Origin of the sequence: Natroniella acetigena (genome assembly GCF_023227745.1) — a bacterium.
GTDB classification, from domain to species: domain Bacteria; phylum Bacillota; class Halanaerobiia; order Halobacteroidales; family Halobacteroidaceae; genus Natroniella; species Natroniella acetigena.
Genome location: NZ_JALKBX010000019.1, coordinates 1 through 42,523 on the forward strand (window position 1 = coordinate 1; position 42,523 = coordinate 42,523).

Annotated in this window: 40 protein-coding genes; 1 reads left to right on the forward strand and 39 read right to left on the reverse strand. The window is 36.6% G+C overall.

What is annotated here, in order from left to right; translation table 11 throughout:
* Positions 1–145: 145 nt before the first annotated feature.
* From MWH25_RS06045 to MWH25_RS06085, 9 genes are all read right to left on the reverse strand, one after another.
* Complete coding sequence (locus tag MWH25_RS06045) at positions 146–415, reverse strand: hypothetical protein (RefSeq protein ID WP_248626748.1); 270 nt, start codon at positions 413–415, stop codon at positions 146–148.
* Between the two features lie 212 nt (positions 416–627).
* Positions 628–2,304: an S-layer homology domain-containing protein gene (locus MWH25_RS06050; protein ID WP_248626749.1), complete on the reverse strand. Its 1,677-nt coding sequence runs from the start codon at positions 2,302–2,304 to the stop codon at positions 628–630.
* Between the two features lie 1,041 nt (positions 2,305–3,345).
* The gene (locus tag MWH25_RS06055) at positions 3,346–3,972 is read right to left on the reverse strand and encodes a hypothetical protein (protein WP_248626750.1); all 627 of its coding nucleotides are present in this window, start codon (positions 3,970–3,972) and stop codon (positions 3,346–3,348) included.
* 117 nt (positions 3,973–4,089) lie between these two features.
* On the reverse strand, positions 4,090–4,818 hold the full coding sequence (locus MWH25_RS06060) for a hypothetical protein (protein WP_248626751.1): 729 nt from the start codon (positions 4,816–4,818) through the stop codon (positions 4,090–4,092).
* Between the two features lie 238 nt (positions 4,819–5,056).
* The gene (locus MWH25_RS06065) at positions 5,057–5,869 is read right to left on the reverse strand and encodes a hypothetical protein (RefSeq protein WP_248626752.1); all 813 of its coding nucleotides are present in this window, start codon (positions 5,867–5,869) and stop codon (positions 5,057–5,059) included.
* 208 nt (positions 5,870–6,077) lie between these two features.
* Entirely contained in the window at positions 6,078–6,806 is a 729-nt protein-coding gene (locus MWH25_RS06070; RefSeq protein WP_248626753.1) for a hypothetical protein, read from the reverse strand.
* Between the two features lie 92 nt (positions 6,807–6,898).
* Positions 6,899–7,939, reverse strand: coding sequence for a hypothetical protein (locus MWH25_RS06075; protein WP_248626754.1), 1,041 nt, complete (start codon positions 7,937–7,939; stop codon positions 6,899–6,901).
* 97 nt (positions 7,940–8,036) lie between these two features.
* On the reverse strand, positions 8,037–9,029 hold the full coding sequence (locus MWH25_RS06080; protein ID WP_248626755.1) for a porin: 993 nt from the start codon (positions 9,027–9,029) through the stop codon (positions 8,037–8,039).
* A gap of 680 nt (positions 9,030–9,709) precedes the next feature.
* Positions 9,710–10,174 carry a chemotaxis protein CheW gene (locus MWH25_RS06085; RefSeq protein WP_248626756.1) on the reverse strand — a complete coding sequence of 155 codons (465 nt, stop codon included), beginning with the start codon at positions 10,172–10,174 and terminating at the stop codon, positions 9,710–9,712.
* 424 nt (positions 10,175–10,598) lie between these two features.
* On the opposite strand from MWH25_RS06085, the gene MWH25_RS06090 reads away from it, so the two are divergent.
* Positions 10,599–10,724 carry an aspartyl-phosphate phosphatase Spo0E family protein gene (locus MWH25_RS06090; RefSeq protein WP_248626757.1) on the forward strand — a complete coding sequence of 42 codons (126 nt, stop codon included), beginning with the start codon at positions 10,599–10,601 and terminating at the stop codon, positions 10,722–10,724.
* Here the strand turns inward: MWH25_RS06090 and MWH25_RS06095 are convergent.
* From MWH25_RS06095 to MWH25_RS06240, 30 genes are all read right to left on the reverse strand, one after another.
* Positions 10,717–11,100, reverse strand: a complete 384-nt coding sequence (locus tag MWH25_RS06095; RefSeq protein WP_248626786.1) for a pre-16S rRNA-processing nuclease YqgF — start codon at positions 11,098–11,100, stop codon at positions 10,717–10,719. The two genes, MWH25_RS06090 and MWH25_RS06095, sit on opposite strands and share 8 nt — an antisense overlap.
* Before the next feature lie 5 nt (positions 11,101–11,105).
* Entirely contained in the window at positions 11,106–12,248 is a 1,143-nt protein-coding gene (locus MWH25_RS06100; protein WP_248626758.1) for a DUF3084 domain-containing protein, read from the reverse strand.
* Positions 12,249–12,687: 439 nt separating this feature from the next.
* Positions 12,688–13,041: a four helix bundle protein gene (locus tag MWH25_RS06105; protein ID WP_248626759.1), complete on the reverse strand. Its 354-nt coding sequence runs from the start codon at positions 13,039–13,041 to the stop codon at positions 12,688–12,690.
* A 273-nt stretch (positions 13,042–13,314) separates the two neighbouring features.
* Positions 13,315–14,409 carry an LptF/LptG family permease gene (locus tag MWH25_RS06110; RefSeq protein WP_248626760.1) on the reverse strand — a complete coding sequence of 365 codons (1,095 nt, stop codon included), beginning with the start codon at positions 14,407–14,409 and terminating at the stop codon, positions 13,315–13,317.
* Between the two features lie 12 nt (positions 14,410–14,421).
* The gene (lptB, locus tag MWH25_RS06115) at positions 14,422–15,138 is read right to left on the reverse strand and encodes an LPS export ABC transporter ATP-binding protein (RefSeq protein ID WP_248626761.1); all 717 of its coding nucleotides are present in this window, start codon (positions 15,136–15,138) and stop codon (positions 14,422–14,424) included.
* Entirely contained in the window at positions 15,138–15,770 is a 633-nt protein-coding gene (locus tag MWH25_RS06120) for an LptA/OstA family protein (protein WP_248626762.1), read from the reverse strand. The genes lptB and MWH25_RS06120 overlap by 1 nt, the downstream gene beginning before the upstream one ends.
* Complete coding sequence (gene lptC / locus MWH25_RS06125) at positions 15,763–16,344, reverse strand: LPS export ABC transporter periplasmic protein LptC (protein WP_248626763.1); 582 nt, start codon at positions 16,342–16,344, stop codon at positions 15,763–15,765. Before lptC (MWH25_RS06125) ends, MWH25_RS06120 begins: the two co-directional genes overlap by 8 nt.
* A complete protein-coding gene (locus tag MWH25_RS06130; protein ID WP_248626764.1) occupies positions 16,344–17,225 on the reverse strand; it encodes a lysophospholipid acyltransferase family protein in 882 nt (293 codons plus the stop codon). The genes lptC (MWH25_RS06125) and MWH25_RS06130 overlap by 1 nt, the downstream gene beginning before the upstream one ends.
* Positions 17,226–17,552: 327 nt before the next feature.
* Entirely contained in the window at positions 17,553–18,425 is an 873-nt protein-coding gene (locus tag MWH25_RS06135; protein WP_248626765.1) for a lysophospholipid acyltransferase family protein, read from the reverse strand.
* A gap of 169 nt (positions 18,426–18,594) precedes the next feature.
* A complete protein-coding gene (locus MWH25_RS06140; protein WP_248626766.1) occupies positions 18,595–19,083 on the reverse strand; it encodes a KdsC family phosphatase in 489 nt (162 codons plus the stop codon).
* 136 nt (positions 19,084–19,219) lie between these two features.
* The gene (locus tag MWH25_RS06145; protein WP_248626787.1) at positions 19,220–20,215 is read right to left on the reverse strand and encodes a KpsF/GutQ family sugar-phosphate isomerase; all 996 of its coding nucleotides are present in this window, start codon (positions 20,213–20,215) and stop codon (positions 19,220–19,222) included.
* A gap of 7 nt (positions 20,216–20,222) precedes the next feature.
* A complete protein-coding gene (kdsA, locus tag MWH25_RS06150; RefSeq protein WP_248626767.1) occupies positions 20,223–21,050 on the reverse strand; it encodes a 3-deoxy-8-phosphooctulonate synthase in 828 nt (275 codons plus the stop codon).
* A 739-nt stretch (positions 21,051–21,789) separates the two neighbouring features.
* Positions 21,790–22,533, reverse strand: a complete 744-nt coding sequence (gene kdsB, locus MWH25_RS06155; protein ID WP_248626768.1) for a 3-deoxy-manno-octulosonate cytidylyltransferase — start codon at positions 22,531–22,533, stop codon at positions 21,790–21,792.
* Entirely contained in the window at positions 22,524–23,651 is a 1,128-nt protein-coding gene (lpxK, locus tag MWH25_RS06160; protein ID WP_248626769.1) for a tetraacyldisaccharide 4'-kinase, read from the reverse strand. The genes kdsB and lpxK overlap by 10 nt, the downstream gene beginning before the upstream one ends.
* A gap of 3 nt (positions 23,652–23,654) precedes the next feature.
* On the reverse strand, positions 23,655–24,308 hold the full coding sequence (locus MWH25_RS06165; protein WP_248626770.1) for a lysophospholipid acyltransferase family protein: 654 nt from the start codon (positions 24,306–24,308) through the stop codon (positions 23,655–23,657).
* A gap of 249 nt (positions 24,309–24,557) precedes the next feature.
* On the reverse strand, positions 24,558–26,291 hold the full coding sequence (locus MWH25_RS06170) for an ABC transporter ATP-binding protein (RefSeq protein ID WP_248626771.1): 1,734 nt from the start codon (positions 26,289–26,291) through the stop codon (positions 24,558–24,560).
* The gene (gene lpxB, locus MWH25_RS06175; protein WP_248626772.1) at positions 26,278–27,429 is read right to left on the reverse strand and encodes a lipid-A-disaccharide synthase; all 1,152 of its coding nucleotides are present in this window, start codon (positions 27,427–27,429) and stop codon (positions 26,278–26,280) included. Before lpxB ends, MWH25_RS06170 begins: the two co-directional genes overlap by 14 nt.
* Before the next feature lie 417 nt (positions 27,430–27,846).
* A complete protein-coding gene (locus MWH25_RS06180) occupies positions 27,847–28,653 on the reverse strand; it encodes an LpxI family protein (RefSeq protein WP_248626773.1) in 807 nt (268 codons plus the stop codon).
* A 171-nt stretch (positions 28,654–28,824) separates the two neighbouring features.
* A complete protein-coding gene (gene lpxA / locus MWH25_RS06185; RefSeq protein ID WP_248626774.1) occupies positions 28,825–29,622 on the reverse strand; it encodes an acyl-ACP--UDP-N-acetylglucosamine O-acyltransferase in 798 nt (265 codons plus the stop codon).
* 19 nt (positions 29,623–29,641) lie between these two features.
* On the reverse strand, positions 29,642–30,073 hold the full coding sequence (gene fabZ / locus MWH25_RS06190; RefSeq protein ID WP_248626775.1) for a 3-hydroxyacyl-ACP dehydratase FabZ: 432 nt from the start codon (positions 30,071–30,073) through the stop codon (positions 29,642–29,644).
* On the reverse strand, positions 30,067–30,912 hold the full coding sequence (gene lpxC, locus MWH25_RS06195) for a UDP-3-O-acyl-N-acetylglucosamine deacetylase (RefSeq protein ID WP_248626776.1): 846 nt from the start codon (positions 30,910–30,912) through the stop codon (positions 30,067–30,069). Before lpxC ends, fabZ begins: the two co-directional genes overlap by 7 nt.
* A gap of 70 nt (positions 30,913–30,982) precedes the next feature.
* Positions 30,983–31,720 (reverse strand): amino acid ABC transporter ATP-binding protein, encoded by a 738-nt coding sequence (locus tag MWH25_RS06200; protein ID WP_345947230.1) that lies wholly within the window; start codon positions 31,718–31,720, stop codon positions 30,983–30,985.
* Positions 31,721–31,731: 11 nt separating this feature from the next.
* On the reverse strand, positions 31,732–33,090 hold the full coding sequence (locus MWH25_RS06205) for a hypothetical protein (protein ID WP_248626778.1): 1,359 nt from the start codon (positions 33,088–33,090) through the stop codon (positions 31,732–31,734).
* Positions 33,091–33,228: 138 nt separating this feature from the next.
* Positions 33,229–34,125, reverse strand: a complete 897-nt coding sequence (locus MWH25_RS06210; protein WP_248626779.1) for a hypothetical protein — start codon at positions 34,123–34,125, stop codon at positions 33,229–33,231.
* A 147-nt stretch (positions 34,126–34,272) separates the two neighbouring features.
* Positions 34,273–34,881, reverse strand: coding sequence for an LptA/OstA family protein (locus MWH25_RS06215; protein ID WP_248626780.1), 609 nt, complete (start codon positions 34,879–34,881; stop codon positions 34,273–34,275).
* Positions 34,871–35,437, reverse strand: coding sequence for an LPS export ABC transporter periplasmic protein LptC (gene lptC / locus MWH25_RS06220; RefSeq protein ID WP_248626781.1), 567 nt, complete (start codon positions 35,435–35,437; stop codon positions 34,871–34,873). The genes MWH25_RS06215 and lptC (MWH25_RS06220) overlap by 11 nt, the downstream gene beginning before the upstream one ends.
* Entirely contained in the window at positions 35,424–37,619 is a 2,196-nt protein-coding gene (locus MWH25_RS06225; RefSeq protein ID WP_248626782.1) for an LPS-assembly protein LptD, read from the reverse strand. Before MWH25_RS06225 ends, lptC (MWH25_RS06220) begins: the two co-directional genes overlap by 14 nt.
* 377 nt (positions 37,620–37,996) lie before the next feature.
* The gene (locus tag MWH25_RS06230; protein ID WP_248626783.1) at positions 37,997–39,079 is read right to left on the reverse strand and encodes an LptF/LptG family permease; all 1,083 of its coding nucleotides are present in this window, start codon (positions 39,077–39,079) and stop codon (positions 37,997–37,999) included.
* A gap of 206 nt (positions 39,080–39,285) precedes the next feature.
* A complete protein-coding gene (locus MWH25_RS06235) occupies positions 39,286–40,389 on the reverse strand; it encodes an LptF/LptG family permease (RefSeq protein WP_248626784.1) in 1,104 nt (367 codons plus the stop codon).
* A gap of 17 nt (positions 40,390–40,406) precedes the next feature.
* The gene (locus tag MWH25_RS06240; RefSeq protein ID WP_248626785.1) at positions 40,407–42,347 is read right to left on the reverse strand and encodes a carboxypeptidase-like regulatory domain-containing protein; all 1,941 of its coding nucleotides are present in this window, start codon (positions 42,345–42,347) and stop codon (positions 40,407–40,409) included.
* Positions 42,348–42,523 lie beyond the last annotated feature (176 nt).

Consider the following 42,523-nt stretch of genomic DNA (forward strand, 5'->3'; position numbering starts at 1 on the left):
CTCTTATTTATTCGCAGACGAATCTTAGAAGCTCAGAAAAAATCTTTCAGAACGAGAAATCTCCCTCATGGTTCTAATCAAAAGTTACACATAATTGTAAAAAAGCACTGCCAACCAAAAGGTTAACAATGCTTTAAATCAAACATTAATTCAATTGATAATAGATCTTGAGCTGATCATCTTCAATATAACCGAACTCAATTATCTTAACTTCCTCTTCTTCTTCAATTTCTTCTGTCAGATTAAGATAGACCAACTGTTCCATCATCTCAGTCAAAGTCTCGAATTTCTGTTGGCCCGCCAATTTGAACAAATCTGCTTCAGGTACTTCTAATCCTCTAGTCGCTGCTAATGCTGTTGGCATCTGTATCATTAAGAACATTACTACTAAACAAGCTATCGTTATCTTCTTCAATCTCATCGACCTCCTAAATACAGTTTACAATTGACAGTTGACAATGTACAGTTAAAATCATAAAAATCAATTTACTTTTATAATTTTCATTGACATTATTTTTTGCTCTTTATCTATTCAATATTCAATATTCAATATTCAATGTTCACTGCTTTATAAAAAAAAGCCCTTGGAAAGAATCCAAGGACTTTAATCTAGCTATCAAGTTTCAATTAAAAGTTAACGCTTACTCCACCCGTAATGCTTTGTGCGTCAAAGCTATCAACATCTTCAGCACCTGTGAAGTCTATAGTTTCATAATTGATTGATGCAGTAGCATCATCACTTACTCTATAATCTACTCCTAATTGAGAAGTTACCTTCTCACCTGCTAAACCATCTTCAACTCGAGCTTCTTTGTCAGCCCAAGCATAACTTCCCGTTAAAGTTACTCTATCATTTGCTTCATAAGTTGCATCTACACCAGCTTCTGTATTTAAGTGCTGGTCATTATCGATATCATAGATCGCAGCTACACTAGCATGTGGTGCAAAGTTAACGCCAGAGAATTTGAACTCTGGTGCATAAGCTACACTCATCACCTTATCAGCTACATCTTCAGTATTGTCGAAGTCGTAGAATGCCACTACAGAGATGTCATTTAAGTCTTTGTTAGCTTCAACATATCTTACTTCATCTTCAGAATCAAGTCCATACTCATAGTTACCGAAGACATCTACACCATATAGAGTATATGGATTCTCTTCAATAACCTCTGCCATTAAGATCGTGTCTTGACCTTCTACATCATAATCTTCATATCTAGCTCCTAACTCAATCTTATCTAAGTCAGTAAATAATCCAATGTCATACCCTTTTTCATCTGCTTCAAAGTCCTCATCAGCTTGAATTGCTTCAAAACCATCAGTATACTTGTAGTTACCTTCAACTCTGAACATTCCTAGATCTTGTTCAGCACCTACTCTAACTAATTTGCTATCTAATTTAGAATCATTAGTAGCAAGCTCACCAGTAAAGTCAACACCTACTAAATTAAATGCAGTATCTAACCCTGCAACTGTAGTTCTTTCATCATTATCCTCAATACCTGCAAATACATTCAATGGTAACTCAAATAAGTTATCTTGTCTTAGAGCAATATTTCTCTCATCTTCATCTTGTCCTACTGCAATAGTAGAATTATTTGACTTGAAGATAACACCATCAATATTATCCTCTTCTGCATACAGATAATCCTTCCAGTCTAAATCTTGCTCTTCTCCAATAGTCGCTACAAAGTCTTCAGTAGTAATTTGACCAGAGATAGTGTCTAATTCAAAAGTATCAGTATCTTGACCAAAGTAATTTCCATTTACAGTTAAGTCAAAATCTGCAGTTACATCATCTTTATCAACATTTACATTAAAGTCAGCATATTGTCTAAAGAAATCTTCAGGATCGATTTCATCCCAATCATCTTCATCGTCAAATGGATTCTCAACTGCATCTCCATTGACCTTTACTCTTTCATACTCCACTCCAGTCTCACCAGAGATAGTTACAACTTCTACATCAGCCAATCGGCTATCAATTGCAGCTAACTCTTGATCAAACTCAGCAGCCAGTTGATTGATTGCCTCTACAACTTCTGCTTCTAACTCATTGTTGTTAGCTTCAACTTCATCTAACATTCTAGCTGTTAAAACTGCAACTTGGTAGCGAGTTAATTCTTCTTCACCTCGATAAGTTCCATCTTCATATCCTTCAAGAATTCCTGCTTCTGCTACTTGAGTCAATGCGTCATATGCCCAGTGATGTCCTTCTACGTCTGCGAACGGATTAGCAAGTGCTGGTACAGTCAATGTTACTAGCATTGCTAATGTCAATAATGCTGTTATTGTCTTTTTCATTTCTTAGTTCCCCCTAGATTTTTAAGTTTAATTGATTTGATTTATCTAGGTATTCTAGCTATAACGTACATAATCTAGAGGAGCTTCCAGTTTGAGTTGCCTTGTTTCCTCAATCTTTCCTACTCCTTGTAATCATGCCTTGTCCAGCTAAAATACCTGTTCTAAGTATCTGTCAATCCTGCTTCACGGTCTCTGGGGGGCACCTCCTTTCACGACCAGGGTCAAAGCTGGGATCAAGATACTTGAACACTACATTAGTGACTGGTGACTAGTGATTAGTGACTAGAAAAAACCTATTATGTTTTTTCTATCACGAAGAGTTTAAAGAACTCTTGGGACTAATTACCAATCACGAAAAGCTACAATTTATATTAATTTCAGTAATTAACTAATTTAAGTTTGAGGCTAAGGTTGAGGTTAAGTCAACCATCAAAACGATAAAGGTTTAGATCTTACTCAGACTTATACTTAAACTTAGCCTGAAATGAACTCTGTTCATTTCACTGTTTTTCGACAAAATTCGACATTGCAGGTAAAAAAATATGTAGTCTGCTCTTGTCTTAGTTCAAGCTCAAGACTGTCTTCGAATTTTTAAAGGCTCAAACTCAGACTTGAACTCAAACTCAATTTTCTTACGCTCTATTATAAGTATTAAACGCATCCTGCCAAAATCCTGTTAGTAGTTATTGGTAACTAGTGATTTGTGATTAGTGACTAGAAAGACCAATCCCTAATCTTTATTTTCGAACTTTTACGAGTGCTCTATTTATTAATTTGACGCTTCCTTCTAAAATCCTTTTAGTAGATATTAGTAATTTTTCTTGTGCTATTGCTTCTAGGTTAATCACTGATTTTATTTTTTGCTCTTCAATTGTAAATTGCTCTTAACTATCAATTATCGATTATCAACTATCAATTGTTTTTCACTGTTCAGTATTAAATATTCAATGCTTTATCCCCTTTAAGTAAATAATTCTTGCTTAACCATAATTATAAAAAGAGCTACTAGCCAATTATAATGACCAGTAGCTCCTGTTACTATTAATTTGAAAACTCAAATGAATCTATCATCTCATCGACTATTCCTATATTTGAACTATATTCATCTTCAACTGACATAAATAACAAATTAAATACTAAATTATTTTTTGCAGTAATAGCCATTTTTATATTCCCATCTTCCATAGTATCATCTTCCCCTAATATTGTTAATGATAAGTCAAAAATATAACCATCTTTCCCGCCTATTTCCTTTACACCTTCATCATTAACATCTAAATCTTCAGTAAGCCCACTTAGCGCCTCTAAAAAATCTTCTCTAATTTTTTCTAACTGATCTTGATCATCGAAATCTATTCCCTCTTTATTCTCTATAACTTGTGCATAAAATAAATAATCTGTATCCTCAAAATCTACTGGTGAAAATAAAACATCAACTCCAAGACTACGCATGCCATCAGAACCTTGAAAAGTATCTCCTAAAGCTAGATCATATTCTTTCCATTCAGCAGGATATTTAATTCCATATCCATTTTCAGAATTTGCATATTCCTCCCATACTACACTTGAATCACTATCACTACTATCACTACTGAAACAACCTGTTAATAATAATAATGAAGACAATATCAAGCTAAAAAATATAATACTCTTTTTCTTCCTGAACATAATTAGAACCACTCCTTTTATATTTTTGCTTTCATTGTATAAATTTATATATAAAACTAATAATTACTTCTTATTTAACTAATTTTCAACAATTCGTTACTAAATTTTACTAGATTACTAAAAAATAACCTCCGCTCCTACTGAAAACCCATCTACAACAGTTACAAACTCTCTGTTCCTTGCCCCACTATCCTCTGTAAAGTAAAGTCCATTCTTAATCAAATAACTGACCTTGACTCCAAGCCGCTCTCGCAGTTGATACTGCAAACCCAAATCAATTCCGACGTCAATTAAGTTTCCTTCGTACTTATCTTCCGAAAAATCTGTATATTCTAGTTGGTACTGACCGATAGGTGCATGCGAAAGTCTCAAACTCACTTCAAGCTGTTGAGATAAATCTAAGGCAGCTTTGAGACTCAGTGGTAGACTGATAGCTGTTAATTCTGCAAGAGCATTAGTTATAGTCTCCTGTCTATATCGTTCCCTATAATCAAGACCAACTCCTAGTGCTAAATCCATTCTACCGAGGCTAAAAGGACGATATATCTCCGCACCAACTGCTAAGTAATCATGATCACCAGTCTCTTGGGATTGATCGTAACCGCCTACTATCCCCTTACCTTCAAGATAATAACTGCCCAGTCTTGTTTCTGCTAGGAAGCGAATTGCTCCTAACTCCTTCTCGCCAGCAAGCCAACTAGCTTGATTGCTTCCTTGGCTACGCAGTATCTCATCATTCAGACTAGCATATTCAACACCAAAGCTGAATCTATCTTCTGCTGCTTCTGTTGGTAAAGAAAATAATACAATAATTAGGAATACTAAGAAAAAGGTATTTTTCTTCATAAGCAGCCCCCTGATCTATTTAAATACTTTATTATCTCATATTTTGACTATTCTCTACCAAGATAATAAATTCCTTTTAATGCTAGACAGATTTCTACTCTTAGTTCTTGCTCACAGCTCACGACTCATAGCTCACAGCTCATAAACGTAAAAAACCCCCAGAGCGTTGGCCCTGGAGACTTTAATCTCTAATTATTTACTATTCAATATTAAGTATTCAATATTAAGTATTCATTTATTAAAATGAAAGATTTGCAGCTAAAGCAAACTCAAAACCACTAAAATCAGTTTCAATTTTATAAGGCTCAGCTTCTTCAAAAGACTTTCTACCATATTCAAAATCATCTACCTCTGGATTTAATAAAAATCTATAGCCCACTCTACCAGTTATATTTAAATCATCATAAACTGGTATCCCACCTTCTAAACTAGCTTTAAGACCATAAGCTAATTTTTCGCCAAAAGCATTAAATTTAGGAAACTCTGCATCTATCTTATAACCCCCTCCAGCAAAATTGGCCATTAAATCATCAGCTACTCTATAACTTAAAACACCTAAAAAACCTGTCGTATCAATCTTAACATGTTTTTGTTGGAATAAATCCCAAGTTGCACTCATATGTTCTACTTCAGTACCAATTCCTACTCTTTCATTAACCCAATATCTAAAACCACCATAGATTCCAAAACCAGAGGTCTTCTTTTCGATATAACCTTTATCATATCCATTTAATTGATTCTCATCATCAGTATCACCATCTGGGACATCATAACTATAATTAACTACCTTTAAATCAGAATATGTATTGTAGTTCAATCCAGCATAAACCTCAATATTACTATCTAAAATACTCCCTTCCACAGTTCTATTTAACTGATTATCTTCTATAGCTTGACTATTTTCTTTCAGTCCTTCATTATTATTTTCTACTATCTCTTCTTCTATCTCCACATCTTCTTCTACCTCTACATTTTCTTTCTCATCAGCCATTACTCCCATACTAAAAACCAACAACAAAACCAAAGTTAAAATCAAAATCTTCCTAGTCATTTTTTCACCTTCCTAAATTAATTTGAATTTTTACTATCTTAGACTGTTGGATAATTCTTTTTTATTAGCCTAATTATTCAACAATCTCTACTTTAAATCATTAGATAATAATCCACTATTTTCCTTCAATTTTTTTAAATCAAGTTCTGTTCTAATACTTTTCTTCAACTTAGCTCTTCTAATCAGGCAAACAGAAAGGTTTACCCTATCAAAAGCCAACCTCCGCTCCTACTGAAAACCCATCTACAACAGTTACAAACTCTCTGTTCCTTTCTCCATTATCCTCTGTAAAGTAAAGTCCATTCTTAATCAAACAACTGGCTTTGACTCCAAGCCACTCTCGCAGTTGATACTGCAAACCCAGATCAATTCCGACATCAATTAAGTTTCCTTCATACTTATCTTCCGAAAAATCTGTATATTCTAGTTGGTACTGACCGATAGGTGCATACGAAAGTCTCAAACTCACTTCAAGTTGTTGAGATAAATCTAAGGCAGCTTTGAGACTCAGTGGTAGACTGATAGCTGTTAATTGGGCAAGATCATTAGTTATAGTCTCCTGTCTATATCGTTCCCTATAATCAAGACCAACTCCTAGTGCTAAATCCATTCTACCGAGGCTAAAAGGACGATATATCTCCGCACCAACTGCTAAGTAATCATGATCACCAGTCTCTTGGGATTGATCGTAACCGCCTACTATCCCCTTACCTTCAAGATAATAACTGCCCAGTCTTGTTTCTGCTAGGAAACGAATTGCTCCTAACTCCTTCTCGCCAGCAAGCCAACTAGCTTGATTGCTTCCTTGGCTACGCAGTATCTCATCATTCAGACTAGCATATTCAACACCAAAACGAAATCTATTTTCTGCTGCTTCCCCTGGCAAAGAGAACAATACAATAATTAAGAATACTACGAAAAAGGTATTTTCTTTCATAATCAGCCCCCTGATCTATTTAAATACTTTATTGTCTCATGTCTTGACCATTCTCCACCAAGGTAATAAATTCCTTTTAATTGAAGGTCAATTTAAAACTTTCTCGTAATTGAAACTTCTAAATCTAACTCTTTTGTTGAATTATCCCCAAAACCTAAAGTAGCATTTGGTAAGTAAGCAAGATCAATCGTTGTTAGATCATCATACTGATATTCTACTCCTAGATTGATCCCATTAATTCTAGGGACAGAAAAATTATTCTTATTATTATCTCTTTCAAAAATAACATAACTCCCATAATTCCCTGCTCTGACTGTAAATCTCTCATTCACTTCTTTTTCTGCACCCCAGTGTAAGCCGATAGTAGTTTCATCACCTTGATTTAGCCATTCTGCACTATAGGCTAGAAAGATATCTTCATACATCGTATTTTGACCGACAGCAATTCTTTTTCTACTAGCTCCATCATCAAAATTAAAGTCCATTAACCCTACTAAACTTTGATCTTGACCCTGCTTTTGAACTCTCCTTAGGAATAAGTTCACTTTATTGTGATCGGAATTGACAGCACCATAAGTATTCCAACCTAAGCTACCATCAATAGTAACTTCTTGATCTAACTGATAAATAAACCCTCCTGCTAGAACAAATTCTCTATCACTATAGTCTGTTTCTAAATCTTCAGTTTCATATAAATTAGAATATCTTTGAACTCCAACCCTTCCCCCAGCAATTAAGGCTTCATTAACCTTCATTGCATTTGCCACTTGGGCTGTCATTAGATTATCTCTAGTTTTTTCATCATCCTCAGTAAAGGAATTACGTTCCCAGCCCAAATCTATTCCCATCACATTTTCCTGATTTAGTTGATAGACAGCAGTTGGTGAAATTGATGTTATTTTTCTAGACCAATCAGAGCGGGAAACTAAGAAAATATCAGAATCTAAAAATAATTTATCCTCCTCTATCAGATATAACTGTGCCGGATTTAATTGAATATCAGTTGCTTCATCAGCTACAATTCCATCTAATCCATTCCCTCCTAGCACCCTCATTCGAGTCGTTGTTGCTTGAGCTACTCCTTGGATTAACAAAAGCAATAATAAACTTACTATAATAACTCTCTTGTTCATCATTCAGCCTCCTAGAAATTTCATCTAAATTTAAAAATAACAGAAAAACCTCCAGAGCCGTTGGCCCTGGAGGTTTTAGTTTCTAATTATGTTCTGATTAGAAGTTAGTTGTTAGAGTTGTAGTAATAACATCTACATCCTCGTCACCAGCATCATAATTTTCAAATTCAAACTCTAATACAGTATTTTCAGCTAGGTCATACTCAGCACCTAAAGTTAAAACATCTAATTCAGCATCAGCATCATCTTCATGCATAGCATATTCGAAGCTAGTAGATAATACATCATTTACATCATATTCAGCACCAAATACGATAGTTTGAATATCGTCATAGATATACCCGATCTCATCAGCAAAATCAGTGAAATCATCAAAGAAGTCAGCTTCACCTAGATAATCTTCATCCATTTGACCATAGTCAAATCCAACAGTCAAACCTGGAGCCAACACATCAGTCTCTGCTCCTAATTGGAAAGCACTTTCTTGATCATCAGCAAATACAACATAGAAGTCAGCCATCTCATGGCTATTGTCTAGTGCAATACTGAATGCAGTATCTTCATCATCAATACCATAATCTGCAATATTTAAAGTAGCTACAGAAGTAACCTCTCCAAATACAAGATCACTCATACTAGCTTCAATAAACTTAATTGAATCGTCATTGTCTAAATCACTAGCAAAAGATACAGCAATATTATCTACAGCATAAGATAATTCTGCTCCATCTAAGTTTAGATCATATAATAAATCTTGTGGTGTAGCCACTCCAAATCTACCAGCCTTTAGAGAAGCCCCTGGTAGTTCTAATAGATCAACATTGATCCAAGCTTCATCAACTTCTACATTATTTGAATCAATATTACCATCAACTATATCTTCTAGCTCTACTCCTACAAAAGTCTCTACATTCGCAGCTGGATTAGCTGTGAAATCTAAGTCAATATCAATACTATTTACTGTATAACTATCATCTTCATCAACATACGCTCTTTCAAATTCTACTTCACCTGCAATGTCTACTGCCATAGCTGGTACAGCCATAGCTAGTACTAAAGCTAACGCTAACACAATTGAAATCTTTTTCATTATAATCCCCCTTAACAATTTTAGCTTCTAAAATTGTATTTAATTTTTATAAAATTAAACTGAATAAGCCTATATATTAAGCTTACCGGTTTACGGGGTTTCACCTCCTTTCCACCGCTTTGTTAAATATCTCTCAACTACAATAACTAACTTCTATACAGATCAACATTTTCCTGCTTAATTATGAAATTTTTTTGAAAAGATCTAAATGAAATCTTAATTAACATATTTATTATACAGTATAATAAATTTAAGTTGATTAACAATAATTACAACACACTATGACCAACTTTATCCACTATATTCAGTGGTCATACACTATTTTTTTTTCAATGCTGCGAAAAATAACATTAATTTGTATGTAATATTCATCTTAATGATAAAAATTCTATATTTTATTGATATATAGCTTAACTTCAATTTACAATGTAGAAAATTGACAATTGACAATGGATAGAAAAAATCTAAGAGCGGATTTTTTCATCACGAAGGGTTCAAAGAACCCGAAGGAAAACCTTTAAATCTTATAACCAAAATCAATCAAAGCTTATTATCACAAGGTTTTTCAGAAAACTTAAGCTTTTAAGAACTTGATCTTTAATTGTAAATTGTACATTCCGTCAATTGTCAATTGTGAAGCTATATTGTAATATAGCTTAACTTCAATTTACAATGTACATTTATTTCTCACTTGCTCCCACCTGCTGAATCTCCTCTACTTCCTCTTGACTCAACAAACCTGCAAAATCTAATAAGATAATCAAACGCTCGTCCCGTTTAACAACACCTTGCAATAAATTAGCCTTCATCCCTTCAATCTCTCTGGGAGGAGGAGCAATCTCATCCCCTTCAACCCGTAAGACTTCCGAAGCAGTATCAACAATAAATCCTATTTTGGTTCTAGCCAACTCTGCTACTATAATCCTCGTATCAGAATCAACTTCAGCTTGTAAACCAAACTTCTTCCGTAAATCGACTACAGTTATAATCTCTCCTCGCAGATCAATAATTCCTGCAATAAATTCTGAACTCTGCGGTACCGATCTAATCTCTTCCGGCCGGATAATCTCCTTGACATTATTGATATCTATCCCAAACTCCTCTTGATTCAACTCAAAGATAATCATCTGTCTTGTAACAGCCATCAAATCAACCCCCAAACTTATAAAAACATTTAATATTTAATACTTAATATTTAATACTTAATATTGAATAATTAAAACCCAAAACACCTAAAATTCATTTGATATTTAATACTTTTTAATTATTAAATATTCAATATTCATTATTCAATGCTCTTTAAGTATTCATTATTCATTGCTCTTTACTAATTATAACATAATCAACCAGTTAGGACAACTTATGTTATCAATTAACTTATTCTTTTTTCTCAAACGTACCGACATGTTTTTTTGCAAAAATAGTATTTTATGTTATAATATTAATGATATTGGTAAGACCATTCTCAGCAAAAAGAAAATATTAGAAGACAAAAAACTTATTCGTAGGATGCTTTGCAAATATTGATGGGGTTAGTATTGTGTAGGTAAAGTATAGGAGGGGTAACTTATGAAGAAAAAAATTGAAAAATTGAGGCAAGAGTTAATAGAAGTATCATCTAAACAAGAAAGAATTAAATTGAGCCAAAAGTTGGACAAGTTAATCTTAAAATATATGAAAGAAAAAATTAATTAGCATTGAAGTATCTAGTAGCCAAAATAACCCCCACATAACCATCTACCGGCTCAGGAGGAGTCTGTAAAGAGAGGGGAAGGAATCTTCTCCAACCTGATGGGGGATTCTTAGCCCAATATAAATCACGTGCTTCTAAAGTGGAGTTTGTCTCATCAACTAAATTATACTCAATTAGTCCATCAATCTTTTTTTGAATTACCTCGCTTGCTGTTCCATTTCCTAAAACAAGCTGCTCAATTTGATAATCATCTATTAACTTCCTAATCTTCTGACCAATATCTGCTGTAGAGATTACATTTTGATATTCAACTGTCAAATCCGAATCAACAACGGCAATCCCACATTTGTCACGACCTGGATCAATAGCTATTATCATCTTGATCACCTTTCAACTCTTAACTCTATATTATCGACCAATTGATCACTACGCCAAATATCTTCAACAGCAACCAACTTGATTCTTTGTACATCTTCTGTCAATAATTCCTCTAAAACTGGATAGAGATGAATTAAGCTGAGGCTTCCAACCTCTCCTCGATCATCAGGTAAGACCCCATCACGAACGACTTTTTGATTTAGCTCCAATAAGAATTGATTCAACTCTGCTTCTAAATCAGCCAAATCATCAACCCGGGCCAACTGATAGTCAAAGATGAGCTGCTCGGCATCATAGACCTGATAATCCTGATATAACTCAAACTCAAGCAATAAATCTTCATCTTTAAAGGTATTCTGAGCTGCTACTAACCGAATAAGACTCTTACCTTCTCGCTCAGTCAATAACTCAACTACCTCTTCAAAGTCCTGCTGCTTATATTTAACCTCCTGTAAGTTAGCTTCTTCCACTGAGTCTTTAGCAGTTTCAAGGATTGTAATTAAGTCTTCTTCAATCTCTGCCTGCTCTCGATCAACCTGTAGTGAACCATCCAAGAGCACCTCACCCTTCTGGTAAGCAATATCCCCTGTCAAAGATTGGAGATATTTCCTGCCAAAGAGGCTCAGATTATGGGCCAAATTATCGACCTGCTGGGTCAGATCCTCTCGTTGGACAGCAAGCTGATCAACTTTAGTCTCTAGCTCTCCCTTACTTGCTCTAACCTGGCGGTACTCCTCTTTAGTCGAACTCAATTGCTCTTCTAACTCTAACTTATCATCCTCTAAGAGTGCTTTATCATCTTCTAAGGTTAATAAATTATCGATCTTAACCCCAATTTCAGCTTGCAACTTGTCTAACTGATCATCCTTAGTAGCAACTTGGTGATCGAGTAAATCGATCCGCTCCACCAACTGCTGCATATCGAATAAAGCCAACCGTACATTTTCTGAGGCAACCAATAGTAGGAGTAAAGAACTGACTGTAATCAGTACCCCAGTCAGAATCGTAATAATAATTGACGTATACTTAGGTCTTAAACCCAAAAGGGATAATCGCTTCTTACCAACCTTCATCCCAATCTTATCGCCAATATAAGCTATCGCTCCACCCATGATTACTAAGACTATCACTAATCTGATTCCATACATATTGGCCCCCCTTAACTTCATTTAATATTTAATACTTAATATTTAATAGTTTAAACCAAAAAAACACCTAAAACTTCATTTAATATTTAATATTTAATAGTTAATAGTTTAAACCAAAAAACACCTAAAACTTCATTTAATATTTAATACTTAATATTGAATAGTTTAAAAAACACATTTAATATTTAATACCTAATATTGAATAATTGAAACCAAAACACCCAAAACTTCATTTAATACTTAATAACCAGCTCAATTCAACAATAACAGTAATCAACTAATTACTTATAACATTCATTAATCTTATTTTTCATTACTCAATAATCTTTTGAGCTTTAATTATTCAATGTTTTGTTTATTCAATGCTCTTTATTGTTTAATGCTTTTTAATTATTCAATATTCAATATTCAGTATTCAGTATTCAATGCTTTTAATTGTTCATTGTTTTTTTGCTGTATTTAAACTAGCAGTTAGCATTTTTACTATCTCTAATAAGTCAGACATTAGCTCTCTTCCTGTTTTCTTCTTCAAATAGTCAGTAGCAAGCAATAACTCTAACCAATACTCAGTTTCTGATGCCTCTTTTAAAGCAATAGAAAGTTTAGAAACGAAATCTTTCCTACTCTGTCCGTAGACACTCTCCTTTATATTTGCAGCAATACTTGTTCCAGAACGCAATAACTGCTTAGAAATTACATACTCTTTCTGAGTATTAGTTAAATACTTATATAATTTAACAACTTCAATAGAAAACTGAAAAAACTTATCATAAATAATATTCTTTTTCTGCATTTCTAATCAACCTCCGATAAATAGCCTTTTTTACTATTTATCCCCATTAATTGAACTTTCATACATCATGAACTAATTGCTTAATGCTCTTTAATTACTCAATGTTTTTTATTATTCAATGATTTACTGTTTAGTATTATTCAATATTCAATATTCAGTATTCAATGCTTTTGCTATTCAATGCTTTTGCTATTCAATGCTTTTTAATTATTCAATATTCAATATTCAGTATTCAATGCTTTTTAATTATTCAGTATTCAATGCTTTTGTTATTCAATGTTTCTTAGCTAAAAGCCAAATCCCAACCGCAGCGAAGACAATATTCTGCAGCCAAGCTCCTAACCAGGGAGCAACCGTGCCTGCTTGTCCTAAAGCCGAACCAACCGTCATCAAGACATAATAAACAAAGACGACAATAATACTCAAACCCAGTCCGATTGACGAGCCAGAGCGATTAGGCTTTAATCCTAATGGTGCCCCTACAATCGCAAAGATAAAGGAAGCAAAAGGAACTGCATAACGTTGATGATAAGTAATCAATAATTCACTGACATCCCGTCCTTCTTCCTCCATTAAACCAATATGCTTCCGCAGTTCAGCCAACGTCATCTCATCAGGATCAGTACCGCTTCGTGAGACATCCCCTGGATCTCTAGTTATCTGATCTTTCATATTCAACTGCTCAAATTCGGTCTGAGGAACCCGACCATCATCCTCAATCCTATAGATCTTACCATCAATAAACTGCCATTGCTCCTCTAGCCAGACAGCCTCCTTAGCCTGAATAACCGTTACCAGCTCTCCATCCTCAAAGTCCTGCCAACTGACCCCTTCTAAAGTCTGAGTCGCTCCATCAAACTTATCGGCTACTAAGACAAAATCGAGCCTCCCAGTACTAGAATCAACCGGTGCTATCCGTAGATTCTCTTGGGTCGTGGGTCTTTGTTCTCCCCGCCTGATCTCCCAGACCAAGTCTTCATAAACCTGAATACTGAGCGGTACTAGAGTATCACTTAACAAGACAGTCAGACCACTGATTAGAAATGCTACAATTAAGACAGGAATGATTAATTTAGTAAAGCTGATCCCACCTGCTCTTAAAGCCGTAATCTCACTATCGCCAGATAAACGACCAAAAGCCAATAAGGTAGCCAATAACATCGACATTGGGAAGGTAAAGATAATAATTTGGGGCAGACTTAAAAAGAACAATTGGATTACAGTCCACAAAGAAGCACCATAATCCATCATCAATCCTGCCAATCTTCTCAAGACATCTGAACCGATAAAGATACTAGTAAAAGCAAATACACCAAAGAGAAAAGGTTGGATCAATTCGCTCAATATATAGCGATAAATAATCTTCATCTAGTGCGCACCTCACATTTTAAATTTCTCTCCTAAATAAAATTTCTTAGCTATTTCACTATTAGCTATTTCGTCAGAAGTACCTGATAATAGTATCTCACCTTGGTGCATAATATAAGCCCGATCTGTAATAGCCAAAGTCTCTCGTACACTATGATCTGTAATCAGAACACCTAAGCCCCGCTCTTTTAAGTGGGAAACAATATCTTGGATATCATTCACAGCAATCGGATCAACCCCCGCAAAAGGTTCATCCAATAGAATATAATCAGGATCTGTAGCCAAAGAACGGGCTATCTCGACCCGACGCCGTTCTCCTCCTGACAGCATATAACCTTTTTGATCTCTGACATACTCAATATCAAACTCAGCCAATAACTGCTCCATAATCTCTTGATCATCCTCTGGCCGATCGATCATCTCCAAAATAGCCATGATATTCTCTTCAACGGTCAACTTTCTGAAGATAGAAGCCTCCTGGGCCAAGTAACCAATTCCCTTTCTAGCCCGCTGATGCATCGGTAATTTGGTAATATCATTACCATTCAGCTCAATCCTACCAGCATTAGGGCTGACCAATCCGACTACCATATAGAAGGTAGTCGTCTTTCCTGCTCCATTTGGCCCTAAGATTCCTACAATCTCACCTTGATTAACTTTGAAATTGACGCCATCAACAACATCCTTACCATCATAAGTCTTGACCAGATCAACTGCTCTAATCGGCATTAATTATCACCTCGCTGCCTACCAGGAAGGATCAATCTCGTCTCTCCTTTAGCCTCCATCTTTCTAGTTGCCAAATCGAATACAATCTCTTGGGCATCCATCTTCTGCTCGCCCCGCTCAGCCTTAACATTACCACTCAAAATAACCTGCTCACGCTGTTGATAAAATTCGAGCCGCTCTGCATAAGCCACAAAGTCTTCCTCTTGATCCTCAAGATAGACCTGACCGGTAGCTGTAAATTGCTCAGCAGCTAGATCAAACTCAAACTGCTCTGCTGTAATCAACAGACCATCTGCTTCAACTCTAGGATCTCCTTCTAATCTTCCTTGTTGTGATTGATTATTATAGATTAAATAATCGCCGCTCATCCGCTGTTGTTGCTGCTTAAAGACTACCTCTCCTGCAGCCTCTATCTGTTCTAAATCTTGATTAGCTGTTAACTTCTGTGTCGTTAAGCTAAGCTCTCCCTCTCTAAAGCTAACATTACCTGTAGCAATTACTTCTCCTTCCAAATCATCAATGATTAATTCATCTGCTCTTAGTTCAATCTCTGTCTGTTCTCCTGCTATTACTGCTGTAACCATTAAACAAAGGACAACTGTAATGATTATTCCAGTTAAATATTTATTCATTTATCTCACCTACTTTACCTTGAGTAATTGCCTCTACTTGACCACTGAGCCTTAATCTTCTCAGATCTATCTGACTGACAAACTGCTCTCCTGTAATCTCCATCCCTGATTGCTTAAGTAATACATTGCCCTGTCCAATCAATTCATTCCGTACCTGATTCCAATTTAAGCTATCAGCTTGTAATAACTTATCTTCACTCTCAATTGTAATTGGCCCAGTCAAGGAGAGATGACCTGTCTTAGGATCAAGATCTGCTCTAGCTGCCTTCAAACTGGTCTGTTCTACTCCATCCTGGGAAATTTTAGCCTCAACTTCGTCTAAAACAACCTGTTCTGGCTCCATAAATTGTTGAATCGATTTGGCCCCTAACTCCCATTTGGTAGTTTCATCCTCACTATATAGAGTAATAGCAGCATCCTCTAACTCTACTTCTGCCATTCTCTCTTCCCTTGTTTCATCTCGTGCAGGCTCTGGCGTAATTCTGGTCTCTTCTTCAGCTGAATTATCAATTAATAAGGCTGCTGCTCCAACTGCTACCACAATTACTACCAGTATAATTATTTTCTTATCCATTAATCAGCCTCCTCAGGCCTAGTCTTCCATCTTCGGTGTAACCATAACCACTGCTTGGGATATTCTCTAACCTTTTCTTCTAAAGAAGAGGTTAGTTGTTGTAATTTATCCTGTTGCTCCTTAGCAGTTGCATCTTTAGCAACCTGTAGTGGTGGCTCAATCATCAGCCGATACTGATTTAAATCTTCTCGTACCAAATAAACTGGTAAGATCAAAGACCCAGTCTTTTGGGCCAACACCACTGGCCCTTTAGGTGTCGATGCCAAACGACCAAAGAAGTCAACAAACTCTCCTTTGCTATGAGCATCCTGATCACCTAAGATCAATAAACACTCCTTCTTTAATAAAGAACGGAAAGCCTTTTTGACCCCACGACCCTTCTTGTCATAGACGTTGGCCCCGCGTTCTTCTCTAATCTGTAATATTTCTTGATTGATCTTAGAATTTTGATACATTCGAGCAATCGCATTCATAGGATACCCCAATACAGTCAAATAATTCCCTAATAGTTCCCAGTTGCCAAAATGACCTGTAAATAAGATAACGCCTTGCTTCTGTTGATAAGCTTCTTTGAGATATTCCATCCCTTCAACCTCAATCTTTTGCTCAAAATCAATCTCAGTCCACTTTTCCAAACCTAGAATCTCAACAAATTTAACGGTTAAATCTTGAAAGACCTCTTTAGTCAACTCCCTTGCTTCTTCTGTAGAACAATCAAAAGCCAACTTGATATTCTTAACTGCTAACTCCCTACGCCTTTTAGCCAGATGAAAAGCTAAGCTACCGAGTAATTTAGCCACCCAACAACTAATTTGCTTAGGTAAGAAGTTAACAACTCTTTTAAATGATTTAAATGCTAAATAACCGATCCAATCTCCCACCAGATACACCCCTATCTAAAATACATTTAATACTTAATATTTAATATTGAATAGTCTAAAATACATTTAATACTTAATACCTAATATTGAATAATTAAAACCAAAAACATTATAACTCATTTAATGTCAAATGCTTCTAATTATTTGAGATTTTTTAATTATTAAATATTCAATATTCATTATTCAATGCTCTTTTAATTGTTTAATGCTTTTAATTATTTAAGGTTTTTAATTATTAAATATTCAGTATTCATTATTCAATGCTTTTATTATTCAATGCTTTTATTATTCAATGCTTTTAACTATTAAATATTCAATATTCATTATTCAATGCTTTTTAGTTCGCCATCTTTTATAAAACCAGCCCCACTGCTTAGGATACTCTCGAATCATCCCTTCCAATGAAGAGGTCAATTGTTGTAATTTCTCCTTCAATTCCTGCTCATCTGCCTCTTGGCTGACATACATAGGTTCTTCAATTATCAGACGATACTGATTTAACCCTTCTCGTACTAAGTAAACAGGTAAGATTGCACTCCCTGCTTTCTTGGCCAGGACGACTGGCCCTTGAGGTGTCGATGCAGGTTGTCCAAAGAAATCAACAAAGATTCCTGTTTCCCGTGCATCCTGATCACCCAAGATCAAAAGTAACTCTCCTTTTAATAATGATTTATAGGCCCTAGCAACACCTTTGGTGCCAATATCAAAGACGTTGGCCCCTCTACTGGTTCTGATCTTTAATAATTCTCGATTAAAGATATTATTTTTCTGATTTTTGGCCAAGGCATTGAGCGGATAACCTAAGGCTGCAAAGTACATCCCTAAAATCTCCCAATTACCTAAATGGCCTGTAAATAAGATAACTCCATCTTCTTGCTGATAAGCTTCTTCAAAATGATGAAAGCCTTCGACAGTAATTCTCTTTTTAAAGTCTTCTCTCTGCCAAGCCTCCAAACCTAAGATCTCACTTAACTTAAGACCAGCATCTTGAAAGACACCTTTAGCTACCTCTTCTGCTTGCTCTTCAGAGATTGCTAAAGTTCTCGTTAGATTATTGACTGCCCTCTTTTTTTTCTTGCCAACAAGATGATTAGCTAACGAACCTAACCCCTTAAAGATATCATAACATATTTTAGGAGGTAATAAATTAGCAATTTTTTTTATAACTATAAATATTAAGTAAAGTAGTTTATCCTTCATCTTTTCTGCCTCCTAAACCTTCAATATCAGTGTACAGTTTACGGTTTACAGTTGACAGTTAAGAACATTAAATACTTAAAATCAAAAAGCACATAAACCTGTAGTCATAGAGCTTTTCAGCTATCTTTGTTTTTTAGCTTTTGAATTTTAACTGTACACTGTACACTTGTCAACTGTAAACTATTACTTCAATCGCTTCCCTAACCGCTCCTTGTCCACCTGCTTTGCTTGTCACATAATCTGCTACTTCCTTAACCTCGTCAACTCCATTAGCCACCGTCATCGCCAAACCAACCTCTTTTAAAATTACGAGATCATTTAGATCATCACCGATATAAGCCACTTGCTCTCTAGTTAAATTATATCGTTCTAATAACTGCTCCAACACCTCTAATTTGTCTCCAACACCTTGGTGCACCTCTTCTAATCCTAACTCAGCAGCCCGTCGGGTAACAGCTTCTGACTTACGACCAGTAATAATTGCAACTTCAATTCCAGCTTCCTGGGCCAACTTAATCCCCAGCCCATCATGGACATGGAAGCATTTAAACTCTTGGCCCTGACTACCTAAGATAATCCGCCCATCAGTCAAGACCCCATCAACATCGGTGATGAAAACCTTAATCTGTTCCACTTTCTCCTTTAAATTACTATTCATCTTTTATCACCCCCGTTAGTTATTTAATATTTAATATTGAATAATGAATAGTTAAAAATCATTAAGTAACAAGCAGTTATGGTATTCATGGTTTGATTTTAACTATTAAATATTAAGTATTCAATATTCACTGACCTTAAAGTACTCCTGCTTTAAGTAAGTCCTGAAAATTGATCAGCCCTAACGGCTCACCTTGCTGATTGACGACCGGCAAGTCACTTATCTCTTGCTCTTGCATGATCTTCAATGCCTCTGCAGCCAACTTATCAACACTAATCACTGTTGGACTGGCAGTCATAATCTCCTGGGCAGAAGACTTTAATAAGTCAGGAGATTTTTCTAACTGACGTCTGATATCTCCATCGGTAATAATTCCAACTAACTTGCCTTCTTGATCGACAATATTAGCTGCTCCCATCCTAGTAGAAGTCATAGTAAACAATGTCTGCTTTAAGCTAGTCTCCTGAGCTACTATTGGGTTCTCTTCTCGAACATTAAGTACATCCTCAACTGTCAATAATAATTTTTTACCTAAGCTACCTCCTGGATGGTATAACGCAAAATCTTCTGGTTTAAAGTCCCTCGCATGTAATAAAGCAACTGCTAGTGCATCTCCTAGGGCCAACGTAGCCGTAGTACTGGCAGTAGGGGCCAAATTCAATGGACAGGCCTCTTCTGCTACACTTGTATCTAAGACATAATCAGCATTCTCTGCTAGAGTAGAATCCAAGCCTCCTGTCAAAGCAATAATCTGAGCACCAATCCGTTTAATCACAGGTAAGATATTGATTACCTCTTTTGTCTCTCCACTGTTAGAGAGAGTAATCACGATATCTTCTCGAGTAACCATTCCCAAATCACCATGAATTGCCTCGGCTGGATGAAGGAAGAAAGAAGGAGTTCCTGTGCTGGCCAAGGTAGCTGCTAGCTTCTTAGCGATCAAGCCTGACTTACCCATTCCCGTCAGAATTACTCGACCTTGACAGGCCAAAATAACCTTGACAACCTCAACAAAATCTCCATTGATCGAATCGCTTAGTTCTTTGATTGCCTCTGCTTCAATCTCTAATGCTTGCTGTGCCTGACGTTTGATCTCAATTGCTTCTAAATCTGCTAACTCGTTAGGAATCATCACTGGCTTATCCTCCTTTAACCACTTGGTCGATTGCTTGGGCTTGAATTAAAATTTCTTCTAAATCATCGATTTGTACCATGTTGTCCCCATCACACAAGGCTTCTTCAGGCTGATCATGAACCTCCATAAATAAGGCATCAATCCCTGCTCCTACTGCTGCTCTAGTTAAATAAGGAACATACTCCCGTTCACCTGCTGAAGAATCACCTGCTCCTCCAGGCAATTGAACACTATGAGTAGCATCAAAGACGACTGGATAACCGGTCTCTCTCATCCGTGGCAATGATCTCATATCAACTACCAAATTGTTGTAACCGAAGCTGACTCCTCGCTCCGTCAATAATATCTTCTCATTTCCTGTACTTTCAATCTTTTTCACAACCTGATCAATATCCCACGGGGCCAAAAACTGCCCTTTCTTGACATTGACCAGCTTACCTGTCTCACCTACTGCCGTTACTAGATCAGTCTGGCGCGATAAAAAGGCTGGAATCTGTACAATATCCAAGACTTCTCCAGCTACTTTAGCTTCTTTAGCTGTATGAACATCAGAGATAACTGGTACTTCCAACTCCTGCTTAATCCGTTCTAAACTCTTTAATCCTTGCTCTAAACCTGGCCCACGATAAGAATCGATTGCAGAACGATTGGCCTTATCATAAGATGCTTTAAAAACATAAGGAATTCCTAAGCGAGCAGTAATCTCTTTAACCTGTTCTCCAATCTTTAAAGCCCGCTCTTCACTCTCTAAAGCACATGGCCCTGCCAACAAAACAAAAGGTCGTCCATTACCAAATTTAACTTCTTGATTTAAAACAATCTCCTTAACCATCTATATACCTCCCGTTATTAGTGACTAGTTACTAGTAATTAGTACTCTCCCTACAAGTCTTATTAGACTTTCCGTAATAAAAACCATTTGCTAAATTAAAGCCTGCTATTACAATGCTTCGCAGATAACTAAATTTCTCTGCCCCCCGCCTAATTGATATGGTTTTTATGGTTTTCACGAAGGGTCTTGATCAAGACCCGTAGGGACAATTGATAGTTTACAATTGACAATTAAAATCAAAACTATACAATCAAAACAATAAAACCATCAAGATCTGCAAGATATTATCCACTAAACATTCTTATTTACAATATTTTCTTTTGGCTGAGAGTACTCAGTGACTAGTTGTTAATTATTAGTGATTAGTAATTCAATTATTATTCTGATCAACCACCACAATGCCCTGAAAGAGTTGTTTTTTACTTCTCAAAGAAGTACTCTTAGGGTGATTAAAACCTGTAGCTAAAATTTTAACAACCGATTACATCTACTCTCGAAGTAGTTTATTTTATTCTTAATCATTAATTAATATTTATTATTTGAATTTTAATTGTACATTATAAACTGTAAATTTGTTTTATCTTTGGCTTCTCTTGATTTTAAGCTCTTGCTCTTAATTGTAAATTGTACATTGTCAATTGTAAATTTGTTTTTTATTCGTGCAAATTTGTAGTTCCCACGCTTTTGATCTTAACTGTCAACTGTCAACTGTCAACTGTCAACTGTCAACTGTCAACTGTCAACTGTCAACTGTCAACTGTTCACTGTCAACTATTTCTCTAACTCTTTCCAAGTCTTCTAACGTATCAACCCCAATTGCTTCATACTCCGTCTCAACTACCTTAATCCGATAGCCATTCTCCAACACCCGCAACTGTTCTAATGACTCCTGCTCCTCTAATGGTGTCTGTTCCATCTCAGTATAACTAAGTAAAAAGTCACGACGATAGACATAAAGACCAATATGCTTATAGTAATCAAGTCCAGTCTCCTGACGCGGATACGGAATCGCTGTTCGAGAAAAATAAAGAGCAAAATCGTCTTGATCAGTTACCACTTTGACGATATGCGGACTATCAATCTCCTGTTGGTCAATAATCTTATGTTTTAAAGTACCCATCTGAATTGTGCTATCCTCTAGTAAAGGCTCAACTGCTTGATCGATCATCTCAGGATTCAATAATGGTTCATCTCCCTGAATATTGACAATTATCTCTGCCTCTAAGTTTTGAGCAACCTCAGCTAGACGATCAGTTCCTGTTTGATGATCCTTAGAAGTCATTTCTACCTGCCCACCAAAATCTTCGACAGCTTGATAGATCCGTTGATCATCGGTTGCTACAATCACCTGAGCTAAGCTATCAGCTGCTACAGCCTGTTGATAGACATGCTGAATCATCGGCTGACCAGCAATCTCTTTTAATGGTTTACCTGGTAATCTAGTCGAAGCATAGCGGGCTGGTATGATTCCTATTACTTGCATCTTGCCACCTCCATTTTAGCGACTAAATCAGAAAACTTATCTTGCGAATCAATGATCTGCATTTCCATCCCTAGCACCTCAAAATCTATCCTTTCTTGCCCAATTTCAGTTACTAGTTTCGGTTTAATACTGACTGCATCCTTCTCAGTGGTAATAATCCGGTCAACATTAACTTCACTGGCCAAACTAAAGATCTCTACAATTTCATTCTTAGAATATTGGTGATGATCTCTAAATCTAATCTGCTCTACTACTTCTGCTCCTAAATCTTCAAGGGTCTGCTCAAACGATTCAGGATTCCCAATTCCAGATACTGCCAATACCCTCTGCTCTGTCAAGTCAACTTCTTGTTGTCTGTCACTGACCAACTCCCGTAGATAAGTTGGCTGATGTTTAGTAGTAATAATTGTAGCTGCTGGATTAATCTCGATCAATCTACGTCTAATTTCAGTTAATTCAGCTTGCTCGACTTGATCAGTCTTAGTCAATAAGAAAGCATGGGCTCTATTTAAACTAGTGACTGGTTCCCTTAATAACCCCCGTGGTAATAGTTCACCATTGTCAAACGGATTAGTAGCATCGATGACTACTAAATCATAATCTCTTGCTACCTGCCAATGCTGAAATCCATCATCTAAAATAATAAAATCAGGTTCAAATCTTTGTGCAGCATAAGCACCTGTCTGCCTACGAGCAGGGCCAATGATGACTGGAACCTGGGGTAATTCCTTAGCTAACATAAAGGCTTCATCACCTGCTTGTTTAGCATCCATTAAGATCTCTTTAGCATCAGATACTACTCCAATATCACCAGAAAAATCGGCCTTATAACCCCGATTCAAGATCACAACCTGATAATCTGCTTCCAATAAAGTCAAAGCTAATAGCTTAACTAGAGGGGTCTTACCTGTCCCTCCAACTGTAATATTACCAATACTGATCACTTTAGTAGCTAAGACCTCTTCTTTTTTTATTCCCCATTGATAGAACTTCCTTCTGATAAAAATACCTGCACCATAAATTTTAGAAAGTGCCTTTAATATAATTAACAAAATCTGAGCAACAATTCCTGTCTTATTTCCTTGAACTACTTCAAGTAAATACTCTTCTACTTCCATTTATTAATCACCTAGCATCTTTTCAGCAGCTTGACCTGCTTGATTAATTTTCTGTCCTAATAACTTTTGATATTTTTCAATTTCTAGAGTCGATAATTTGTCTTCTTTGATCTCTAATCCTGCTCCATAAACTAAAGCAGCTTTACTGAAAGGAGCAGGCAACCAGAAGCGATCCCAACTACCAAAGACCTTCTTTCTAGTATAGGAAACACCGATAGGTATTATTATACTATCCGTCTTCTGGGCCAAATAAACAACCCCTGGCTTGACTTGATGGATTGGCCCTCTTGGCCCATCAGGAGTAATGGCTATATGATTGCCTTGGCGCAGTTTTTTGACCAACTTTAGCAATGAACGAGCTCCACCACGAGAGGTAGAGCCACGTACTACATCCCAACCTAACTTCTGCAGTAACCGAGAAATATACTCTCCATCACGACTTTGACTGGCCAAAGCAACATAGCCTTGGTTACGAAGATGGTAACTAGGTAGCCATAACTGTCCATGCCAGGGAGCGAAAATAATTGATTTATCACCAGCTAGTAATTTATTTACTCTCTCTGCACCTTGAACCGCTAAACTAAGGCTTGAATTGATCACTTTAGCTAATAGTAATGCCACGTTAGGGATTAATTTTAACTTTAACTGCTCCTTCATTTTGTCACCTACCTTTATCGGTGTACAGTGAACAGTTGACGGTTGACAACGGTTGACAGTGGATAGAAAAAATCTAAGAGCAGATTTTTTCATCACGAAGGGTTTAAAGAACCCGAAGGAAAGACCTTAAAAAACATAAGATCAAAAATACAGCTCACTCTAAACCTGTAAAATTAAAATATTTTAGCAGGTTTTATTTTTAAGATTTTGATCTTTAACTGTAAACTGTACACTGTCAACTGTAAACTATTACTTATTAAACTGCACATCATATAGATTACAATAGACTCCATCTTCCTCTAGCAACTCCTGGTGAGTACCAACCTCAACTATTCTTCCTTCTTCCATCACTACAATCTGATCAGCATCTAAGATAGTCGATAAGCGATGGGCAATCACAAAGGTTGTCCGCTCTTCCATTAAGCGATCTAATGCCTCTTGAACCAAAGCCTCTGATTCTGTATCTAAAGCAGAGGTCGCTTCATCCAAGATTAAGATCTGGGGATCTTTTAAGATTGCTCGAGCAATAGCAATCCGTTGCTTTTGGCCCCCTGATAATCCACTACCACGCTCTCCAATTTCAGTCTGATAACCTTGTGGCAACTCCAAGATAAAGTCATGGGCATTGGCAGCTTGAGCAGCCTTGATTACCTCTTGCTCACTGGCTTCTAAATTACCATACAGAATATTTTCTTTAATTGTTCCACCAAATAAGACCGTCTCTTGGGGAACAATTCCCATCTTATCTCGTAATGAGCCTAACTTGATCTTTTTGATATCGATGCCATCCAATTTAATTCGTCCAGCCTCAGGATCATAAAAGCGAGGTACTAAATTAACTAAGGTCGATTTTCCAGCCCCACTAGGGCCAACTAAAGCTACCATCTGTCCTGGTTTGGCCCGCAAGTTAATCTTATCCAAAGCCAATTCATCATCATAACTGAAACTGACACCTTCAAACTCAATCGTACCCTCTATCTCATCTATTTCTTGAGCAGCTTCATGATCTTGAATAGTAGGCTCAAAATCCATAAATTCAAAGATTCGTTCTGCAGCAGCTAAGGCCCGTTGAATAGTTCCTGATAACTTGGTTAACTTTCGTAGTGGAGTAGTCAAATATAATAATAAGGTAAAAAATCCTGTTAATTCACCAGGACTCATCTGCCCCACCATAACCTGGCGACCTCCATACCACAGAACAACGATAAAGGATATCTCAGCTAGAAATTCAGTGACTGGAGATAGTACAGCTTTTAACTGCGAATGTTTCATATTGGCCCGGAAGTTACCATAGTTTAGCTCTTCAAATCGTTGATATTCATAATCTTCACGCTGGAATGATTTAACGACCCGCACTCCACTGATCGTCTCCTGTAAGATATCAGATACATCAGCAATCTTGACCTGGGCCCTCTTACTGACCTTTCTAAGCCGACGATTAAAGTAATCAATAATATAACCGATTAAAGGAAAGAGAATAAATGCAAAAGCACTTAGCCGCCAATTATCATAAAATAATTTCCCTACTCCACCAATCACTTGAAATACATAACTGAAGATCCCAATCGCTCCAGAAACAATAGCCCCCTCTAAGATTCCTACATCATTGGTCACCCGCGACATAATTCTTCCTGTCTTATGCTTAGCATAAAAATCTAATGATAAGTTTTGCAAGTTATAATAGAGATCATTTCTTAAATCCTTAACTACATTTTGTGAAACATAAGCGGTTAAATACTTCTCACCGTAATAAAAGATAGCCCGTGAGAAGAAGATAAAGAAGATCACTACGATCAATAAATTAAGATCTGCCATCCCAGCTTCCTGCTGATAAAGACTACCAATGATTGCATCCATAAATCTACCAAACTGCTCAAAAAAGAAGATCGAGACTGCCGCATTCAATAACATACAAATAATTCCTAGTACTAACCGCCCTTTATATGGTTTCAAGTACTTTAAAACCCTTTTAGCTAGTTCCATTACTAATACCCCCTGTAGCTAAAACTAAGTTAGCTACTCGTTTAATTGCTCCTTCAGCTCCTAATCGTTCGACTACTTCATCTAATTGCTCTTTGATCTCTTCTTGTTTAGAGTTAGAATTTAGAATCTTTAAAGCCTGATCTGCTATCTTCTCTCCAGTTACAGCTCCTTGTAATAACTCAGGTACAATCTCTTCTTCAGCAATAACATTAGGCAATCCAACATAAGGTATCTTAACTAATAACTTTCCTAATAGATAAGTAATCAGCGATGTCTTATAGATAATTACCAGCGGTGTTTTAAAGCAGGCGGCTTCTAAAGTAGCTGTTCCTGATGCAGTCAGCACTAAAGCAGCCACCTTCATTACTTGATAAGATTGTCCAGTAATCAACTCAACGTCTAAATCATGCCGCTTAATTTCTGCTTCCAGATCAGAATTAGTAATTGTATCTGCTACTGGTAATAAAAACTTAAGTTCTCCTTGATAATCTTCTTCTAGTTGGTAAGCTGCTTCTAACATCGGTTCTAATAATTGCTCGATCTCCTGTTGCCTACTACCAGGTAAGAGACCAACTATCGTCTGCTCAGAAGATAGATTATACTTTCGACGAAATTCTGTAGTATCCAAATCAGGATTAACAATATCCAAGATCGGATGTCCCACAAATTCTACTTCAGCTCCTGCCTGACGATAAACTTCCTCTTCCATCGGAAAGACAGAAGCAATTGTAACATCACGCTTAGCCATCTTCTTGGCCCGCCATTGACCCCAGACCCAAGCTGAAGGCGCAAAATAATTAACTGCAGGAATCCCACATCTTTGAGCTACTTTGGCTACCTTCATATTAAAGCCTGAATAATCAACCAACAAGATCACTGCTGGTTCTTCCTCTTTCATTACCTGTTCTAATTTATCGAGGATCCGATACATCAACCTCAAGTGCTTAACTGCTTCTACAAAGCCAATCGTACTCAATTTAGTAGGATCATATACCAACTCTACTCCAGCTTCAGCCATCCGTTGGCCCCCCATACCGATAAATTCTAACTCAGGGTTTAACTTCTTTAACTCTTCAATGACCCTAGCAGCATGCATATCACCAGAAGCTTCTCCTGCTACCACCATTATCTTTTCCATTAAATCACCAACTTCTAAAATTCAGTGTACAGTTTACGGTTTACAGTTGACAGTTAAAACCATTAAAAACTTAAATCAAAATCACTCTAAACCTGCCAACATAAGGCATTTCAGAGGTCTTAATTTTTTAAGGTTTTGATCTTAACTGTAAACTGTTCACTGTACACTGTCAACTCAATTATGTGTCACAAAGTGACACATAATTGTAATAAAGTTTCACTTCAAAGCTCTATAATACCAAAAATCGTCTTCTGTTAACGCGAATAAATTGATAGTTAAATTTTAGACTATCATTCTTTTAAGCTCTTGATCTTTAATTGTACATTGTAAATTATAAACTGTAAATTTGTTTTAAGCCCTTAACTTTAACTATTCAATATTAAATATTCAATATTCAATATTCAATATTAAATGCTCTTACTCTATCGCTACGATTGGAATCTTGGCTTCCTCTGCTCGCTTAATAAATTCCTCTTGCTTCACAATAAAGGTCTCACCAGCTTCAATCACCAATCCTGCTGCATCGACCTTGATCAAATTCTCTAATGTTTCTATACCTACCGTCGGAATATCAAATCGCTGATCCTGCTTGGGCTTACTGACTTTAGCTACAACTACTTCACCTTGGCCCAGCTTACCCCCACGCAAGATAGCTTGATCAGTTCCTTCTATCGCTTCTACAGCCATCACTGCTCCATCTTTGACAACTACTGTCTGTCCAATATCTAATCGACCAATCTCTTTGGCTTGTCTAAAACCCAATTTCATATCTTCCCAAACCTCTGCTCCAGGCTCAATCTCAGTTAGGACTCCCGGCTGAGGAAATAGATCAGCTATAAACTTGGTCTGATCACTGACTGCAATTCCTGCCTCAGCCAATCTATCTACAATCGCCAACATAATCGCATCATCATTCTTCTCATCCAGTCGGGCCAACAGCTGTTTGAACTCTTGATCTAATTCAATCCCCTGAAAGAGTAACTCCTTAGTTACCTTGCCTAACATCACAACCTCTTCTACCTCTTCATCCTGTAAAGTAGTGATAATCTCTCTTAATTGGCCCACATTAATCTGATATAACTCATCTACAGCCTTGTCCAACTCATCACTTATCGCTTCTGGAGTAACAGTAATTCCCACTAGCTCTATTCCCTGAGCAACAGCCGCTTGCGCAAATAAGACGGGCAAATTACCATCACCTGCTATCAAACCTAATTTAGCCATACCTAACCCCCTCAGTGAAACATTTAACATCTAATATTTAACATTTAATAGTTGAAATTCAAAGCCTTAAAATATATAATTTCTTTCAAGTGATTTCAAACTATTCATCATTCAATATTAAATATTCAATACTCTTTATTATTCATTATTCAATATTAAATATTCAATGCTTTACCGGCAGATGCCACGTTGAGCATTACGTAAAAATCTTAAGAAATGCTCGACCATAGGACTGCTATCCAATTCCTGATCCATCTTTTCGATTGCTTGTGACATATTTAAATTAGAGCGATAAAGAATCTTATATGCCCGTTTAATCTTCCGCCTTAATTCAGGTTCAACTCCATTTCTTCTTAAACCTACAACATTGATCCCACTGACACTGGCTGGATGTCCATCAACCAAGACATAAGGTGGTACATCCTTGACTACCTTAGAGCCAGCACCTACCATAGACATCTTACCAATTCTTACAAATTGATGAATCCCAGTTAAACCAGCAATTACTGCTGAATCCTCAACAATTACATGTCCTGCCAGGTTAGCAGCATTGGACATAATAATATTATTTCCTAATTGACAATCATGAGCCACATGGCAGTAAGCCATAATCAAATTATCATTACCAATCCTAGTTATTCCACCACCTGCTTCAGTTCCACGATGAATTGTAGTAAATTCCCGAATTTTATTTCCATCACCAATTTCTAAGTAGCTCTCTTCCCCTTTAAACTTCAAATCCTGTGGTTCTTGACCGATTGACGCCCCATTAAAGATCTTATTATTATTACCTATTTTAGTCCAACCTTTAATTACAGCATGTGCCCCAATTTCAGTTCCTGAATCGATCTTTACATTCTCTCCAATTACAGCATACGGGCCAATTTCAACATCTTTGGCAATCTCTGCTCCAGCTTCAATTACGGCTGTCTCATGGATGTTATTGAGACGTACAACATTATTATTCATTATTTATCCCCCTACCTAATTATTTATCTTGAATTGCACAGGTTAATGTTGCTTCAGTTACTACTTCCTCGTCAACAAAAGCTTTAGCTTCTACTTTACCCACTGCACCTCTTAATTTAACGATCTCAACCTCAATAATCAATTGATCTCCAGGTTGGACTGGTTTTCTAAATCTAGCATTATCAATTCTAGCAAAGTAAGGCACCTTCTCTTCAGGCTTATCTACTGATTTTAATAGACCAACACCAGCAACTTGAGCCATTGCCTCTAAAATTAGAACACCAGGCATGATTGGATGTCCTGGAAAATGACCATTAAAGAATTCTTCATTCGTTGTTACATTCTTCAGCCCAACTACTTTTTCTCCTTCTACAACCTCCAAAATTCGATCAACCAATAAAAATGGATATCTATGTGGTAAAACTTCCTTGATTTCAGTAATATCTAACATGATAACTCCTCCTTAGTAATTACTCCTTTTATTCTTTTAGCTAACTCAAAATTCAATTCATGTCCAGACCTAATAGCTATAATATGGCCCCTGAACTCTGGTACCAACTTCATATCCCCTACAATATCCAAAATTTTATGCCTTGCAATCTCATCATTAAAGCGTAATTGATTAATGGGACCATCCTCAGCAATCAAGATAGCATTATCAAGGCTACCTCCTAAAGCTAGACCTGCCTCTTGTAACTTCTCTACCTCATGAGCAAACCCAAAAGTTCGTGCTGAACTAACCTCTTCATTAAATACTTCTTCAGAAATAATAAATTCAGCAAACTGATCACCTAGCCCTTGATAATTACTAACAAAGGTATAACTGATCTTGAATTGATCACTGGGTAATATAGTCAAATACTGTTCACCTTTTCTCACATATAGCGGCTGATCAAATTGATAAATTGTTACTTCTTGCTCTTGCTCTTCAATCCCAACCTCCTGTAAAAGTTGACAAAATACCTTAGCACTCCCATCAGTAATTGGAGGCTCATTAGCATCTATTTCGATCAATAGATTATCTATCTGTAGAGCATTCAGGGCTGCTAAAAAGTGTTCTACAGTATTGATCTGCCACTTATCAGTCCCTAATGTAGTACATCGTGTAGTTGAATGTACATTTTCTACAGTTGCTACTAACTCTGGTTGTTCTGGTAGATCAACTCTCTTAAATTTAATCCCTTGATCGACCGGTAAAGGTTTACAAGCAATCGTTACATCTTCACCAGTATGAAGACCCGTTCCCGTATAACTAAATTCTTTCTTGATTGTCTGCTGTTTCCTTAGCAACCTACTTCCTCCTTTTAAACTCTTTACTAATTCAATAAAGCTCAACATTTTCCTGCTTGTTGACCTAACTTTAATAATATTCCAGTAACTTTTTATACTTTTGACCGACTTCAGATTGGGGAGCAACAAAGATCTCAGCAGGACTCCCCTGCTCTACAATCCTACCTTGATCCATCAATAAGATCAGATCAGCAACCTGTAAAGCAAAGGAGACCTCATGAGTTACAATAATAATTGCTGTATCCTGTAAGTCAGTTAACTCTTCAATAACCTCTAATACCTCTCTAACCAAAATTGGATCTAAAGAAGCAGTCGGTTCATCTAGTAATAATAAACTGGGATCGATCATTAGTGCACGGGCAATTCCTACACGTTGTTTTTGGCCTCCACTTAACTGCTTAATAGAACTAGTAGCTTTTTCTGCTAACTTGACTTTTTCTAAGACCTGCAATGCTTTCTGCTCTAACTCCTGCTCACAAGCTTCAACCTCAGTCTTAATCACAGGCAAGATAATATTCTCTAGTACTGTCAAGCGCTCAATTAAGTTAAACTTTTGAAATACAAAGCCAATCTCTTTTCTTAATGACAACAACTGTTGTTCAGACAGCTCTAAAACTGGAACTCCTTTAAAGATAATCTCTCCACCATCAGGCTCAGTCAAGCGATTAATACAGCGAATAGTTGTCGATTTACCACAACCACTTGGCCCCATAATCGCAACAGTCTCTCCTTTATTCACCTTAAAATCGACCCCAGTTAAGACTTGAGTTGAACCATAACTTTTGATTAGGTTATTGACTTGTAACATAGCTTCCTCCATTAAAAATAGACCTTCCTCTTATTTAGTAATTTCAACAGCCCCGGCTTACTGGTAGGAATTATAATTTCCTGCATAATTTGAGCATAATTAAAACCAAAGGCTTGACCTGCTCTAAATTCATCCTGTGAAATTTCATTCATCGCTTTAGCTTTCTTAGCTGCTATAATCCCTAATACTCCACCGACTAAAAAACTGATATAGAAAGGAATATATGGTATTTCAGCTCCAGTTAAATAAAAGGTAGTCCCTAATAAACTGGCCCCGGTTAAACACCCATAACAACTACCTAAATCAATCCACTGCTTTTTATTCTGATCCCTTTCAATCAATCTAATAGCATTAATTAGTAAGGTTTGATCAAACAACAAAAAGAATAAAATAGAAATTATCGCAGTTAAAGCCATCAATAAGGTCTTAACTTCACTCAGAATCTGATAAATCTGTCCTCTCAGATCAGGATTGATAATCGCTACTTGCGAAGTATAAGATGATAATCCAGCTCCTAACTGCTGCTCAACTATAGCTTCAACACCTTCTAATTCAGCTTCAGCAGGTACTAATAAAGAGAGCTCTGCTCCAGGAATAACACTTCCTGCCAGGTGCTGATCTATCAAATCAATACTATCGGTAATCTCTTCATCCCTTAGTTTTGGTAAAGCTTGCTGAATATATTCTAATTCTTCAACAATTGCTTCAAAATCCAATCTCTGTAAACTGGCTACCTCTTCTTCTAATTCAACTAAATCAAGTGCTAGAGATTGCTGCTGCACCTCGTTTAGTTCAGCAAATAGATCTCCATCTGTCAAATCAGCTACTAACTCTTGAGCTCGTTCTTCATCCCCAGCTTCTAAATTAGCTAATACCTGATTAACTGTTGTAACATCCTCTTGCCAGGAAGTCACTTCAGTCAATAAGGGATTATAATTATTAATAACTTCTATAATTTCAGCTGTATTTTGATCGATTCTACTTTCTAATTCAGCCAAATTAGCTATTAACTCTTCTAACTGCTGCCGATAAGGACTTGTTGGCTCTAAGTTATTACTCTGCATTCTCAATTCAGCTTGCGTTGTCACTAAAAAATCCTGAAATTCGATAATTAAGCTTTGAGCATAATTTAATCTATTAATTAAAGTAACTAAGTTATCTAAGTTATCTTCTAAGCTCTGCAAAGTAGTTTGAAGTTGTCCAATCTCAAACTCTCCTTGTCCAAACCCATCTAATCTAGTAGTCAAATGATTAATCTCTTCTACTGTTTCGGTTAAGTGTCCAAAGGCAGTAATAACCTCCATCAGTTCCGTTAATAGATTATCAGTTCTAGCAAAAATCTGATCCAATTGGGGAACCAACTTAGACATCTGCTCTACGGCATAAGCTAATTCTTGACGAGGGTTACTAATTTGTAGACTTCCTGCTTTGGCCCCTAACTTGCCATCCGCTAGCTGGTAAGCATTCTCCCCTAAGAGCTCAGTACTATCTCCTGCAGTTATAACTGCTCAGGCCAACTGACCATCCAGTTCAGTTAATCGCAACATAACCTGTTCTTGATCTTGGGCTGGAATAGCAAGTTGATCCCCTACCTCTAAATCAGCTTCATCTGCCAACTCAATCTCAACTACAGTGGCATAACTACTTAAAAAGTTTTTCATTTCGCTCATCGTCTTGACTAAAGAATCCAAGTCACTAAAATCTGTCTTCGTAATATTTTCAGCCTCAACTTGATATTCTTCATTAACTGCTCCTGCCAATTGATCACCTAAAGCCAATAAATCATCCGCCTGTTGATCAAATGGAAACCGGACTGTCAAGACCTGATATTCTGCCATTAAATCCTCCACTTCTTCTTGCACGGAGGGTAATAATTCAGCATCTGTTACAATAACTTCTAATTTATCACCCTCAATAAAAGTAAAATCAACCCCTGATAAAGCCTCAATTTGCTCCTGTAAAAATTGACCACTGTCCGCTTGTAAACCTTGGACTGTAAGCCGTGGTTCAGTCATCAGTGATAAATTATTATACCCCGGTATACCTTGAAAATAGTCATTCACCTGGGTATAGATCTCTTGATTTTGATATTGATCATCTAACCTAATGAAAAAATTAGTCTTTCCTGCCAACTCAATCCCTGTAACCAATTCAGAACCATCTAATTTAGTATCAATTACCTCTTGTGCTTGACCTTCAGCCTCTTCCTTTAAATCTTTATCAACAATCAGTGCCAAATCATACTCTCCATAATCTCCAAGTAGTTCATTGACTGTATCTCCAAAATAAAAATCGGCTAAATTTCCTACAACTAATGAAAGTAATGTGCTAACAATAATCGTTACTATAAATAAAATAACGATATCTTTCCCAAAACCTGACTTCAGAAGAAGCATTTTTTTCACTCCTATCCTCCCCTATTATAACATTCAAGGAAAGGAGGAGTAAATAGCATCCTTCCTGTAATTAATGGATTAGGAGCAATTAATTACTTGGTTTTATAATAATTAAATAACCCCTTCTAAGATATTATAACAAAGCAAACCTTAACCTTAAAGCTCAAATTCCAATTTAACCTTCCCTGTAGCGTCAAAATCTCCTGTTTCTAGATCTATCACAACCTTCTTAGCCTGTAACCATTGATCATCTTCCCTAATTTCAACATTCTCTGTAATAATAATCTTATTTTTATCAGCTTGAGACTTCAACCTCTCACCAGTAATCTCCTGTCCATCATAGATTACAAATAGATTACCCTTAGCTAAGAGCTCATCAGTATCGGTCCAGATTTTAAGATAATCGGCTGTTAAATCTAGTTGTTTTCCTTCTTTTTCTGTTTTAAGCCGTACCTCATCCTCAGCAATTAATAGCTCTTCTTGCAATTTCAAGGTTAACTGTTGGCCCCAGATCTGAGCACCATCTATCTGCTCAAGATAAACATCGCCACTAAAGAAGAGTTCTTCTGTCTTACGGTTCATCTCCAATTGTTCAGCAGTTATCTCATCTGCTTGATAAGAGAAGTAGACATCGCCTGTAGCTAAATAAATCTCTTCTTCCTTCAAATAACGGAGCTGTTCAGACGTTAAGCTTCCTTCTTCTGCCTCAACAACAGATGTAACTAGTAATAACAATAATAAGATAATTACCAACTTATTCTTCATTACTGTCAGCCCCTTTAAAATTAAAAGTCATCTCTACCCCAGCTGTAAAATCAATTACCTCTGCTGTCAAATCAGCTGTCATCCCTCCAGCAGATAATTGGCCATCATTAAATAGATAGATTACTGGACTATCTGTTCTAAACTCTTCCTCTGCTGCTAACCAATCTAAATTCTCCGTCCTAATCTCTTGGCCCGTATTCTCTGTCAGTCTGACATTCCCTCTTAATTGTAGATCTTCACTCTGTTGATCATAGTTCAGACGATCTACAGCTAAATTATATCTAACTTGCTTCCCTTCAAAAAACTTTCCCTCCTCAACTTGATGAGCAATTATCTTCTCTTCTTCCTGCTCATCAGTAACTAAAGGTTCTATAACCTGCTCTAACTGCAGAGCCCATCTTCGCTCCCGATCTAAATAACTGACAATCCGTGCCTCTCTAATTTGATATTGATAATCAACTTGTTCTTCTTCTTCCTCAACTTCTAAGCAGACTACTAAACCACTAACCCCTAAAATTACTATAACCACTAGTAGATATAATTTAGTCCGTTTCATCGAGTAAACCTCCTAAATCTGTATCAAACAACATCCCTTCTCCTTCACTACTACCAAATCTGATCTCTTGTTCAGGAAAGGCTGTAATCTGATACTGTAGCCAGACTTCTTGATTGAGATGATCATAAGATAAGGTCAACTTACGACAATCAAGATCTCTTTCTATTGCTAAATTAGCAGTGCTAAACCGATCATTAGGTTGATCATAACTACTATTCAACTTGATATTCCACTGACCTGTTGTCCAATCTAAGCTATTATCCCATTTGAGCATTTCTAGATCATTCAGATCTAAACGAACCCCTGTTTGATAATTAAGATTATCCTGTTCTACTTTAAAAGTAGTAGCAAATTCCTTAAACTCCCTTTGATTTAAATCATAAGAGAGTATATTCTCTAGTTGATACTCTTCATTAAACTGATAGTTTAACCTCTGTTCTAGATCATCATACCGTTCGGTCAAAAAATCATACCCTGTTCTTAATTGAAATCTACTTCTACCTCGACGCCACAATAGTCTTTCTTCTAATTTATGCTTAGGATTATTATTAGAAAAACCAGAAGGTGCTTCTCCTTGTACAGTCCGGTAGCGATAACTCAGTCGGTTGGACCAATTATTACCTAAATCACTGAATAGAATTAGATCACTATCATAAGACCAATGAGCATAACCTTGATTATAGATATCTTGTTGAATACCTTGCTGATAATTAAGCCGATGAGCAGAACCTAACCTTAAATTATCCCGATAATTACCTTCCAAGTAACCATGTTGCTTGGTGTCTTCCCAGTCTACTTGGTAACGATTACTACCTCCTAGACCTACTTCGAAATTGTTCAAATAATTGACTCCTAATAGCTGAGCAGGGGCCAACGTCAGATCAAACTTAGGCAAATAGTAACTTTCAACTTCTTCAGTATCACCTTGCAAATCAGCTTCAACAGTCCAATCATAGGCCCGTTGATTCTCACTTACGCGGATAGCAGTATCATAGTCTCCATACTCATACTGCTCTTTAGTTTCATAGTCAAGATCTAATTCATAGTCAAGGAAGAGATTATTAGTAAAATAAGTCCGATAGTCAAGCTCTAAGCCATAACTATTCTTTTCTTCAGTATAACCATAATCAAGACCGAGTGCTAAACGATCATCATAAAAATCAGCTCTCAACTTATCAAAGTCAAGGCCTAGATTAAATTCATGTTGTTCACTTTGATCATGACTATAATCGATTGCAACTTGGTTGGCCCACTTATCAAATTCAAGAGATTGATCAAAATTCAGCTCAAACAATCTACCGTGCTGATAATTAGAATAGTGGTTTTGGTAGGCTAGATTAAAACTCCTTTCACCATTATCTAACTTCATCTTCCGATCAAGCTCTGTACTGACCCATGGCCCATCATCTTGCTCACGTTGGTCATCTTCTAGGTAAAGATAGAGATAAGACTGATCATCTTCTTGGGAGCGATAATAATGCTTAAATCCTCCAGCAAAGCCCATCTTACTGAAATAATCGATATATAACTGTCCAAAATCACCTGCGAATGCCGAACCGGGCCAACTCTCATAACCAGAGCCTAAATAATAATTATATGTAGTCTTAACAAACCAACCCCGCTGCCTGCTATAACCAGCCTGGGGATAAAATCCAGGCTCTTGCTCTCGTAATGGATAAACCATTACTGGTAGATAAAACAGAGGTAACTTCCCACTCATCTCCCAAAAGACAACATGCTTAGCCACAATCCTATCACCAGGATAAATCACTAATTCGTTGGCCTTAAAGTAATAATGAGACTCCTCACGATTACAGGTTGTAAAATAAGTATCTCTCGTTTCAATCTCTTCTGGATTATAATTAACTTCAGGACTCTCTAAATAAATCTGCTCTTCAATATTAGAAGCAATAACTATTCCTTCTCCTTCAACTAAAACTCCCTGCTTAGTTTCTAGATCATGCTCTAAGTACTTGGCCCTATATTGGCCATCTCCTTCTGTAATCTTGACTTCACCTGTAGCTACCAATTTATTCTGACCTAGATCTATTTCCATCTCAGTAGCTTCAATCTCCATCTCACCAGTCAGTAAATAAACAGAGCCGATAGCTTTAATCAACTGCTCTTCACGAAAATAAAGTACCTGATCAGCTTCAAGATTAACCTTTTCATCTGCTGCCAAAGTAGTTGGTGCAAAAAGTAGAATTATTATTAATATTAGATAAAATTTATAATTAACAGCTTTGATTATTGCTACCCCTTTCTAGGCTTTTAGTAATTAGTGACTGGTGACTAGTAATTGGTAAAATCCTTAAAGTTGAAACTAAATTGATATAAAGTGGCACTTTGCCACTTTATATCAGTGTACAGTTTACAGTGGACAGTGTACAATTAAGAACATTAAAACATTCAAATCAAAACCATTCTAAACCTTTAAGTATCAAGCTTTTTAGGGTTCTTAGGCTCTTAAACTTTTAAGGTTTTGATCTTAACTGTAAACTGTAAACCGTACACTGTCAACTCAATTATGTGTCACTTCCAGTGACACATAATTGTAATTTAGCTAAAATAATTCTCCCTCAACAACAGATAAACGCCCACCCCACCTACCAGTAGATTAGGAAACCAAACTGCTAAAAAAGGTTCAACAACTCCATTCCCACCTAACGAACGAAAGATAGAAACCACAGCAAAATAAATAAAGATAATAATAATACTGGCTATAATTCCAAACAGCCTACCCTTTTCAGAACCAACACTTAATGGAGCACCGACCAAGACAAAGATCAACGGTAAAATTGCTTCTGCTAATTTAAAATGATACTCGACCACCAATTGATTGGTATCAATCCCGGCTTCTGTAAATAAATCAATCTGTTCTCGTAACTGTTTGCGATTCATCTCACTTGGTTGCCTACTATCATATCGATAAAACTGTCTGAAATCCCGACCAACTTCTATTTCTAAACCTTTAAACACTTCCTCTTTAACCAAATAATCATCAGCATCCAGCTCACTAATTAATCCTTCTTCCAGCAACCAACTATCTTCTGTAAAGCTTCCTGCTTTAGCAGTAATTATCCGCTTCTCTTCTCCTTGCTGATAGATCATGACCCACTTTAATTGCTGCTCTTGATCATCAACTTCTCCAGCATAAAAATACTGCTCCTCTCCTCCTCTAAAGAGGAGATCGGTATAAACTCCTGACTCCTGATCTTGATAGATCTCTTCTTTTACTATCCGCTGGTAATTAGTATTGGCTTGAGGCACAACCCTTTCATTCAAACCATAAATTATAGAGCTAGCTACTATTGCTAGAACTAATAATGGATAAATTAAGCGAATAAAGCTGATCCCACCCATCTGTAAAGCACTCAGTTCATTATCCTTAACCAGCCGACCTAAAGATAAGATAGTAGCCAACAAGACTGCGATCGCAATACTTTGTACTATAATAGGAGGTAAACGATATGATAATAATCTAGCTACAAGCTGAAGTGGAACCTCTCTGATAATAATGAAATCAGTCAATTGAAATAGGTAACCACTCAACATCACTATCACCAGTGCAGCTAAAGAATAAAGAAAAGGCTTTAAGAATTCTAGCACCAGATATCGATCAACTATTTTTAATCCTTTCATAACCATCCCCACCCGATCGTTATTACATTTAATATTTAACATTTAATATTGAATAGTCTAAAAAACATATTTAATATTTAATATTTAATAGTTAAAACCATTAAATTTAAAGCTTAACTGATATATAGCTTAACTTCAATTGTCAACTATCAATTGTTACACAATATTCACTATTCAATATTCAATATTCAATGCTCTTTAAGTATTCAATGCTTTTTTATCGAAAAGTACTCTTCCTTGAAGATTAAATAGATTGCTACTCCTACAAAGATTAGATTGGGTAGCCAAGCTGCCAATAGTGGCGTCAACATCTGATTCCTTCCTAATGAACGAAAAAATGATACCAATAAATAATACAAAAACATAATCACAATACTACTTATCACTCCAAAGGCCTTGCCCTGCTTTGATTTTAAACTCAATGGTACCCCAAGCAGAACAAAGATTAAAGAAATAAAGACCTCAGCCAATTTCAAATGATAATCAACCAATAATGAACTGACATTTAAGCCACTTTCCTGAAAGAGCTCAATCTCCCTTCTCAGCTCAGCTCGACTCATCTCAGCAGTCGTCCGTTGTTGTCCATAAAATTCTCTTATTTCTTGATTTAGATTTATCTCCAACTCATCAAAGTCAGATTGATAGGTTACCTCTCCATCATCATTTAACTTATGGATCATCCCCTCTTCTAAATGCCAGATCTCCCCTGCGAAATAACCCTGCTCTGCTGTTATTAAACGAGGAAATCCTTCTTCCTCCATCTCATAAGCTATAATCTGCTCTAACCTCCCTTGCCGATTATCAACCTGTTGAATATAGAAGTATTTTTCATCTCCGCCTTCAAAGAAAGAGCCTTGTTGTAAATTAGGGGGCCCTTCTTCTAAAATAGTCTGTCTAACAATATTTTGGGCCCGATGGTTGGCCCATGGTACAACCTGTTGGCTGACTAAATAATTAACTACACAGATAATCATAGCTAATAAGAATAAAGGGGCCAACAACCTTTGCAAGCTGGCCCCTCCCATTCTTAAAGCAGTCAATTCATTATTCTTAACCAGTTGACTCATTGCAAGTAAGGTAGCAAACAAGACAGAAATAGCTAAACTTTCCACCACAATATCTGGAATTTTATATAATAACAGTTCCACAATTCGCAAGATAGCAACCCTTTTAACGATAATTAAATCGGTTAACTCAAATAGATAATTACTGATTAAGATCACAGTCAAAATAGAGATTGAGAGTAAAAAGGGCTTTAAAAACTCTGCTAGTAGATACCGATCAATTATCTGGGGTTTTAATTTTAACACACCACCACCTCTTTATCTTAATTTCTTTCCTTTCTGATAGTAACTACTCCCACATCCAACCCCTCTGGAACTGTCAACAGAAGCTGTAAGTCAGAGTTTTGACCATATAATCTCAAGTACTGAACTCCATTCTCCTTAATTGATAACTGTCCAGTATAATCATCATCAACTTCCAACATTTCAGGCTTTCTAACCAAGTCAAAAGATTGATAATTATAGACTGAGCTATCAACTCTAACAACTTGATCTGTAACATTAGTCGTTAACCAATTTAGAAAGATCTGCTCTAACTCTAAACCAGTCTCTTGAACGATGACTTGCTGTGGACTCTCTTGAGCTGTCATAATTGCAGTTAATAGCTCAATTCCATACTGTTCGTATAGATAAGTAGTAAACAGGCCTACTCCACCCAAATAAGGGATGCTCAATTGATCACCTATCACAGCAATCTCATCAGTCAACATAAAGTAACCAGGATGAGCAGTTGATTGACTATAAACCCAATCATTTCCTCCATCCCACGACCAACCTTCTTGACCAGAATCGATATACCCTGTTAACTTTTCAGCCAGTTTAGCCAATCCTTCATTGATCCAAATATCATCTACCTGTCGATTAGCAGCCAGCTTTTGATTATAAAAGATCAGATGTTGAAATTGATGGGCCAACGTTGGATATAAATTCCTCCCCGTCCCCTTTTCTAGATTAAGATAAACCAAATCATTAAAGTTAGTCTCTTCAACATCCCGACGCAGATCATCAGGATAAAAGAAGCCTGACGTATTAGGATTATTGAATTTGGTTAATAGAACCATAATCTTTTCATTATTATCTACATCAGATGGTTGTCCAAATTTTTCAGTCAAGGTCGGATAAATATTGGTATCAAACTCCTCAACCAACCGATCAACTGTATTAAGTTCAAGATCAGCTCGCTTATCGACAAAGACATAAATATGCTCTCCTGCCCCTACCATCTTCGCCGTTACAATCGATTTCTCTTTATCGGTCGGATTGATCAGATTAGGCACATAAAAATCTTCCGTCTCATAGAAGCTATATTCTTTTGTTGTAGTCCTTTGCTCTAATTGCTGATAATCATTATCCTCAATCAGCTCCATCTCCTTGGCCCTGATCTGATCTTCAACCCCTTCTTCAGATTGGGAAATAAAATCTGGTCTAGAATCATTAATTTCAACTCGCTCCCGTTCACCAAAATAATTATAATAAACTAGATCAAGAGTAAAGTCATGTTTTTTACCAGTAGTTGATTCAACATCCAACGGACTGACAGCTACTATCACTTCTTCATCACTTTTCAACCCTTTAATATCGATTACTTGTTCATCGGTTGACCTTACAATCTCTTGTTCTATCTTTCCTCCCTTTAAAGTAACACTCTTAGCAACCTCTTCACCTGTCAGCTCTAGCTCTTGCTCTACAGGCTGATAAGTATCTTGACTAACATTAAGTATGTACTCTCCTGGTGGTACCTCTAAAAACTCAACCTGCCCACCCTGCTCAGAACGAACCACACGCTCATCTTCTAATAAAACTGCCTTAGCATCTATGCAATTACCATTGATATCCTTAATCTCCAACTTAAGATCGGTCGGCTTAAGCTCATCTACTTCTTTTTCTTTTAAATTTATCTCTGTAAAAACTATCGGTTCATCAGCAATTATGATATCGGATTCAAAACTCTGATATCCTTCCTTACTAACTTGTAATAGATACTCTCCTGCTTCTAAATCAGTAAAATGGAATAGCTCTCCTGTTTCCGACTCAACTACTTCTCCATCTTGGAGTAGTTCAACAGTAGCATCCTCAGGATTGATCACCTCCAAGTAGATTTCTCCAGCTTCTAACTCATCTTCCCCTCTACAACCTACTAATAATCCTAAAATTAATACTAAAGAAACAATCATCAGTACTCTATGATTAAATCGCACCTTCATCAGTTTCACCCTTTCTCCCTAAAATTTTGATCTTAATTATTATATTAGACATCACTCATCAATTTACCTCTATTGATCAATTTCATAATAATGGAACTATATTGATATTTAGTGGCACTTTGCCACTAAATATCAGTGTACAGTTTACAGTGAACAGTGTACAGTTAAAAAACTTT

Coding starts and splice junctions, on each gene's coding strand:
- MWH25_RS06050 (WP_248626749.1), bottom strand. CDS start 2,304: ATGAAAAAGACAATAACAGCATTATTGACATTAGCAATGCTAGTAACA.
- MWH25_RS06055 (WP_248626750.1), bottom strand. CDS start 3,972: ATGTTCAGGAAGAAAAAGAGTATTATATTTTTTAGCTTGATATTGTCT.
- MWH25_RS06060 (WP_248626751.1), bottom strand. CDS start 4,818: ATGAAGAAAAATACCTTTTTCTTAGTATTCCTAATTATTGTATTATTT.
- MWH25_RS06065 (WP_248626752.1), bottom strand. CDS start 5,869: ATGACTAGGAAGATTTTGATTTTAACTTTGGTTTTGTTGTTGGTTTTT.
- MWH25_RS06070 (WP_248626753.1), bottom strand. CDS start 6,806: ATGAAAGAAAATACCTTTTTCGTAGTATTCTTAATTATTGTATTGTTC.
- MWH25_RS06075 (WP_248626754.1), bottom strand. CDS start 7,939: ATGAACAAGAGAGTTATTATAGTAAGTTTATTATTGCTTTTGTTAATC.
- MWH25_RS06080 (WP_248626755.1), bottom strand. CDS start 9,029: ATGAAAAAGATTTCAATTGTGTTAGCGTTAGCTTTAGTACTAGCTATG.
- MWH25_RS06085 (WP_248626756.1), bottom strand. CDS start 10,174: ATGGCTGTTACAAGACAGATGATTATCTTTGAGTTGAATCAAGAGGAG.
- MWH25_RS06090 (WP_248626757.1), top strand. CDS start 10,599: ATGAAGAAAAAAATTGAAAAATTGAGGCAAGAGTTAATAGAAGTATCA.
- MWH25_RS06095 (WP_248626786.1), bottom strand. CDS start 11,100: ATGATAATAGCTATTGATCCAGGTCGTGACAAATGTGGGATTGCCGTT.
- MWH25_RS06100 (WP_248626758.1), bottom strand. CDS start 12,248: ATGTATGGAATCAGATTAGTGATAGTCTTAGTAATCATGGGTGGAGCG.
- MWH25_RS06105 (WP_248626759.1), bottom strand. CDS start 13,041: ATGCAGAAAAAGAATATTATTTATGATAAGTTTTTTCAGTTTTCTATT.
- MWH25_RS06110 (WP_248626760.1), bottom strand. CDS start 14,409: ATGAAGATTATTTATCGCTATATATTGAGCGAATTGATCCAACCTTTT.
- lptB (WP_248626761.1), bottom strand. CDS start 15,138: ATGCCGATTAGAGCAGTTGATCTGGTCAAGACTTATGATGGTAAGGAT.
- MWH25_RS06120 (WP_248626762.1), bottom strand. CDS start 15,770: ATGAATAAATATTTAACTGGAATAATCATTACAGTTGTCCTTTGTTTA.
- lptC (WP_248626763.1), bottom strand. CDS start 16,344: ATGGATAAGAAAATAATTATACTGGTAGTAATTGTGGTAGCAGTTGGA.
- MWH25_RS06135 (WP_248626765.1), bottom strand. CDS start 18,425: ATGAAGGATAAACTACTTTACTTAATATTTATAGTTATAAAAAAAATT.
- MWH25_RS06140 (WP_248626766.1), bottom strand. CDS start 19,083: ATGAATAGTAATTTAAAGGAGAAAGTGGAACAGATTAAGGTTTTCATC.
- MWH25_RS06145 (WP_248626787.1), bottom strand. CDS start 20,215: ATGATTCCTAACGAGTTAGCAGATTTAGAAGCAATTGAGATCAAACGT.
- kdsA (WP_248626767.1), bottom strand. CDS start 21,050: ATGGTTAAGGAGATTGTTTTAAATCAAGAAGTTAAATTTGGTAATGGA.
- kdsB (WP_248626768.1), bottom strand. CDS start 22,533: ATGCAAGTAATAGGAATCATACCAGCCCGCTATGCTTCGACTAGATTA.
- lpxK (WP_248626769.1), bottom strand. CDS start 23,651: ATGGAAGTAGAAGAGTATTTACTTGAAGTAGTTCAAGGAAATAAGACA.
- MWH25_RS06165 (WP_248626770.1), bottom strand. CDS start 24,308: ATGAAGGAGCAGTTAAAGTTAAAATTAATCCCTAACGTGGCATTACTA.
- MWH25_RS06170 (WP_248626771.1), bottom strand. CDS start 26,291: ATGGAACTAGCTAAAAGGGTTTTAAAGTACTTGAAACCATATAAAGGG.
- lpxB (WP_248626772.1), bottom strand. CDS start 27,429: ATGGAAAAGATAATGGTGGTAGCAGGAGAAGCTTCTGGTGATATGCAT.
- MWH25_RS06180 (WP_248626773.1), bottom strand. CDS start 28,653: ATGGCTAAATTAGGTTTGATAGCAGGTGATGGTAATTTGCCCGTCTTA.
- lpxA (WP_248626774.1), bottom strand. CDS start 29,622: ATGAATAATAATGTTGTACGTCTCAATAACATCCATGAGACAGCCGTA.
- fabZ (WP_248626775.1), bottom strand. CDS start 30,073: ATGTTAGATATTACTGAAATCAAGGAAGTTTTACCACATAGATATCCA.
- MWH25_RS06200 (WP_345947230.1), bottom strand. CDS start 31,720: ATGTTACAAGTCAATAACCTAATCAAAAGTTATGGTTCAACTCAAGTC.
- MWH25_RS06205 (WP_248626778.1), bottom strand. CDS start 33,090: ATGTCTAAGTTGGTTCCCCAATTGGATCAGATTTTTGCTAGAACTGAT.
- MWH25_RS06215 (WP_248626780.1), bottom strand. CDS start 34,881: ATGAAGAATAAGTTGGTAATTATCTTATTATTGTTATTACTAGTTACA.
- lptC (WP_248626781.1), bottom strand. CDS start 35,437: ATGAAACGGACTAAATTATATCTACTAGTGGTTATAGTAATTTTAGGG.
- MWH25_RS06230 (WP_248626783.1), bottom strand. CDS start 39,079: ATGAAAGGATTAAAAATAGTTGATCGATATCTGGTGCTAGAATTCTTA.
- MWH25_RS06240 (WP_248626785.1), bottom strand. CDS start 42,347: ATGAAGGTGCGATTTAATCATAGAGTACTGATGATTGTTTCTTTAGTA.